Raw genomic sequence first — 57,671 nt, 5'->3', positions numbered from 1 at the left:
CGTGTTTCCGGGGCGATTCGGGGATCGTCATGGTCGGCGACGCTTAGTCGTGACCCTTCCCTCGAATTCGACGACGTGCGTGCTATGCGGTTCACGGCTGGTGAAGAACGGCCGCCACCGCTCGGGAACGCAACGCTGGCGGTGCAAGAGCTGCGGGGCATCTGCAGTACGCCGGCGCCCGGATGTGACCCGTCGTGAGCAGCTGCGTCGGTTCGTGGTCTGGCTGACGGGCAAGCAGACCCAGGCCGAGATCGACGGCACCCGGACCGGACGCTCGTTTCGTCGAGACACCGCCTGGTGCTGGGACATCCAGCCGTACCGAGAACCGACTGAGACCATCCACCATGCGGTGCTCGTCGATGCTGATCGCGATCAGCGACAAGGGCGACCTGCTGGCCTGGCAATGGTGCGGCCGCGAGACCACCGCCGCCTGGACCGCACTGCTGGAGCAGGTCCCCGCGCCCGGGGTGATCGTCTCCGACGGCGGCTCCGGGCTTCCCTCGGCACTGCGGGCGTGCTGGCCGGAGACGAAGCATCAGCGGTGCTTCTTCCACCTGCAGATGAACACCACCCGGCACCTGACCCGCAACCCCCGCACCGCCGCACCGCCGCAGGCAAAGCGTTGCGCGAACTCGTGATGGACCTCAGCAGCATCGACGACGAAGACGCCGCGATCGCCTGGCAGCTGCAGCTTGAGCAGTGGTGGCAGACGTTCGGACACCTCACCCGCGAGCGGACCACGTTCCGCAACGGCCAGTGGGGCTTCACCCACGACCGGCTCCGCAAAGCCTGGCTCCTGATCCGAAAAGTCACCCGAGACGGGGTCTTGTTCACCTGGATCACCTACGGCAACCCCCGCATCACCAGCCCACTGGAAGGCGGATACAACAGCCCCATCCGCGAGCTCCTGCGCCGCCACCGCGGAATGAGCGAGGTCCACCGCCGCCGCGCCATCGAATGGCTCCTCACCCTGCGGCAGATACCGCTCGAGCAAGCACTCACCCTCACCCTCACACCAGCACCAGCCCCTGAGCCCAACCAGCACGACCAGGAAGACCAAGCCGAAGACATCGGCGGCCCATCCCTCTACGACACCGGCCTAGACGCCACCGAAGGCCTCTGGGCACGAACCGGATGGGCAGGACGCGGATGACACACCCGACGCCATCCACTCCTTTTGGCCTTTAATCCCCGTTTTCGGCCTGTTTTCGAGCAAAGCAAAACCCCCGCGATCCCAGTGTTTACAAGGAATCGCGGGGGTTTTGACTCTGGCGGTGACGGTGGGATTTGAACCCACGGTAGGGGTTACCTACACAACATTTCGAGTGTTGCACCTTCGGCCGCTCGGACACGTCACCGTCGACCAGCTTACGACATCACATCCCCAACGCGAAATCGGCGCCTCAGAGCGGCGCGACCGGCAGTTCGACGGGGTCCCGCAGACTTCTTCCCATCACGAGATCGGCCACGAAGGGGATCCCCATCAGGCCGAGCACCGTGTTGCGCGTGTACAGCTGCATCCGATTGCGCGGCGCGAAAGCCGCCCCCAGCCCGAGCGCGGCATCCTGCTTCTTGCGCACCAGCCCGGCAAGACTCGCCTGCATCGCCGCGAACGCATCGCCGCGCTCCCCCGGAGACGTGTGAAGGCCGGCCCGGCGCAGCTCGACGGCCAGCACGTACGCCTCGACCATCGCCAGAGCCGCGCCCTGCCCGGCGAGCAACGATGGACACGCGGCGGCGTCGCCGATCAGCCCGATCCGACCACGCGACCACGACGGCATCCTGATCTGGCTCGCGCGATCCATGTAGAACGTTCGCGCCTGTGGCATCCGATCCAATACCGCCCGGGCTTCTCCGCGCATGCCGCCGATCCGCGACCGCAGCAGTTCCTGCTGAGCATCGACCTCGCCGGGCAGATCGCCGTCGTGCCGGAACATGAAGCAGAACATCGTCGAACCATCACGCAACGCAATCCGCAGCATCTGCGCACCCACCTCGGTGTGCGTGACCGCGACGAGCTCATCCCGCGGCAGATAGCCATCGACGTCGAACGCGGCAACCACGATCCCGAGGTACCGTTCGTAGTCACTCTCCGGCCCGAAGGTGAGCGCGCGCACCCTCGAGTGCAATCCGTCCGCACCGATCACGAGATCGAAGCTCCGCGTCGCACCGCCGTTGAACCGCACGTGCACGCGATCACCGTCATCGTCGAGCGTCTCCACCGTGTCATCGAAGATCGTCTCGACGTCGCCGTTCAGGGCGTCGAAAACCGCCCGCGACAGATCGGAGCGTCCGATCGTGACGTACCGTCCGCGCGCCGCGTCGATCAACCGGATCGGGTCGAGATGCGAGATGCGCCGGCCCCGGGCATCCACCTCCCGCAACTCCCGAAAACGGTACCCCTCCGCCAGCAGCCGCGGCACGATGCCCATCCGCTCGGCGACATCGTAGCCCGCACCCCAGAAGTCGACCACGTAGCCACCTTCTCGCAGCCGCGGAGCGCGCTCGACGAGCGTCGGAACGAACCCGAAGCTCTTCAACCAGTAAGCGAGCGTCGGCCCCGCGATGCCCGCGCCAACGATGAGAACGTCCATGACCCCTCTCGATTCGGCTCTCGCCGCCCACGCTACTGCGGAGCCGACCCGTGCGGCACCCCGTTATCCACGCGGATCCGCGGCGATAGAACGTGACATACCACTGCATCTCGCCTAGATTTGAGGGCATGCCCGATGTCATCGCCGATCTCTCCCTGGTGAGCGCCCGCCTGCTCGAAGACCGCGTCAGCATGGCCGACGCGGTCGCCGCGATCCAGCAGACGCTGCGCGACGGTTTCGACCCGGAGGATGACCTCGCCCGGCAGATCCTCGACGTGCCGAACGGCCAACTGCTGCTCATGCCCGCCGCCGCGGGCGGCGCCGTCGGCCAGAAGTTCGCCACGGTCGCCCCCGGCAACCCCGCCCGAGGACTGGAGCGCATCCAGGCCCTCTACATCCTCGTCGACGGCACCACCCTCGCGCCCACCGCCATCATCGACGGCACCGCCCTGACCAGCCTGCGCACCCCCGCCGTCTCGGCCGCCTGCGCCGACGTCGTCGCGACGGCCGAGGCCGCCGACGCCGTCATCATCGGCACCGGCCCCCAGGCGATCCGACACGTCGAGGCGCTCGCGACCATACGGCCGCTGAGATCGGTACGTATCGTCGGCCGCGACGACGCACGCACAGCATCCGCCGTCGATGCCTCCCGCGCGTACGCACCGAGCGCCGACATGCGCGCCGGCACACTCGACGACATCGCCACCGCCGACCTCATCGTGTGCGCCACGTCGGCACCGACGCCCCTGTTCGACGCCGACCTCGTCCGCGACGACGCCACGGTCGTCGCGATCGGGTCGCACGAACCCGACCGCGCCGAACTCGCCCCCGCGCTGATGGCCCGCGCGCAGGTGATCGTCGAGAGCCGCCGCGTCGCGCGAAGCGAGGCGGGCGACGTGATCGTCGCCGTCGACGCCGGGATGCTGCATCACGACGACCTGGTCACGATGCACGAGCTGTTCACCGGCGCCGTCGCACCGGCCACCGACCGCCCGCGCGTCATCAAGACATGCGGCATGGGCTGGCAGGACCTCGCAGTCGCCCGCCTGGCCGTCTGAACGCCCTCCACTTGCACAGGAGCTCCACCATGCACTGGACCACCGACGACTGGCACACCGCCGGCGAGCCGTTCCGCATCGTCGAAGACGTACCGACGCACGGCACCACCGTCGCCGAGCGCCGCATCGCGGCGATCGACGGCGACGCCGATCAGGTGCGCCGTTTCCTGTGCCTGGAGCCCCGTGGCCACGACGACATGTACGGAGGCTTCATCACCCCGCCCGATGACGACGGCGCCGACTTCGGTGTGCTGTTCTGGCACAAGGACGGCTTCTCAACGGCGTGCGGCCACGGAACCATCGCACTGGGAGCCTGGGCCGTGCGCACCGGGCGGGTGGCCTCCGACCCCGACGGCGTCACCGCCGTGACGATCGACGTGCCCAGCGGGCGCGTGCAGGCGCTCGTCCGGCAGACCGGCGGACGCATCGACGACATCGTCTTCCGCAACGTCGAGTCGCGAGTCCTGACCCGCGGGATCGCACTGACGACCTCCCGTGGAGACGTCGAGGTAGACCTCGTCTTCGGCGGCGCGGTCTACGCGACCCTCCCCGCCGCAGCGGTCGGGCTCGACGTCACCCCGGCGCACACGACCGACCTCATCGCCATCGGCCGTGAGATCAAATGGGCGCTCAACGAGCATCCCGCCGCGCAGCTCTCCGATTCCCGCCTCTCGGGCGTGTACGGTACCATCCTGTTCGACGATCTCGGGCGCACCGAGCACGGCCCCCACCAGCGCAACGTCACCGTCTTCGCCGACGGCGAGGTCGACCGCAGCCCGTGCGGTTCCGGCACCGCCTCGCGCGTGGCGCTGCTGGCTGCCACCGGCGAGCTGCGCGAGGGCGAGACCCTGACCCACGACTCGATCATCGGCACACGGTTCCACGCCCGCATCGCCGAACGCACTCCGAACGGTGTCATCCCCGAAGTGCGCGGAAACGCCTCCCGCGTCGGCTCGTGCCGCTTCGAACTCGACGCCGACGACCCCCTTCCCTCCGGCTTCAGCCTGCGCTGACCGCCAAGGCCGACCCCCACGGTCGACACTCACGACAGGAGCACCCATGCCCGCAGCATCCCTATCGATCTTCGGCGCCCACGTCTGGCACGGCGACGGCTTCACACTCCGCGATGTGCACATCGTCGACGGCCGCATCTCCGAGACCGGCACCCCGGATGCGACACGCATCGATGCCACCGGGCAGTGGCTCATCCCCGGCCTCATCGACGCCCACTTCCACGCCTACGCCACGAGCATGGACGGCCTCGAGAACGAGCGCGGCCCCCTCAGCTACACCGCGATCAACGGTGCCCGGCGCCTCACCCGCGCACTGCAGCGCGGCTTCACCACGGTCCGCGATGTCGCAGGCGGCGACATCGGACTGGCGCAGGCGATCGACGCCGAGCTGTTCCCGTCACCGCGCTATCACTTCACCGGCCCCGCCCTCAGTCAGACCGGCGGCCACGGCGACCCACGATCGGCGCACATCGACGTCTGCTTCTCGCACGGCCACATGTGCGAGGTCGTCGACGGGGTCGACAACCTGCGCGTCGCCGTGCGCGAGCGTCTGCGCACCGGCGCGCACGCGATCAAGGTGATGGCCTCGGGCGGCGTGTTCTCGCTCACCGATCCCATCCGCATCCCGCAGTACTCCGAGGACGAACTGCGTGCGGTGGTCGACGAGGCCACCCGGCGCGGCAGCTACGTCTGCGCGCACGCCTACTCGTCCGAGGCCGTCCAGCACGCGATCACCGCCGGTGTCCGATCGATCGAGCACGGCAACCTCATCGACGAGCAGACCGCCAAGCTGATGGCGCAGGCGGGAGCCTTCCTCGTGCCGACCCTCGCCGCCTACGACGCCATGGACCGCCGTGGCGCCGACATCGGGCTCAACGCCATCTCGTTGCAGAAGAACTCCGAGGTGCTCGCCAAGGGGCAGCACGCCGTGCGACTGGCCCATGCCGCCGGTGTGCGCGTCGGCTTCGGAACCGACCTCATGGGCGACCTCGAAGACGACCAGCTCGCGGGCATCCGCCTGCAGGTCGAGGCCGGCTCCGCCGCAGACACCCTGCGTTCGATGACGACCGTCAACGCTGAGCTCATCGGCGATCCGGCGCTCGGTCACCTCGGTGCCGGGGCGTACGGAGACGCGGTGCTGCTGGCATCCGATCCCCTCACCGACCCGTCTGCGCTGTGGCGTCAGGACTCGCGCGTCGCGGTGATCCGGGCCGGCGCCCCGGCAGACCTCTCCGCCTGATCGGCTCCCCCTGCTCGGATCACCCTGATCGGAGCGCCGACACCCCGACCTATCGCCGAGACCCCGTGCTGCAGACGCCTGCAGCACGGGGTCTCGACGCGATGTGGGGGTCTCGGCGAAAGACGACGTGGGGATCTCGCGAAGGAGCAAGCGCGGGGCACGCGCGGAGCCCGCACGCGCGGCCGCCGGGACTCAGCCGGCGAACGATCCCCAGGTCGTCGACAGTCCGGCGGCGCTGCGCTGCTGCGGCACACCCCACGGATTATCGTCGCGCAGCGGCGCTGGCAGCAGCGCCTGCGGGGCGTTCTGATAGGCGACGCCACGCAGGAATCGCCCGATAGCGGCCGTACCGACGCTGGTGGCGTCGGTGGTGGTCGCCGGGTAGGGGCCGCCGTGCTGCATCGCCGGCGTCACCGACACACCGGTGGGCCAGCCGCCGAACAGCACGCGACCGCTGGTCTCGACGAGCGCGTCGACGAGGGCCGACAGCGAGCCGTCCTCGAGCTCGCCCGCACGGGCGTGCACGGTCGAGGTGAGGTTGCCGGGGAACAGTCCGGCATGCAGTGCGGGCAGCGTCGACAGGTCGGCGTACCGCACGATCACCGACAGCGGGCCGAATGACTCCTCCAGCAGCGCATCGCCGGCCGCGACGAGAGCATCGACGTCGACGGTCACGACGGTCGGGGTCGCGTAGGTCTGTCCGTCGTCGCCGGTGCGGGTCTCGCCCGCCGAGAGCACGGTCACGCCGTCGGCTTCGAGCACATCCGCCCGCCGCTGCGCGAACGTGCGGCCGATGCCCGGGTTGAGCAGGCGGTGCTCGTCGACGGATGCCGCTGACTCGGTCACCGCACTCAGATCGGCCCCCTCGGGCACGAACAGGAAGCCCGGCTTGGTGCACAGCTGCCCGGCCGACCCCGACACCGAGGCGACGAAGGCCTGCAGCAGCTCATCATCGGCGTAGGTGGCGTACACGGGGTTGACGCTGCCGAGCTCGCCGTAGAACGGTATCGGCACAGTACGCGAGGCGGCGATGTCGGCGAGCATCCTTCCGACACCCGTCGACCCCGTGAACGCGCCGGCACGGATGCGCTCATCCCGAAGCAGCGCGACGCCGTTCTCTTGCCCCGCGATCAGCTGGAACACCCCGTCGGGCATCCCAGCCCCGCGCAGTGCGTCGGCGACGACCTCTGCGGTGCGGCGGGAGAGCTCCGGATGCCCGGAGTGCGCCTTGACCACGACGGGGCATCCCGCGGCGAGCGCGGCCGCCGTGTCTCCCCCGGCGACGGAGAACGCGAACGGGAAGTTCGAGGCGGCGAAGTTCAGCACCGGGCCGAGCGGTTCCCGCATGCGCCGCACGTCGGGCCGCGGGCCGATCACGTAGTCCGGGTCGGCCTCATCGATGCGCACGTCGAGGTACCCGCCGTCGACGACCGTGTCGGCGAACAGCCGCAGCTGCCAGGAGGTGCGGCGCAGCTCGCCGGTGAGGCGGGCCTGCGCCAGGCCGGTCTCGCGCATCGCGATGGCGATGAGTTCCGGGCCGGCCGCGTCGAGGGCATCCGCCACCGCGACGAGCGCGCCGCCGCGCTCACGAGGAGTGGTGCGGGCAAACGGGCGGGCGGCGGCGGCCGCAGCCGCGGCGACCTGTTCGATACTGGTCTCAGTCATGGATTCCTCCGTCATGTCTCAGAACACGAACCCCTCGGGGAACGGATCGTTCTCGTCGAGCAGATACTGGCCGAGCCCGGTGACCCAGGCGCGTCCGGTGATGGTGGGCACGATCGCGGCACGGTCGCCGACCGTGGTCTCGCCGACGATCCGGCCGGTGAACGCGGTGCCGATGAACGATTCGTTCACGAACGGCGCGCCCGGTGCCAGCTCGCCACGGGCATACAGTTCGGCCATGCGCGCGCTCGTGCCGGTGCCGCAGGGCGAACGGTCGAACCACCCGGGGTGGATCGCCATGGCATGACGCGAGCGGACGGCGTCCGACCCCGGGGCGATGAACTCGACGTGATGCACGTGATCCGCGCCCTCCAGCACCGGGTGCACTGGGGGTGCCTGGGTGTTGATGGCGTCCATGATCTTCAGTCCGGCCTGCAGGATCTCGTCCTGCTGGGCACGGTCGAACCGCAACCCCACCTCGTCGAGGTCGACCAGGGCGTAGTAGTTGCCGCCGAAGGCGACCGAGTAGGTGATCTCTCCGATGCCGGGCACCGTGAGGCGCTCATCGAGTCGGTCGACGAAGCTCGGCACGTTCTCGATGGTCACATCGACCGCGCGTCCGTTCTCGACGCGCACACGCGCGATGACCAGTCCGGCCGGGACGTCCAGTCGGATCTCGGTGACCGGCTCGGTCACCTCGACCATGCCGGTCTCGACGAGCACCGTGGCCGCACCGATCGTGCCGTGACCGCACATCGGCAGAAAACCCGACGCTTCGATGAAGACGATCCCCCAGTCGGCGTCGTCGCGGGCGGGCGGCTGCAGCAGCACGCCCGACATCGCGGCATGTCCACGGGGCTCGTTCATGAGAAACCCGCGCAACCCGTCGAGATGCTCCATGGCGTACAGACGCCGGTCGTTCATCGTCGCGCCGGGAATACGCCCGACCCCGCCGGTGACGACCCGTGTCGGCATGCCCTCGGTGTGGGAGTCGACGGCCTGGATGGTGCGGCGTGCGCGCATCAGTTTCCTCCTGACGGTTCTGTGTCGAGGGTGCCGGCGCCGTTCGACAGGCCGGCGAGTTCACCGATCCGCACGGACGACAGCACGGGGCGATGTTCGAATCCCGCGCCGACGGTGCTTCCCGCCGGTCCGGTGATGTCGTCGACGCTGCGGCCGCAGGTGCGGCCCTGGCAGGCGCCGAGCCCGGCACGGGTGGCCAGGCGCATGCCCCGCGACGAAACGCCGGAGAACTCATCGATCGACGCTTTGCGCACCGACTCGCAGCGGCAGATGATCGTGTCGTCGTCGAGCCAAGCCGTCCACCCGGCGCGGATGCCGTGCACCTCGAGCCGCGCGGCGAACGCGTGCATGCGCCGACGGACCGCGGCCGCACCTTTCAGACGCGGATCGTCCGATGCGGCGCCCGCGGCCGCGAGCCCCGCGATCTCCCCCTCGGCGAGCGCCGCATCCGCTCCGCCGATACCGGTGATCTCACCGGCCGCGAAGACACCGGGCACGGTCGTGCGCTGCTCGGCATCGACGGTGACGAAACGATCCGGGCTGATCGCGCAGCCGAACTGGATCGCCGTCTCCAGACGGGGCGTGAAGCCGTGGCCGAGACCCACCGAGTCGCACTCGACCGTGCGCTCGGTGCCCGCGATCGGCCGCCACTGCGTGTCGATGCGCTGCACGGTGACGGCTTCGACAGCATCCGTCCCATGAATGCGCGTGACCGCGCTTCCGAACCGGTACGGCGTGCGATGACGGGCGAGGGATGCCACATAGCCGCTGAGTTCGCCGGCTTTGCCGGCTGCGGCGGTGAGCTGCCAGGCCTTCGTTCCCCAGCCCCGCAGGATCGCTCCGAACCCCACCGCCTCGACGACCTCGGCGACCCGCCCGCCCTGCAGCGCGACGCTCTGCGCGACCGGCAACAGGAACGGACCGGCGCCGGCGACGACGGTGCTCTCCCCCGGCGCCAGTGCGTCACGTTTCGCCAGCGCCTGGATGGCACCGGCGGACGTCACACCGGGCAGCGTCCAACCTGGCACGGGCAGCACGCGGTCGTGCGCGCCGGTGGCGACGACGACGGAATCCGCCGTCAGGGTCTCCGCTGCGCGGCCCGTGGCATCCGCCGGCCCGACGAGCACATGCACGCGCAGCGGATCGGCCTCGACGCGCCAGACACTCGCAGACGACACCGTCCGCACCGTCGCGAGAGCCTCGCTCAGACGACCGAACCGACCCAGCTGGTGCTGCAGACGGGGGGCGGTGAGATCAGGATGATGCCGCCAGAACTGACCGCCGACGCGCTCGCCCTCATCGACCAGCACGACGTCCGCGCCGGCCGTGGCGGCGGATGCGGCCGCCGCGAGGCCCGCGGGCCCGGCACCGATCACGACGACACGATTCATGCCCTGCCCTCTCGTTCGATCACGTCGCCGTCCACCGCCGTGCGCTGGCAGGCACGCACGCCCTCGACACCGTTGACGGTGAGCACACAGTCCTGGCACACACCGATCCCGCAGAAGATGCCGCGCCGGCCGTCGTGCGCGTCGCGCCACGTGCGCTGTCCGTTGCCGAGCAGCACACCGGCGATCGTCTGTCCGTCGCGTCCCGACAGCTCAACTCCGTCGACTCGGATGCTGATGCTCATCGCGCGTCCCTCCCCGGGCATTCAGATCGGATGCCGGTGCTCATGCGGCCGCTCCCCGCAGTGCACTCCGCGAGGGCAGGAACGGAGCGGGATCCAACGGCGCCGCCACACCGAGCACGGCGTGAGCGATCAGGGCGCCGGTGGTCGGGGCGAGACCGATGCCCGCCCCCTCGTGTCCCGCAGCGTGGAACAGGCCCGACACCTGCGCATCGGCTCCGATCGCCGGCAGATGATCGGGCGTGTACGGTCGGAACCCGTAGTACGTGCGCAGCAGCATCGTGTCGCGCAGGAACGGGAACAGCCGTGATGCCTTCGCGGCGATCTCGGCCAGCGGGGCCAGCAGTCCCGCGCCGGAGAAACCGACCCGTTCGCGACTCGAACCGATCAGCACCGTACCCGCCGGAGTGGACTCGACGACGGTGGAGGTCTGCAGAGCGGCGTCGGCCGACCCGACGGCTCCGACGTAGTCGGCGTCGTACACCTTGTGGAAGACGCGCTGCGGCATCGGCGTCGTCACGAGGATCGTCCCGCGTCGCGGCCTGATGTCGAGGTCGGCGCCGAAGTGCGCGGCGACCTCGCCCGCCCACGGTCCGGCGCAGTTCACCACCGCGTCCGCGTCGATGCGACCCTCGGTGGTGAGCACGCCGTGCGCGCGCCCGGCGTGCATGACGGCGCCGGTGACCTCGGTGATCCGCAGGTGCGCGCCGAGATGCCGCGCACGCGCCAGCATCGCCTGGGTTGCGAGACTGGGTTGCACTTGCGCGTCGTCGGCGTAGTGCACGCCGACGGCGAGATCCGGGGCAAGGTGCGGTTCGGCGGCCCGCAGCGCACTCCGGTCGAGCACCTCGGCCCGGATGCCGATACCGCGCTGCGCCTCGGCGAAGCTCCCGAGTGCCTCTACCCCACCGGCGAATGCGACGACCACGCCACCCTTCGCCTCGAACTCGGTCGCCGGCTGGCCGGGCAGCCGGTCGGCGTCGAGGCGCTCGGCGAGGGCCCGCCAGGCACGGTTCGCTTCGATGGCCATCAGTGCCTCGGGGCCGGGACCCTTGTCGGAGACCAGGATGTTGCCCTCGCACCTGCTGGAGGTCTCGCCGGCCACGCCGGTGCGGTCGATCACGATGACGTCGGCGCCGGCCTCCGCGAGCGCCAGGGCGCATGCCGCGCCGATGGCGCCGGCACCGATCACGATGACGCGCATGTTCACCTCTCTCCACCTCGAGTCAGTAGTGACATGTGAAATGCTACTGCATCGCGAACCTTGGCCGCGCCGTCGGCCTACGATGGAGGGCGGATCGGATGCCGGAACGGAGAACGCGATGGGATTCCTCACCTCGCCCGCCTTGGACGCGACAGGACTGGTGGTGCTCGACCGCCTCGAGCTGTCGATCGACCCCACCGAGTGGCAGGGCCTGGAATATACGGGGTGGCGGTCGTCGGGCATCACCCGCTTCGCCCCACTGGCCAGCTATTCCGGCGATCTCGAGTGCAACGGGTTCTGGAACCACACCCCGCCGCGCACCGACAAGGACGGCGTGTGGATCGCCCCCCAGGTCGCGAAGGCCCCGACGCTGCAGCGCATGGCCCTCGAGCCCGGTGCGAACGTCGGCCGCTGCCGGGTGATCGAGCTGCAGCCGAACACCTACGCCGACGCGATCTACAACCTGCATCAGGATGACAACAACCGGCTGAACGCCGAGGGCACCGGCTGGGTCGTGCGCAGCTGGCTCAACCTCACCGACGACGCCGACTCGCTGTTGATCCTGCGCTCGGACCGCTTCGACCCGGCCACCGAGATCCGCCTGCCGCTATCGGCCGGATCGCGCATCATCGTCGACACCCAGCGTTTCTGGCACGCGGTCTGGCATCAGGGCCCCGAGCCGCGCTACGCGCTGATCACCTCGTGGACGTCCGGTCCTGAGCTCGACGCCTACATCGCGAGGGGCAACGGCGTAGCATCGCCGACCTCGGTCGAGCTGCCCACGGCACTCGTCGCCGATGCCCAGTCCGAGATGCACCGCCGCATCGAAGAGCGCCGCCGCGCCTTCGAGGCGCAGGGCATCGTCATGGAGCCCGTCGCCTCGCTCTACGAGTAGGCCTCAGGCCGCCGCGGCCTGAGCGCTGAGCCTCAGCTGCACGGTGCACTCCTCAGGACGCTGCGGCGCCTGCACGCACTCCGCCTTGAGCGGTCCGCCCGCCTGGGCGAGCACGCCCTGCATGAGCCCCAGATGCACCTGGCACAGCATGGGACGGTGTTCGGGCGCACCGGCGGCGTGCGGGCAGGGCGTGAGTTCCACCGTCAGGCGCTCCTCGTCGATGATCGGCTCGAAGCCGCTCTCTTCGAGGTGCTCAGTGAGAGCGTCGAGCTGGTACGTCGCCTCGCGGCCCAGCTCGGATCCTTCCTCTGCGAGCATCCGACGCAGCAGGTCTCCACGCCTGGCCGCCTCGGCGACCTTCTCGCGGGCGACGGGGCTCGATGCCTCGGGCAGTCCGGTCACCGCGGTGTACAGCGTTCGCGGGCGTCCGCGGGTGGTGCGGCGCTCGATCGATTGAATGACGTAGCCGCCCTCCATCAGGCGCTGCAGGTGCTCGCGCACCGTGTTCGCGTGCAGCCCCGTGGCCTCGCACAGCTCGCCGATCGTGCGTTCCGGACGCCCCTGTTCGGAGGCGGCGACGAAGAGCAGGTGCAGAATGCGCACCCGCGAATAGCTCGAAATCGGCCCGTATGCGAGCCCCCCGTTGGCCATATGCCCATCATCCCAGACGGCCCTGACCATGCCCTCGCCACTGGCCGTGAATAATCACGGCCGCGCCGAGTGCGCGGCTCGCTAGGCTGGCCGCATGTCGACTGCGGCCGTCCTCACCGTCTCGGACCGCGCGGCCGCGGGCATCCGCGACGACACGGCGGGGCCGGTCGCCGTCGCCGCGCTCCGTGAGGCCGGATTCGACTGCGCCGACGCCTCCGTCGTCTCCGATGGGGCGGATGCCGTCGCGCAGGCCCTGCGCGGGTTCCTGGCCACGGGCATCCGATTGGTGGTGACCACGGGTGGCACCGGCGTTGCCCCGCGTGATGAGACCCCCGAGGGCACGTCACGGGTGATCGAGCGGATGCTGCCCGGTGTCGCCGAACAGCTGCGCCGCGCGGGCGCCACTATGACACCGACCGCGATGCTGTCCCGCGGGGTCGCGGGAGTCTCGGGTCGAACGTTCATCGTCAACCTGCCGGGATCGCCGAAGGCGGTCGCCGAGGGCATGCCGATCGTGCTTTCGATCGCACAGCACGTGCTCGATCAACTCGACGGCGAGGACCACCGATGACTGTCCGCCTCGCCCGCATGTCAGAGACGCCCCTGTCGCTCGACGAGCACATCGCCGCCGTCGAGAGCACGACAGCCGGTGCCGTCACCACCTTCGTCGGCCGGGTGCGGGACCATGACCCGGATGCCACCGATCTCGTCGTCGCGCTGGAGTACAGCGCGCACCCCGATGCTGAACAGACGCTGGCGCGCATCGCGACGGATGCAGCGAAGGGCACGGATGCCCTCGTCGCCGTCAGCCACCGCACGGGTCGCCTGGTCGTCGGCGACGCCGCCGTGGTGATCGCCGTGGCCTCGGCCCATCGAGATGAGGCGTTCGTCGTGTGCCGCGAGGTGATCGAGGCGATCAAGCGCGACCTGCCGGTGTGGAAGAGGCAGATCGAGGCCGACGGCACGTCGGCGTGGAAGGGGCTCGGCGGGTAGCGCGCTCAGCCGCCGGCGAACGGCGGCAAGACGTCGACCATTCGCGCCCTGTCGAGCCGGTGCGCCTCCCCCACCCGCGCGCCGTCGACGAGCACGGCGCAGCGCGGCAGCAGGTCTCGCAGCGCCGGGTGGTCGGCCACCAGACGCTCCTTCAGCTCGCCGAGTGTGCGCGCATCCGTCGGCAGCGAGTCGTGTCCGACCGCGTCCTGCGCGGCGGCGAACAGGCGCACGATGGTCATGCTGTCACGCCCCCTCGTCCACGGACCGGGCGTCGTCATCGGGTCGGCTCCAGGCGCCGCTGCGCCCGCCCTCCTTGGCGGTGATGCGCACGTGCTCGATCGATGCCGAGCGGTCGAGCCCCTTGATCATGTCGACGACGGCGAGCGCGGCGACCGTGACGGCGGTGAGCGCCTCCATCTCGACGCCGGTGCGGTCGGCGGTTCGCACGGTGGCCTCGATCGACACGCCGTCGTCATCGACCGCCAGGTCGACCACCGCACCGTGCACGCCGATCACGTGCGCGAGCGGCAGCAGCTCGGGGGTGCGCTTGGCGGCCTGGATGCCGGCGATGCGGGCCACGGCGAGCACGTCGCCCTTGGGCACCGCGCCATCGCGCAGCAGATCGACGGTGTGCGCGGCGCAACGCACGAAGCCCCGCGCCGTCGCCGAACGCGCGGTGGGGGTCTTGTCGGTGACGTCGACCATGCGGGCGTGCCCGTGTGCGTCGAGATGGGTGAAGGTCATCGCAGCTCCATGACGTCTATGAGGTCGCCGGCGCGGACGCGCTCGGTGTCGGCGGGCACGATCGCGTACGCCTCGGCGACACCGAGGCCCACGCTGAGATGCGACCCGGATCCGCCCGCACTCGCCGGCCGCACGAGGGGCCGTGCGGGGTCGGTGCGGTCGATGACCGCGGGCAGGTACTGCCGCCGCCCGGGCGGGGTGCGCCAGGCGGCACCGGCGGGCAGACGCAGGCGCGGGCGGTGCAGGGCGGTGCGGCGCTGCATGCGCAACAGCGCGGGTCGCACGAACACCTCGAACGACACCGCTGCGCTGACCGGATTACCGGGCAGGCCGAACAGCAGCATCCCCTGCTCGGTCGTGCCGAACCCCTGTGGCTTGCCGGGCTGCATGCCCACGCTGGTGAACTCCATCCGGTGCGCGAGGCTCTGCTTGACGATCTCGTATGCACCGGCGCTGACTCCGCCCGAGAAGACCACGGCGTCGACGCCGTGCCGCTGCGCGTCGGCGATCACATCAGCCACACCGTCGTGGTCGTCGTCAGAGATCACTCTGCGCAGTGCGACCTCTGCCCCGGCCTCGGCGGCGAGCGCGGCGAGCAGAATGCCGTTCGACTCGGGGATCTGGCCGCGGTGGAGCGGTCGCCCCGGCGCGACGAGTTCGGAGCCCGTCGAGACGATGGCCAGGCGCGGGCGCGGCGACACCTCGACCGTGGCCACACCGGCGCCCGCCAACGCCCCGAGCTGTCGGGCACCCAGGTGGGCGCCCGCGGCGAGCACGACGTCGCCCGCGGCGATGTCATCGGCGATCGATCTGATGTACGCTCCGGCCACCGGCGCTCGCAGCACCGCGGCGTGCCGCTGCGAGTCGGCGAGCCCGCCGACGGTGTCCTCGAACGGCACAATGGCATCGGCGCCGCTGGGCACCGCGGCGCCGGTCATGATCCGTGCGCATTCCCCGGCGCGCAGCTCCGGATCGTGCGCGCTTCCGGCGGGAACGTCGGCGACGACGCGGAGCGTGACGGGGTGGTCGGGTGCGGCCGCGGCGACGTCGGCCCGGCGCACGGCGAAGCCGTCCATGGCCGAGTTGTCGAAGGCGGGCACGGCGCTGGCGGCGCGCGCATCGACCGCCAGCGTGAATCCGTGCGCCTGGTCGACGGCGACGCGCTGCGGCGGATGCTGCCGCACGGCCGCCAGCACGAGCGCAAGCTGTTCCTCCACAGCGCGGTAGGTCATGATGCGGCTCCCGATGGCGGTTGCGCAGCGCGCAGCGGTACTTCGCGCAGGGTCGCCCGCAACGCGTCGATCACCGCTACGCGTCCGATCAGCGGATCGCCGATGCCGGCGATGAGCTTGATGGCCTCCATCGCCTGCACGGCGCCGACCTGAAGACACAGCGCACCGAACACCCCGACGTCGGCACAGGCGAGCACCTCGCTGAGGTCGCCGCGCGGATGCAGGTCACCGAGGACGACCGGAGGCGTTCCCGGCGGCGGAGAGGCCCAGAAGACCGTCACCTGCGCGGTGAACTGCTGAATGGCTCCCCACACCAGCGGCACACCCAGCGTCTCGGTGGCGTCGGCGACGTCCCAGCGCGAGGCGAAGGTGTCGGTGCCGTCGACCACCACATCCGCTCCGGCCAGCAGTGCCGCACCGTTGTCGTGGGTGAGCCGTGTGCGCACGGGACGCACGACCGTCTCGGGGCAGAGGTCCGCCGCCGTCCGCACCGCGCTGTCGACCTTGGCGGCTCCGAGGTCGGCGTGTCGATGCATGACCTGGCGCTGCAGGTTCGACAGCTCAACCATGTCATCGTCGATGACCGTGAGGGTGCCGATGCCGGCTGCGGCGAGCGCGAGCACGACGGCTCCGCCCAGCCCACCCGCGCCGACGACGGCGACGTGCGCGGCCCGCAGTCGGCGCTGGCCGAGTTCGCCGAGCCCGGTGAGCACCTGATGGCGGGCGGTGCGCACGGCCTCGGCACTGCTCAGGGCGTCGACGGGTTCGACGAGAGGGGGCAGCGCCATGTTCCGAGGCTACGGTCCGGCGCCGCACCGCGCCAGTGCGCAAGACCTGGATCTGCGCGCACACGCTCCCTATGCTCGGGGCATGCCCTGCCGCCGCCTTCCCGAGCCGCTGCGGGCGGCGCGCGTGACGGGCCGCGCGCCGGTGGGCATCACCGTGCTGGCCGCTCTGCTGCTGGCGGGCTGTGCTCCGGCATCCGACACCGCGCCTCTCGACGCCGCGCCGCCGACGGCCGGCGATGCGCTCACCGGCACGGTGACCGTGTTCGCGGCGGCGTCGTTGCGCACCACCTTCGACGAGATCGCGACCGCGTTCGAGACCCGTCACCCGCGCGTCGACGTCGTGGCCGTCTACGACGGTTCGAGCACGCTGGCGGTGCAGGTGCAGGAGGGCGCGCATGCCGATGTCTTCGCCGCGGCCGATGAGAACAGCATGCAGGTGGTCGTCGACGCCGGGCTGGCGAGTGACCCCGTGGTGTTCGCGACGAACACGCTTGTCGTGGCCGTGCCGGTCGGCAACCCGGCCGACGTGACCGCCCTGGCCGATCTCTCGCGTGCGGTCACGGTGCTGTGCGCCCCGGAGGTGCCGTGCGGAGTCGCGGCGACACGACTCCTCGACGATGCCGGAGTGTCGGTGACCCCCGCCAGCTTGGAGCAGAACGTCACCGCGGTGCTGCAGAAGGTCGCGGCCGGCGAGGCGGACGCCGGGCTGGTGTACGCCACGGATGTGCTCGGCGATGCCGCGGTCGAGAGCTTCGTTCCGGTCGGCGCGGGCGATGTCGTGAACCGCTACCCCGTCGTCGCGCTCGATGGGGCGAACACGGCCGGCGTCGCGTTCGCCGCCTTCGTGCTGGGCGACGAAGCCCAGCAGCTGCTGCAGGCCCGAGGATTCGGTGCGCCGTGAGCGCGAACACAGCACGGACCCCACAGATCGCCGGGCCCCGCGCGGATACCGGCACTGGCACGCCGTTCCTGCTCATGGCACCTGCGGCGCTCGGAATCGGTCTGCTGGTGCTCCCGCTGGTCGCGTTGACCACGCGGGCGTCCTGGTCGACGCTGTGGCACGATGTCACGTCGCCGGCCGCGCTCGACGCCCTGCGGCTGTCACTGCTGAGCGGGCTGGCTGCCACAGCACTGTGCCTGATCCTGGGGCTGCCACTCGCCCTGCTGATCGCCCGGTCGGGGCCGCGCGTCTCTGCGCTGCTGCGTGCGGTGGTCGCGGTACCGCTCGTTCTGCCGCCGATGGTGGGCGGCGTGGCGCTGCTGTTCCTGTTCGGACGCACCAGTCCACTCGGACAGGTGCTGTCGGCCTGGTTCGATCTGACGCTGCCGTTCTCGTTCGCCGCGGTCGTACTCGCGCAGGCGTTCGTCGCGCTGCCGTTCCTCGTGCTCGCCGTCGAGGGCACGCTGCGCGGTGTCGGTGGCCGCTATGAACGCGCCGCTGCGACGCTCGGGGCCGGCCCGTGGCGCGTGCTGTGGCGTGTGACCTTGCCGTTGGCCGCACCGGGAATCCTCGTCGGGGTGATCCTGTGTTTCGCTCGCGCGATCGGTGAGTTCGGCGCTACCGCGCTCTTCGCCGGCAACGCCCCGGGGGTGACACAGACGATGCCCCTGGCGATCTACACCGCGTTCAACGGGGCGGGCACCGGCCGTGAGACGGCGGTGGCACTGTCGCTGCTGCTGCTGGCGACCGCGGTGGTCGTGCTGCTGCTCGTGCGCGCCTGGCGTCCGGGGACGCTGCGGTGACCGGGGACGCTGCGGTGACCGGGTCGCGCGGGGCTCTCGACGCGCATATCGTCGTGGCGCACGCCGACGTCGACGCGAGACTGACGGTCGCCCCCGGCGGCGTGCTGGCGGTGATGGGGCCGAGCGGCGCGGGCAAGACGACCCTGCTCGAAGCCATCGCCGGCCTCACGCGCCTCGATGCCGGTCAGGTGTCGATCGACGGGGTGCGCCTGGCCGACCGTCGCCGGCACACGGCGCCGTCTCGGCGGGCCATCGGCCTGCTCGGGCAGGACGCCCTGCTCTTCCCGCACATGACCGCCGTCGAGAACATCGCGTTCGCGGCCCGGTCGACGGGGGCGTCGCGCGCCGGTTCGGTCACCGTCGCCGAGGAGTGGATGCCGCGGATCGGCCTGCCCGAGCACGGAGGGCACCGCCCGGAGCACCTGTCGGGAGGTCAGCGGCAACGCGTCGCACTGGCCAGAGCGCTGGCGGCGCGCCCCCGCCTGCTGCTGCTCGACGAACCGTTCTCCTCGCTCGATGTGCAGGCCGCCGCCGAGCTGCGCGGTGTCGTGCGCGACCAGTTGCGCGGTACGACGACGATCGTCGTCTCTCATACGCTGGCTGACGCCCAGGCTCTCGCCGATGAACTGCTGATCCTCGAGAACGGCCGCATCACCCAACGGGGCCCGCTCGACGAGGTGCTCGGGTCACCGGCATCCGCCTTCGCCGAGGCCGTCGCAGAGACGGCGGCGCACTGACGCTCTGAGCCGCGCGGCACCTGCTCTGGCCCTTGCGCGGCGCACGGGCTACTGTCGCCATATCGAAGAGAGGACCGATGGCGGCGCTACCCCTGCTCGACACGCACGGTCGCGTGCACCGAGATCTGCGCATCTCACTGACCGACCGCTGTTCGCTGCGCTGCACGTACTGCATGCCCGAGCAGGGCATGGAGTGGCTGGCCAAGGCCTCGATCCTCTCTGCCGACGAGATCGTGCGCGTCGCGCGCGTGGCGGCGGATGCCGGCATCACGACATTCCGGTTGACCGGGGGTGAGCCGCTGCTGCGCCGGGACGTGGTCGATGTGGTGCGTCGGCTGGCAGGACTGGAGTCGCCGTATGGCCCGGTGCAGGTGGCGATGACGACGAACGGCATCGCACTGGCGCCGATGCTCGACGACCTGATCGGCGCGGGCCTGTCGCGACTGAACATCTCGCTCGACACACTGCGGCGAGACCGGTTCACGGCGTTGACCCGTCGCGACCGCCTCGATGATGTCCTGACCGGGATCACGGCGGCGGCGGGATCCGGGCTGCGCCCGCTCAAGCTGAACACCGTCGCGATGCGCGGCGTCAACGATGACGAGATGGTTGACCTGGTGCGCTTCGCGCTTGATCACGGGGCCGAGCTGCGCTTCATCGAGCAGATGCCGCTCGATGTCGGTCATACGTGGAGCCGTGAAGCGATGGTCACGCGCGATGAGATCCTGGCCGCGCTCGGCGCGCAGTGGCGTCTCGAAGCCGTGCCGGGTCGCGGCGGTGCACCGGCCGAGCGCTGGCGCCTGCACGGGCCGGGCACCGCCGATGGCGCGACGGTCGGCGTGATCGCCTCGGTGACCGCACCGTTCTGCGGTGCCTGCGACCGGCTGCGGCTTACCGCCGATGGCCAATTGCGCAACTGTCTGTTCTCGATGCACGAGTTCGATCTGCTTCCGTCCCTGCGGGGCGACGCACCGGACGACGTCATCGACGACGTGCTGCGCCGCTGCATCTGGGCGAAACTGCCCGGGCACGCGATCAACGACCCGTCGTTCCTGCAGCCCGTCCGCGGGATGAACGCGATCGGCGGCTGAGCAGGGCCGCTCGACGTCGGTGGGCGCCGGTAGCCTGGCGTGATGGCCACCCGTCGACCCGCTCCGCCCGCCTTCGTCTGCACCGAATGCGGGTGGACGACCGCGAAATGGGTCGGCCGGTGCGGCGAGTGCCAGCAATGGGGCACGGTGCAAGAGCAGGGCACCAAGGTCGGATTCGTGCGTCAGACGGATGCCGTCGCCCCGGCCGCGCACCGGGCAGCGCGACCGATCACCCAGATCACCACGACCGATGCTCCACGGCGCACCAGCGGAGTCGGCGAGTTCGACCGGGTGCTGGGCGGTGGCATCGTGCCGGGTGCAGCGATCCTGCTCAGCGGCGAACCCGGTGTCGGCAAGTCCACTCTGCTGCTCGAGGTCGCGGCCTCGACGGCGAAGGCGGGCCGGCGGGTGCTGTACGCCAGCGCCGAGGAGTCCCCCGCGCAGGTGCGACTGCGCGCCGAGCGCACCGGAGCCCTGCACGACGACCTCTATCTGGCCAGCGAAACCGACCTGGCAACGATCCTCGGCCACATCGACGAGGTGCAGCCCGAGCTCGTGATCGTCGACTCGGTGCAGACCGTGGCATCCGGGCTGATCGACGGCGCGGCCGGGCAGCCGAGCCAGGTGCGCGAGGTCGCCGCGACGCTGATCCGCGTCGCGAAAGACCGCGGGCTGCCGGTGATCCTCGTCGGGCACGTGACGAAAGACGGCCAGGTCGCCGGGCCGCGCGTGCTGGAGCATCTTGTCGACGTCGTGTGCCATTTCGAGGGTGATCGGCAGACGGCGCTGCGGTTCGTGCGCGCGCTGAAGAACCGGTTCGGGCCGACCGATGAGGTCGGATGTTTTGAGATGACCGGTGTCGGCATCGCCGAGGTGCCCGACCCGAGTGGCCTGTTCCTCTCGCAGGGCGACGCCGAGCCGGGCACCTGCGTCGCGATCGCCATGGAGGGTCGGCGTGCACTGCCCGTCGAGGTGCAGGCGCTGACGATCACCTCGAACGCGCCGAACCCGCGCCGAGTGGTGCACGGTCTCGACTCGTCGCGCGTGGCGATGGTGCTGGCGATCCTCGAACGCCGCGCCGGCATCGAGACCTCGAAGCTCGACGTGTACGTCTCGACCGTCGGCGGCGTGCGATTCACCGAACCGGCAGCAGACCTTGCGATCGCCGTCGCCGTGGCGGGGTCGATCCGGCATCTCTCGGTGCCCCGCACGCTGGCCGTGGTGGGCGAGCTGTCGCTGGCCGGTGAGATCCGTCCGGTGACGCAGGCCGCGCAGCGGCGCAGCGAAGCGGCACGATTGGGGTATCAGCAGGTGATCGATGACCGATCGTCGAGTCTGCGCACGGCGCTGGGCGATATCCGGTCACGGGCGAAGAGCAGCGCGCCGAGCGCCAATCGGCGGACCCACGACGCCGGCGTGCCGCCGTTCTGATCGCGCCGCGCCGTGCGGCGGTTCAGACGTCGAGCGCCTTGAGCAGTTCGGCGGGCGGCGCCTGCATCGGGTGAGGGCCCGCGATGTCGAGGAACACGGTCGTAATGGTGTCGCTGTGCGTGGTCAGGAACGACTTCAGCCATGCGGGCGAGTAGATGCCGACGCCCGGGGGCAGGTTGGCGGGCTTGTGCGTGGCATCGCTGAACAGCAGCAGCGCCACGTCACCGGACTTCGGGTCGCGGTAGGTCCACACCTCGCCACCGTCGAGCGGGTTGTCGCGAGCACCGGGCTTGATCAGGGGTACGACCGTGTTGCCGTTGCGCAGTGCGAGGGCGACGGCCGCCATGTCCTGCTTCTCGAGCGCCTGCGCCAGTGCCTCGGAACGGAACTCCTCCGGTGCGGGACGCTTCTTGGCCCGTGCCCTCTTCTTCGCCATGCATCCAGCCTATGAGAGCACGAAGGATCGCACCGAACCACAGAGGGAAGAAGCGGGGCCCTCTCGAATCCTCCATTGGGGACTGGGGTACTCGAGAGGGCCCTCCAGGTTCTTGCGGCGGTGATGTCGAAGCGCTGGGGACGCTGAAGTCGACAACCACTGGGGATGGTTTTCACCGCACTAGTTCGAAGAACCAGTTCCCATGGTATCCCAAAATATCGGTGATGTCAGCCGAACATCGGAGCGCTTTCGCGTCTTTCCCTGTGCGTTTCGTACAACGACGCCGCGGGGATCAGCGCAGGATGATCTGCTTGGTGCTCGCGCCCTCGAATCCGCCGATCTCCACGCTCACGTGGTACGACGAACCGCCTCCGGGCGCCTGCGGTCGGTGCTCTGCATCGCAGGTGTCGACCGATGAACGGGTGCGGTCCCACACCACCGGGGTCGCACTCGTGACGGTCGTCCCCGCTTCGAGCGTGACGATCATGTCACTGGGTTCGGTCTGGCAGTCTGTCGAGCGCCACCACGTGTCCGAACCGCTCGTGACGACGAACTTCTGCGTACTCGACCCGACGTTCATCGTGCAGTCCCGTGCACCGTTGTTGGTCAGGCTGATCGACAGTTGGGGCAACTCACCGGCGCCATAGGTGTCAGCATCCGTCTGGGCGACGACCACGATGTCGCCGGCTTCGCAGGCGACGACCCCGGGGGGCTCGGTGTCGTCCGGGCTCGGCGACGGACTCGCGGACGCCGTATCGGTCGGCGCCGAGGCGGTCGCCTCAGGCGTCGCAGAGGCGGCCGGAGCGTCGGATGCCGAAGACCAGGGCTGTGCGAGCGCCAGCCAGACTCCTCCGGAGATGGCCGCGACCGCCACGAACGCCACGACGATCACCAGGAGTCGCCGGCGACGATAGACGGCGGCAGACGGACGGGACATGTTCCCAGGCTAGTTGAGGTGCTTGATCATCCTGGTGTTGCCGAGCGTGTTCGGCTTGACGTGCGCCAGGTCGAGGAATTCCTCGACGCCCGCGTCGCCACTGCGCAGCAGTTGCGAGTACACGTCGGCGTCCACGACCTGCTCACCGATCGGGGCGAAGCCGCGGCGGGTGAAGAACGCGGTCTCGAACGTGAGACAGAACAGACGCTGCAGGCCCAGGTCACGAGCACGTCGCTCCAGGTCCTCGACGATGGTGCGGCCGACGCCGTGGCGCAGGTAGTCGTCGTGCACAAGCAGGGTGCGCACCTCGCCGATGTCCTCCCACATGACGTGTAGGGCTCCGCAGCCGATCAGTCGGCCGTCGTGTTCGGCGACGACGAACTCCTGCACCGCCCCGTAGAGCACCGCGAGGTCCTTGCCGAGCAGGATTCGCTTCTCGACCATCGGCTCCAACAGCGAGTGGATGCCGACGATGTCGGTGCTGCGCGCTGCGCGGACGGTGTAGTCGCTCACGGTTCCAGCCTAGAGCGGCCCGCCGTGTGGAACTCACAGACGAAACGGGCCGCCGTCGGCGTGTCGGGCTATGACACGCCGACCTGCACCTGTTCGGTCTGGGATTTCCGACGCACGACGAAGACGGCGACCGCGAGAGCGAGGCACAGCGGCGAGTAGACCCACAGGTCCAGCGTCCGGTACGGCTCAACCACCAGGTGCGGTAGCAACCCCGACACGATGAACCCGACGGCGGCGCGCAGCGCGAGGGCGATACCCACGCCGAGCGTGCCGAGGTGGCCTATCCCCCGCACGGCGTCAACACGCGAGACGCGCATCAGCACCAGCGCTGCTGCGGCCAGGAGGGCGAACGCGACGAGCATGGTGATCAGCGGACCCGGCATCGGCACCCCACCCGGCGATCCGAGGAAGGTCGCCACGAATGCCTCGGCATCGGACGCGGGCCAGGGGTTGCCGAGCGCCCAGAGCACGTGCAACAGGCCCAGGGATGCCAGCACGGTCGCTGCGAGCGCCGCGAGAGGGCGCCGGGGGCGGGGGTCGTGCGGCGGGCGGATCAGATCGCGAAGGGACTTCTTCATGCGCTTCCTTCCATACGCTTCCGTATGGAAATGACTATACGGCACCGTACAGTACGATGCCGCCATGGCTCGTCCCACTTCTTCGACACCTCGGCCACGCCGCAGCCGCGACGACTGGATCGACATCGCGATCGACTTCGGCAGCCGGGTGGGGTTCGATCAGCTCGCCATCGAACCCCTCGCCGCTTTCGCCGGAGCCACCAAGGGCAGCCTCTACTGGCATTTCGCGGATCGCGCGGCCCTCATCGACGCCGTGCTCGATCGCTGGGAGCAGCGGGCGACCCGCGAGGTGATCGACGCGCTCGATCCCACCGCGCCCGATGCCGCGGCAGCACTCCTCGCGCGCACCGTGGGCCATGCACACGATGCCACCGAACTGCGGATGCTGCTGGCCAGCGCCGATGCTCGTGTCGGTCCGGTGGTCGCGCGCGTGCACGCCACCAGGTTGGCCTTCCTGGAGCGAATCCTGACCGGGCGCGGGATGCCGCCCACTGATGCGTCCTCTCGCGCGCGCCTCGTCTACGCGGCATACCTGGGCGGGCTGCTGCTGAACGACGACCCTGATGCTCTGCGCGAGACGATGCTCCGCGCCCTCGAAACCTGAGCCGGGGCGCCGACGCCGGTTCCTGGGCGGCAACGCAGAAAGGGGGCGGATGCCGTAGCATCCGCCCCCTTTCTGGGAACGCGTGTCAGTCGCTGCCGCTGGCGGCGAGGTCCGGCGTGGCCGAGATACCGGCGCCACCGGTGTTGATCCCCACGGCCACCTTCTCGCCACGCGGTGCGTGCTCGAAGGTGAACTTGCCATCGACGACGTCGACCTTCACGTGGTCGCCGGTGTCGAGCTGACCGTGCAGGATGCGCTCCGAGAGCTGGTCCTCGATCTCGCGCTGCATGGCGCGGCGCAGCGGCCGGGCACCGAGCGAGGGGTCGAATCCGATCTCGATGAGCTTGTCCTTAGCGGCGTCCGAGAGCTCGACCGTCATGTCGCGGTCGAGCAGGCGGTCGCCCAGGCGCTTGACGAACAGCCCGACGATCTGACGCAGTTCGTCCTTGTTGAGCTGCGGGAAGACGATGATGTCGTCGAGGCGGTTGAGGAACTCGGGCTTGAAGTGACGCTTGAGTTCTTCGTCGACCTTGCCCTTCATGCGCTCGTAGGTCGTCTGCGAGTTGCCCTCGATCTGGAAGCCGACCGGGCCACCGGCGATCGCCGACGAACCGAGGTTCGTCGTCATGATGATCACGGTGTTCTTGAAGTCGACGATGCGTCCCTGACCGTCGGTCAGGCGACCCTCTTCGAGGATCTGCAGCAGCGAGTTGAAGATGTCGGGGTGGGCCTTCTCGATCTCGTCGAACAGCACGACCGAGAACGGCTTGCGGCGCACCTTCTCGGTGAGCTGGCCACCCTCTTCGAAACCGACGAATCCGGGAGGGGCACCGAACAGACGCGAGACGGTGTGCTTCTCACCGAACTCGCTCATGTCGAGCGAGATCAGCGCGGCCTCGTCGTCGAAGAGGAACTCGGCGAGAGCCTTGGCGAGCTCGGTCTTTCCGACGCCGGTGGGGCCGGCGAAGATGAACGAGCCCGAGGGGCGCTTCGGGTCCTTGAGGCCGGCGCGCTGGCGACGGATCGTGCGCGAGAGCGCGGCAATCGCCTCTTCCTGACCGATGACACGCTGGTGCAGCGCCTTCTCCATGAAGACGAGTCGGCTGGATTCCTCTTCGGTGAGCTTGAAGACGGGGATGCCGGTCGCCTGGGCGAGCACCTCGGCGATCAGGCCCTCGTCGACGATCGCCTGGGTGGCGACGTCGCCGGCACGCCACTGCTTCTCCAGGCGCAGCCGCTCACCGAGCAGCTCCTTTTCCTGGTCGCGCAGCGCGGCGGCCTTCTCGAAGTCCTGTTCCTCGGAAGCTGCTTCCTTGTCCTGACGCACCTTGGCGATGCGCTCGTCGAACTCGCGCAGCTCGGGCGGGGACGAGAGGATGCTCAGGCGCAGACGCGCACCGGCCTCGTCGATCAGGTCGATGGCCTTGTCGGGCAGGAAGCGGTCCTGCACGTAGCGGTCGGCGAGGTTCGCGGCGGCGACGATCGCGCCGTCGGTGATCTGCACCTTGTGGTGCGCCTCGTAGCGGTCGCGCAGTCCCTTGAGGATGTTGATCGCGTGCGGCAGGGTCGGCTCGTTCACCTGCACCGGCTGGAAGCGGCGCTCCAGCGCAGCATCCTTCTCGAAGTGCTTGCGGTACTCGTCGAGCGTGGTCGCGCCGATCGTCTGCAGCTCGCCGCGCGCGAGGAGCGGCTTGAGGATGCTGGCGGCGTCGATCGCGCCCTCGGCAGCGCCCGCGCCGACCAGGGTGTGGATCTCGTCGATGAAAACGATGATGTCGCCGCGCGTGCGGATCTCTTTGGTGACCTTCTTCAGACGCTCTTCGAAGTCACCGCGGTAGCGGGAGCCGGCGATGAGCGAGCCGAGGTCGAGCGAGTAGAGCTGCTTGTCCTTGAGGGTCTCGGGCACGTTGCCCTTGACGATCGCCTGAGCGAGCCCCTCGACGACGGCGGTCTTGCCGACACCGGGCTCACCGATCAGAACGGGGTTGTTCTTCGAGCGGCGCGAGAGGATCTGCATGACCCGCTCGGCCTCCTTCTCGCGGCCGATGACCGGGTCGAGCTTGCCGTCGCGGGCTGCCTGCGTGAGGTTGCGCCCGAACTGGTCGAGCACCTGCGAACCGCCCTGCGCCGAGGCCGGACCGTCGTTGGCCTGCGCGCCGACCGAAGCGGTCTCGCGCCCCGGGGCGCCCGAGAGCAGCTGGATGACCTGCTGACGCACCTTGTTGAGGTCGGCGCCCAGCTTGACGAGCACCTGGGCGGCAACGCCCTCACCCTCGCGGATGAGACCGAGCAGGATGTGCTCGGTGCCGATGTAGTTGTGGCCAAGCTGCAGCGCTTCGCGCAGGCTCAGCTCGAGCACCTTCTTGGCGCGCGGCGTGAAGGGGATGTGACCGGACGGCTGCTGCTGGCCCTGGCCGATGATGTCTTGCACCTGCTCGCGCACGGCGTCGAGCGAGATGCCGAGGCTCTCGAGTGCCTTTGCCGCGACGCCCTCACCCTCGTGGATGAGGCCGAGCAGAATGTGCTCGGTGCCGATGTAGTTGTGGTTGAGCATCTTCGCCTCTTCTTGGGCGAGGACGACGACCCGACGGGCTCGGTCGGTGAATCTCTCGAACATGCTGTGACTCCTTTTCGCGCGTCGGCGAAGCGGCTTAAGGCCTTGTATATCGAGAGTAACGAGCGCGCGCGTGCTGTATGCCCGTGTTCGCCGTCGGCATATCACCCCGCGCGCTTCCCACCCCGCCCCCACCGCCGAGACCCCCAGTTGCCGGCGACACCCCGCCCTATCAACGCCGCCAGGTGGGGGTGTGGTCAACAACAGGGGGTCTCGGCGAAGATTCGCGGGACACGCGCTTGACGCACATATCGACTGTCGTTATGTTAACGACAGTCGATATGAACGAATAACGTTATGCACGGAGGGTGCGCATGACTCGAACAGTGGATTCACCGGTGTCACCGGCTGACAGAATCGGCGCGCGCGTGGTCGCCACGGGCGCCGCGCTCATCGCCGCGGTGTCGGTCTTCGCGGTGATCCGCGGCGCGCTCGACGTGTTCGGCGCCGTGGTCACGGTGCGGATGCCCGTGCACGCCGCTGCCGCGCCGACACTGTCGGGCATCGACGGCATCCGCTCGGCGGAGTACATTCAGGCGGATGTCGCCTTCGCGACGTTGCCTGCGGCGGCGCGGTGGATGCTACTGCTCGAGGGGGCTCTTCCCGCGCTGGCGATCATCGGGGTGTGCGCCGTGGCCTGGTGGCTCGGCGTCTCGCTGGTTCGCGCACGCCCGTTCCGCCGGACGATGTCGACCACGATCGGACTCGCCGCGTGCCTGGTTGCCGCCGGAGGCATGTTCGGGCAGTTGTGTGGTGGGATCGGTCGCGGGATGATCGTCGACCACCTGGCCAGCACAGACCCCGACGTCTACGAGGTCTTCCCTGCGTTCGCGATCGACCTGAACCTCGCCCCGCTCGGGTGGGCCTTCGCTCTCGCCCTAGTTGCGACCGCCTTCGAGGTGGGCCACCGCCTGCAGCGCGACACGGAAGGGCTCGTGTGATGGGCCTGACCTCGGACGACCTCGCGTCGGGGCTGTCGATGCTCGTGCTGTGGCTGTTGATCGCGGGCCTGATCGTCGCGTTCTCGATCGCCCGCGCACGGCGTCATGGCAGCACGACGCTCGCGCTGGATGTCACGCGCAACGCCTCTTACGCCTTCGTGTTGCTCGCCGGCGCGGGAGCGGTGATGTTCGGCGTCAGCACCCTCAGCTCGCCCTCGGTGTCGCTCGATGAAACGACATCGAGCTGGATGATCGACCAGCAGGACTCTGTCACGACCCTGACCCACGGAGGTGTCGTTGACGATGTGCCTTTCGGTCCTCGGCTGGTGATCTACCTGGGCACGCTGCTCGGCATCGCGGCCTCCGCGGCGATCGCCTGGGCGATCTACAACGCCACTCGTCGCGCCGGGCAGCGTGAACCGTTCCACCGCAGCGTCTCGAAGACGTTCGGTGTCGTCGCGTTCGTCGTGATGGTGGGCGCGGTCGTCGGTGAGCTGTTGAAGCAGATCGGCATGACGCTCGCCGCGCGCTCGCTGGAGTGGCCCGCCGGGCTGGAGCCTCCTTTCGAGCTCAGCATCCCGCTCTGGCCGTTTGCCGTCGCCGTCGGACTCTTCGCTCTGTCTGCGATCTTCCGCTACGGGGCGCGGCTGCAGAACGAGGCCGAGCAGTTGCGGCATGAGACGGACGGGCTGATATGAGCCCCGCCGAGGCAGAGGCGGATGCCACGGGCATCCACTGCCGTCTTGATGAGCTCCTCGCCGACCGAGGCATGACGCTGACCGAGCTGAGCGCTCGCGTCGGCGTCAGCGTGGTGAACCTGTCGGTGCTCAAGAACGATCGCGCCCGCGCGATCCGCTATTCGACGTTGCGGGCCATCTGCGATGCGCTCGACTGCGAGGTGGGTGAGCTGCTCGTGCTGGCGGAGCGGTGACGCTCACGCCACCCTGTCGGGCGGTTGTGCACAGACTCCTGCGGGTGATCTCGTCCGGATCCGTGCGGTGAACTCGTCACTTCGCCTTTCGACGGTGCCGACTTCCTCGCCCAGCTGGCCGCGATGGGCGAGGCGCACAAGCCCGGCATAGCTAGAGAGATGCTGAGTGAGATGGCCAGCTGCTCTCCGACGAGCGCCTCGATATCGACCACCTCGACGGCACCGACCTCGACGCCGTCAATGCCGCACTCGCGCCATACTTCATAGTCGCAGGAGCCACCGACATTCGCAGATCACAACGGCGAAGAGTCGGCCGCGACCCGCAGCGCCTCGAGCGCCGTCGGCCACGGCAGGCGCTCCTGCTCTAGTCGCACCCCGCCCTCCGAAGAGATGCGGTCGAGCGTCGCCTGCTCAGACCCGGTGAGCGTCGGCAGCACTCGCACTGCGACACCGTTCGGGTCGGGCACCCACAGCTCTCGGTGAGCCACGAGCGTCGCCTCGTCCATCAGCACGCTGATCGCGTCGACGCCGTTCGAGCGCAGTCGGTGCAGGATGGCGAAGCCATCAGCATCCAGATCACCCCAGTAGAGCACCCGCGACGAGAGCGCCCAGGGCAGGCGATGAATCGGCACGGCGTATCCCCCGCCGTGCACGGCGATAGCGCCGGACCAGTCGGGCAGCGCGAGCACCGATTCGAGGTTCTCGCAGACGATGACGATGCGGGGATTGATCGGCAGGGCCGCGAGTTCGTGGATCGGTGCGGTGACGTCGCTCAGCCCGCCGGGTCGATCGTCGGTGTCGAGAAAGCGGATCCGCAGCGTCTCCGGCGATGGCACGAGCCCGAGATCAGGTTCGCCGGTGAGAGCCGCGTACATCGTCTCGACCAGTGCGCGGTGCGCGCCCAGCCACTTGGTGTGCATGCCGGGGACGGGCACCTGGCGCAGCCGATACCCTGAAGACGGATGCCGGCGCAGCCACGTGAGCACCCCGAGAAGCAGCACGAAGTCGAGATCCGTCTGCCGGTCTATCGCGCCACCCCGGCGCTGGATCGCCGCCACGATCTCGTCGCCCTCACCGAAGCGCTCACGAAGTTCCCGGGCGCGGTCGCGGATCCGCGCCCAGTCGCGATACACGACGGCGCCGGCGAATCGCGCCAGGGTGTCTGCCGTGCGCAGGGTCAATCGCTCGGGCAGTTCCTGCCTGCCGGCGCTGGGCCAGTTCTTGGTCGCCCAGCCGATCTGCAGGTCCGTACCCTGAACGCTCCGCCAGGACGCCGCCCACTCGCTCGCCGCGCGCGGATCGGCCAGCACCTCGCGCTCGGTCGGCGGCTTCAGCGGGATGCTGAACTCGACGATCCCGCCACCGCGCGCGGCCCACTCCCGACGCCCCTTCTCGACCGCTCGCGCTGCGCGTGCCCGGGCCTCTGCCACGGTGACCGGCATCACTCGACCTGCTCGAAGGGCACGTTCGCCAACAGCGACTGCTTGCGGGTCGGGTTCGACACCGACGTGACGGCTCCAACGTAGCTCTCGATCGTCTGCAGCAGCTTCTGCGGTGTGGCGAGGATCATGTGGAACCCGAATTCGCGGAACACGTCCATCGCCATGCGGGTGTACTGGCTGTCGGCCTTGTCGAACGCCTCATCGAGCACGATCGTGCCGTAGGTCGGAACATCCTGTTCGTCATCGGTCAGCTGGTAGCGCAGGGCCGCCGCCAGGCAGAAGATCACGAGCTTCTGCCGCTGCCCTCCCGAGAGTCCGGCGCTCGAGTCGTGCACGCTCAGCACCCGACCGGCGCGGTCGACCTCCTGCGCCTGGAACGTCACGTGTTCGCGGGTATCGAGGCAACGCTGACGCCAGGCGTGATCGCCACGGTCACCGTTCTCGGCCGATTCAAGGCGATCCATGAGGCGCTTCAGCGCGGCGAACCGCTGCTCGGCCCGCAGGTCGTTCTGATCCCACGACCCGTCGACGATGCCCTTCAGATCGGTCATGAACTCGGTCGCGTCCGGTGATCGCTTCGTCTTCACTCGGATCCGCAGGAAGCGGTCGGCGTCGAACAGCGACCGCCCCAGAGACGCGTTCACCGGATCGATGCGCTCCTCGATCTGCTTGGGCGCATCGCGGATCTCGCTGAGCAGATGCCCGATCAGGTCTCGCGACTTCTCGCGCAGCAGCCGCCGGAAGTTCTCTTCGTGCTCCGGAAGACCACGTGTGCGGATGCCGTCGAGCAGAGCCCGATATCCGCTGCGATCATCGACGTCCGACGTCAGGTCGGGCGCGGCCGCCGGCCACGCGCCACGGAACTCGGATGCCAGTCGCGCGAACGCCATCATCGAGCGGGCCCGCGCCGAGTCGGCGTCCTTCGCTGCGACATGCAGCGCGTTTGCGACCTTCAACCCGATGTCGCCGATGTTGGCGGTGTCGACTCGCCGCTGCACGGTGCGGTATCGCGCCTCGAGCAGCGCTGCATCAGCATGCGCCAGCGTCACCCCCTGGATCTGGCCGGTCAGACGCGCGATCAGCGCGTCGGATTGCCGCAGCGCTTCGGCCGCGAGCGCCTGGGCAGCGTTCGCCATGTCGGCTTCCGCGCTTGCGTGCTTCTGCTGCTGCTCCGCATCCGCCACCGCTCTTGAGGCGTCGTCGAGCTCGCTGCTTCGAGCGGTGAGGCGGGCGAGCTCCGCCTCTCTGTCGGCGAGCGTGGCGTCGGCGGACGCCGCGTCGAACTCATTCCAGGTGCGCTCGAGCACTCGTTTCAGCACCAGCCTTCTGGCCAGAGCGGCCTCGGTCGCCGCGAGCTGCTCGTCGAGCTCGGCTCTCGCGCGTGCGGTCTCGCGCTGCGCGACCGCACGACGCTCGAGAAGGTGATCGATCTTGGCCTGATTGTCGGATCCGAGAATCCAGTGGCTGCGGTCATCGATCGACACGCGATCGTTCTTCTCGTACCGTCGCGCCGAGGTCTTGATCTGCCCGCCCTTGGTGACACCGCGCTCGACGTCATCGAGGTCATCCGGCCCCGCGACGCACGAGATGTCGTATGACTCCGACAACCGGGAGTGCATCCAGCTCGCGAACGGGTCATCGGCGACCCGAATGCGGTGCAGCAACGAGTCGCGCGCCCGCACGGGGCGCGCAGCGCCGGCATCTGCGGGCACCGCCTCGATCACGAGACGCGTTCCCAGCGAGCGCTTCTCGATGAGGCGCCGCACGCGCACCAGATCAGCGTCACGCACCAGCAGCGCCGAGGCGAGCGGACGAAGCACGCGCTCGATCGCGCCCGTCCATTCGGCGTACTCGGGAGCCACGTCGATCAGTTCTCCGCCGAACGGCAGGCTCTTCTCGCTGACCCCGAGCTCGCCGGCCAGCCACTCCCGCACGGCGCGCAGCCGCGGTTCGAGGTTGCTGCGGCTGTGCTTCAGCGACTCGAGCTCGGCATCGAGCTCGTTCAGGCGACGGCGAGCATCGGCGTACCGCTCGTGGGCGGGGTGACTGCCGTCGTCGTCCGGCGTGCGACCGAGGTGCGCGCGCGCCGATTCCTGCAGAGCGGCGAATTCCGCGGCATCCGTCGGTGCGTGCTCGATTCCCGCGGAACGCAACTCGGATGCGAAACGCTCGGCGTGCGCGCGGATGCGCTCGCCTTCGCGCCGGGCGTCGTCGATGCCGCGTCGCAGGAGCCCGGCATCGGCTCCCCCGAGTTTCGCCTCGTGCATGCGCGCCTCACTGAGCGCTCGGTCGGCCTGCTGCCGCACCGCGTCGGCGGCCGTCGCTCTGTCTCGCGCGCGGGCGAGTTCTGCCACCTGATCTTCACGCTCGCCCTGCGCGAGTCTGAAATGGAGGCGATCCTGAAACGGCTCCTGCATCTCGATGAGATGCAGGAGCTCAGCGACTTCCTGTGACTGGCGCTCGTACTCGGCGGTCGCCTCTTCGATGCGTTCGAGGTGCTCTGCCTGACGACGCAACTCGACCACATGCTCGTGGGCCGCGTTGAGTTCGCGGAACTGCTCGGTGGCATTGCGTGCTTGATCGAAGGTGCCGGGCCGATCGAGCATGAACGCACGAAACAGCGTGTCGAGGTTGCCGAGGTTCTTAGCCGACTGGGTCTTGTGCAGCAGGTGCAGCGCGTTGTCGCCGCTGATGCCGAACACCCGCCGCATCCGGGTGAAGAAGCCGCCGTGGCTGCCGGTCGAGACCACCGCATCGGGGAACGCGGCCTTAAGGCGACGCGCTTCGATCCCCTTCGCGACGAACGGCGCGAGCTCGGTGAGCGCGACTTCGGTGCGCAGCAGCAGGAAGGCGTCTTTGAGGTCGGCGCGCGCCGTCTGCGTGCCGGGCAGGTGGAAGAGCCGAACGAGGCTCACCGGCGCGTCGTTCTGGTTCTCGAAGCGCAGCAGGATCGCGCTCCAGGTGGCCCGCGGGCGAAGGTAGGTGCTGACGGCTCGGTCTTCGAGTTCGTCGGCTTCTTTGCTCCACGCCCCGCGCACGTAGCTGACGAGGCCGCGGTCGTCGGCACGTGACGAGGCGTCCTGGGCGGCTGCGTTGAAGCGCAGCCAGCGTTCCGGTGTCAGCACGGCGGCGATCGCATCCAGCAGCGACGATTTGCCGGATCCGGATGCCCCGGTGATCAGGTGCCCCTTGCGGGAGACGTCGATGCGGTGGGCCCCGTCGAAGGTGCCCCAGTTGACGACTTCGAGTCGCGCGAGGCGCCATTGTCCCGCGCGCACATCGTCTGCTGCGGCGACTTCTCGGTGCATCTCAAGCAACGTCATCTTCGGACTCCTCGTCGTCATCGGGCGTCGCGATTCCCAGATCGGCGACGGTGCCGCTGCTGTCGCGTTCGCCCGAGCGAATCCGCTCGTACTCGGCGGCGATGATGCGCACCCGATCGGCGTCGACCAGCATCCGCAGCACGGGCGAGATCTCGACCCGCTCGTCGGTGAGCACGTGGACGACCCGCAGCTTGTTGCGCATCTTCAGCCACGAGGCGTTCAGTCTCTTGGCGAAGTCCGTCTCGTCGCGGTCTTCGGTGCGGAAGGGCGCGAGCTGTTCGAAGACGTCTTCTCTGCCGACGATGACGCGCCCGTCGTGTTCGCCGCTGAGCAGCATCTGCCGCAGCACGAGCAGCATCGCGGTGTCGATGAAGGTGAGCTGCTCTGATCTCACCGCGACGGGGGCGTCCTGTTCACCGGTGTCGGCGTTGCGCACGAAGGCGAAACCGGCGTCGCGGTCGAGCACCAGATCGAGGAAGAGGTCGTGCAGTCGAGATCGGATGCTCGCTTCGTCGGCGAGGAGCGCCGACCAAGGACCCGGCGCCCGGGCGGCTGAGAGGTACGGCCCCTGGATCAGCTTCAGCAGCGCCCGTCGGGCGTCGATGCTGAGGGTGCCGGTGTCGCCGGGCCACCTGGCGCTGGGGGCCGCCTCGTGGGCCGCTGTCGTTGCATCTGTCTCGGTCACAGAACCCTCCCTGTGAAGCGATAGCTGGGTATCCGCGCGGCCCTGGTCACAGCATCCACGCCGACCCAGGTGACGCGTTCGGGATCGCTCGCCACCCCTTGCGCGGCACCGATGGCCAACAGACCGACGATACTCGCGACCCCCTGCGTTGCAGGGAATCGCTCGAGCACCCCGCCGACCGTGACCGCATCGACGTCTTTCAGCATCGCGTTCACGTTGCCGGTGAGTTCGTCAAAATCGATCTCGGTCTCGCGCGCGAGGGCGCGCAGCTCTTCGATGCTGACCGGGGCCGCCTCGTGGGTGATCACTGCCTCGGGTGCGTCGTATGCGGCCGGGTCGTGCAGTCGCAGCGCACCGGCGCTGCGCATCGGCACGGCAGAGAGCGACAGGCTGATGTCGGTCGCTTTGTACGGTTTGATCCGGATGCTGGCAGCGTGGCCTGCGGCGAGCGCGCCGCGCAGTTCTCGGCGCAGCACGCGATCGCGTTCGTACTCCTGCGACTGGACGTAGCGGCGCAGTCCTCTCGCGAAGGTCGTGATGACGTCGTGGATCTCGCCGCTGCGCTCTTTCAGCGTGCGCAGCAGCTGGCGCAGAAAGCGTCGCTCGGCGGAACTCAGCGCGCCGGTGAAGTCGCGCTCGAGCACGCGCCGGATGTCATCCTCGAACTCCTGTCCGCGCTCGGGGTCGAGCACGAGCCCGGCGAATCCGGTGAAGCTGCGCCCGGCGTCGGATTCGTCGATCATGTTCACGCCGCGGAAGATGTCGTCGAGCACGGCGCGCTGCACGGCATCCGACTCGAGCACCCGCGCGCGCAGGTCGCGGTTGAGCTGCTCGAACTCGGCGCGGACCCGTGCGAAATCGCTGGGGATGTCTTCTGCCATGGCGAGGATGTCACGCACGCGCTCGACGGCGCGCTCGTGGTCGACGGGTGGCGACTCGCCGCGGTTGATCGCCTCGATCTCTGCGTCGATCTGCGCGCGCTGCTCTTCGAGCCGCGCGATGCGGGTGCGCGCGTCGGGGTCGGAATCCACCGCCAGGCGGTGCAGCTGGGATGCGATGCTTGCCAGCCGCGATTCGGTCGCCGCCTGACGCGGTTGAATGAGTTGCGCGAGAAACCGAGACGCCGTCAACGCGGCCGGTGACAGCTCGAAGGTCTCGCCTCTGCTCGTCTCGGCCGGCCGCCGCACGAGGTAGCCGGCGGTGCGCCAGTCGGCGCAGTACGCCTTCGCGGTGCCGGGCAGGTCGAAGCCGTGTGCGCGCAGCTCGTCGAGGTCGGCGTCGATGCGCTCGTAGAGGTCTTCACTCTCGATGCGGCGCTCGTCTCCGCCGAGGTGGGCAGCGAGCACCGAGACCATCACCGGCGCATTGTCGGCGCGCAGCATGCGCCACGCGACGTGCTCGTCGAGCAGTCGAGACAGCGCGTGCGCCTGTGCCAGTGCGGTCATGGGGTCTCCTCAGGGAGGGGGTTCATCCATCTTGACTGATGCCGCCGACATCGGGCGGGCGGATAGGTGAGTTCGGCGTCTGAACGGCCGTGCCCTGCGCTTCATCCGGCATTCCATCGCCATCGAGATCGACTGATCGAACCGAGCTGAAGACTCAGAGCCAATCACGAAGCAACGCCGCTGTCATGCGCCGAAGCCGCCGATGGTGCTTCTGATACTCGACGAGAAGATCCAAAGTAGCGCCGGCGCGCCGGTAGAGGCGTCCGTCGATTGAGACCAAGGCGATCGCCTCTCCGTCGCGCAGCAGCCCCCAGTAGTGACTGTGCGGCTCACCGTAGATCCCGATCCTCGGGACGGAAGCGAGATCTGCGTGCGCCTGAGGAAAACTGTCGACGAAACCACGCGGCTCCAGCCCGTCCACGGTGTCGAACAGCTCGCAACGGGCGTCCCACTGATGACGATCGTTGACGAACATTCCCAGCGCCGAAGCGATGAATCGGTAAGTAAGGCTTCTACGTGTCGCACTCGGTGTAGCTCGGGGAGGCAACCATCCCGCAACGGACTCGAGCTCCCGCACAATCTCGAACGGCTTGGCAGCTATGAGCACCGAGGCCCAATCGGCGATACCGGTAATCGCCGCGCCTGCATGGACCTGCAACGTACCGACACGATTCAACAAGACCGCTGCTTCGCCTGTTGACGCCTCCGAGGAGAAGTGTCTGGATGGCGCCACCGCAAGCACGTCGTACATACCGCCGCCCGGGTGCGCTTCGTACACGAGAGACTCGGGGTGACGACGCACGAGCTCGGCTGCAATCCACCACGATTGCGCGACGACGCGCGGTGGGGCACCCCAGTCTGGAGATGATGGGGCCGCCCGAGACGGGGCCTGCCGGGCCTTCAGCCGAAACAAGTCCTGCTTCTTCAAGGACGCTGCCGCGAAGTCTGCCTGCGCTTCCGCGAGAATCTGATCAAGGTCTGGCTCAAGAAGCAGCCGCGTGCTGCCTTTGTAGAGTTCCCAGTTCGGGGACGTCTCGGCCTTGTAGAGCGCCCACTCGACGGCGGCAACGTGGGGACGGTGGAAGAGGGCTTTTCTTCCGCGCGCCTCATACCCCTCGTCGCCGACCCCATAGAAGTGGCTCTCTCGGTCGTTCTCGATGCTCCACACGCCCACGGGCTTCAGCCCCGCGGAGTCCGGTGTGGCGACTCGATGGATGAGCACGACTTTGTTCACTTCGACACCTCGCACCTGATAGCCATTCCGGCCACGTTCTCGGCCCCATCCCGATCCACGAACCGCTCAGCCAGCGTTGCCTTGGCAAGCCCGTCAGGCAGTGCAGCCGAGAACTTCAGACCATCAACCGCTTCGTGCGACACGTCCGGCCTCGCACGCACCAAGTCCAAGCCATCGAATAGGCCAGCTCCCAGGCCCGCACCGAACACGATCATCTCGTTGTCCGCTGTTGCCCCTTCGGACACCTCCACCGGAAGCCCTGCCAGCAGAGTCGCGTGAGCCTTCAGCCCACCGAACGCCCACAGAACGGAGGACTTCTCCCTCTTGACCAGCACTTGGCACTCTCCGTCGACCTGCGAAGCACGCAACGCTCGGACCTCGGCAAGTCGAATCTCAGCTCGCCGCGACATGGCTGCCGGCGGCTGCGCCCCGAGCAGCACATCCCGCCGTGCACGCACCATTTCGAATGACTCCGGCATGGGGTCAGAACTCCAACGCACCTTGCCCTTCGCCGTATCTTCACGCACGATCGCGACGTGCCGGTCCCAGTCCACCGAATCGACAAGCCACGCTCGACCAGCAAGCAGCAGCGGTTTGCGTCCGTCGAGCACAGGGCCGGTCAGCGACAATGGCGCCACCGAGCCGACTTCCCGTCGACCCGAGATCACTTTGATCTCCAAGTCAGCGATGAATGTCGAAAGCAGCTCGATGAAGTGCCGTCTGCCAAACTCGCGCTCCGCACGTGGGCCGACGAAGAGCCAGTCACCATCGACCGCAAGGAATTCGCTGTCGACCAAGTAGTCCAGGATCTCCGGCGCAGACGTCATGACCGGTGAGTCGGCCCACCATGAGGCCCAGTCGTTCCGCGCGAAGCGCCCCTCCTGCAGCGCGAGCGCCAGCAGCTGTTGAGCAGCTATGTGTCGCGGCGATGGTGGGGGTACGATCGGCTCCACGAATCCTGTTCCCCATAGGTGCAACAGTCCCGCTGCACGCAAGAGGCTCTCGCTGTCCGTAGCGAGAAACAGCGCGTTTCGCACCGTTCCCGGCCGTCTGCCGGTCCGCCCGAGACGCTGCAAGAACGAGCCGACCGACCGCGGTGAGTCTAGTTGGATCATCCGGTCCAGGTCTCCGATGTCGATGCCCAGCTCGAGCGTCGAGGTGGCAACGATCACGCAGTCGCGCGCTTCCGCAAACGCCCGCTCGCTCTGTCGCCGCTCGTCCAGCGACAGCGAAGAGTGCGAGATGAATGTCGTCACACCAGCACTACGCAGTGCGAATGCCAGCTCCTCCGCCTGTGCTCGCGACTCGCAGAAAACGAGTCTCTTCTGCCCCCGATGAAGTGCAGCGATCACGACCGCCGCATTCTCCACTGACCCGACGTAGTCAAGGCCTATCTCAGGCTCCGCAGGCGCGTCGCCGGCGGAGACGACCTTGCAAGGCACGCCATTCGCGAGGTTCGATCCCTGGTACCAGCGCAAGAGGTCATCTGGGTTGCCCAGCGTCGCCGAAAGCCCGACCCGCTGGATCCGATTGTCCGCCAGCCGCTGCAGCCGCTCGAGCACAGCAACCAGGTGCCAACCGCGATCACCCGCGGCGAACGAATGGATCTCGTCTGCCACCACCGCACGCACATCCGCGAACAGCAGCCGATGATCAACACGCCGTGAGACGAGCATCGCCTCGAGCGATTCTGGCGTCGTCAATAGCACGTCGGGTGGTTCGCTCAGGATGCTGCGGCGAGCGCTCTCACCGATATCGCCATGCCAGAGTGCGACGCGACGGCCCACCCAGGCGCAATATTGTTCCAGGCGTGGCAACAGATTGTTCAGCAGCGCTTTCAGCGGCGCGACGTAGATCACGCTCAGACCGCGCCATTTCTCGTCGACCATCCGCGACAGCAGCGGAAAAGTCGCTGCCTCAGTCTTGCCGCCGGCCGTCGGGGCGATCAGCAGGGCATCCACGCCCGAACGAACCGGGGTGATCGCGGCGTGCTGCAATGGCCGCAGATCGTTCCAGCCGAGCGTGTTCACCACGTGGTACTCGAGCCCCGGCGTCAGAGCAGTTGAGTCAGACATCGAGATCGATCGCGTCAAGTCCGCGGACCGCCGCCCGCTCGTCGTCGTTGAGCTCCCCAGCATTCACCCGTACGGTCCCTGCTTCTTCGGGCACGTAGTCGGGGAACTGCTCGATCTTGTCGAGAATGTCGACAAGCTTGCGCAGGTAGACGCGCGGAGCGATTCCAACTCGCCCGCCGAGCCTTCCTGCAACGACGTCGGCCAGTGCAGAGAGATACTCATCGCTGGCCTGCTCGTTGAGGCGCCCAGCGGCATCGCTTCCCGTCGCGTAGATGTCTCGAACTCGCTTGCCCAGTTCGATCAGACCGTCTCGCTGAAATCCCATCAACCTCAACTGCGGCGCTCGGGGGTTATCCCATCGCGGGTCGCCCGAGAAATCCACGCTGATTCGCGCTGCCAGCGGAGGCAGTCGCTGCACTCCCTGCATCCCCTCGAAGAATGCGGGTGTGCCGGTGATGAGCACATACAGGCCGGGGAACCTGCCCGCGTCGATCTCGTCCAGCAGCTGACGCAGCGCGTTGAGTGATTTCTCGCGGACGTCGCTGCGCACTCGCTGGAGGGTCTCCACCTCGTCGAGCACCAGCACCAGTCCGCGATAGTCGGCGTCTCGCAGCACAGCCAGCAGGCCCTGCATGAAGCCGAGGGCGCCGAAGTGATCGAGATCACCTCGAATGCCGGCGCTGCGCCGTATCGCGGATGCGACGTGCGGCTGGCCGCCAAGCCACGCGATGAGTCCATCGGCACTCTCGGTGTCGCCCCGCACCGTGGCTGCATGATAGGCGCGCAGCGCAGCAGCAAAGGCCGGAGCGGTTCGCGACACTGCAGCGAGTCGCCGCTCAAGCAGAGCTTCGGTGCGCTGCGCGATCTCGCTGCCGTCCACACCGGATGACGACACGTCTTCTTCGAGCACCCGCAGCCACTCGTCGATCACCTCGCGAAAGGCGCTGGGTGCCGTCGCCTCGGTGCTGAGGTTCTCTGTGACGCGGCGGTAGATCGTCTCAAGCCGATGCAGCGGCGTCTCGGTCTCCGAGATCTGCACCTCTGCAGTGGCGAAGCCTCGCTGCTTCGCTGTCTCGGTCAGCCATCGCGCGAAAAAGGTCTTGCCCGCTCCGTACTCGCCTCGCACAGCTTTGAATACGGCTCCCCCGCCGCCGACTGTGTCGAGTTCGTCCGTGAGCGCGACCTGGAACCGCTCGAGTCCGACCGCCATCACGTCCAGTCCGCGCTGAGGAACTGTACCCCGTCGCAGCGCGTCGATGATCTCTCGTCGTCGCCGCGGGCTGACGGTCGTCATCGTTGCGCTCCGAGCTGGAACTGCTCCCGCAGCAGCGTGCTGTCGAGCACCACCGTCTGTCGATCGGCATCGAGGTCGACCACGGCGTAGCCGTCAACGTTCAGCAGGCGGCGCAGCGACGCGAGCACTCCTGACACTGATGTCGCGGGTATCCCTGCTGCCATGGCGAGGGTGTCTCGGTGTGCGCGCCCGCCCCCTGCTACCAGAGTCTCGATAATCCTGCGCACCGTCTCGTCTTCGATCGGGTGGCGTCCGCCACTGCTTCTCCGGGCCCGATAGACGTCACTGGCAACGACTTCTTCATCGAGCGGCATGGATGCCTCTGACTCAAGCCGATCTGTCGGCAGCGCGTCGAACAGCGTTGGCCCCGCTACCTCTGCCACGCGACTTCGCGACTTCGAAGTCTTCGGTTGGGCTGAGGCTGGTTCCGCCCGGCGAACGGGCTCGTTCCACCACACCGGCTCCTGCGGCGGTGCCTCCACCCATCCGGATGGACTTGCCGCCCCCTTGGGCGTCATCACGACCAGTGGAATGACCGTCTCTGCGAGCGAGGCCCCTCCGTGATATCCCGCCTTCTTCGCCGCGAATCGCACCCCATCCGACACGGCGAGGACGCTGGCGCCACCAGTAGTGAGTACGCGCGGACCCGTGACGTGCACTTCATCTGCTCGCGCCTCGCCCGTCGACACATCGCGGTAGCGAGCAGATGCACCCGGTGTACTGCGCAACGCGCTGCCCCGCTCCGCAATGTGCCCATGGTCAGATGTGAGGATCACTATGCGGTTCGCGTTGCGAGCTGCTGCGAGCAGCGCCTCGAGGTTCGCGATCTGCGAGACACGCCAGCGCAGAGAGTCCACCTCAGCGGTCGCCAGGGCGTCGTCGATCGTGTTGAGTACCACCCCGATGACCTTCTGTGCCGGGTTCGATACTGCGGCAGTGACCGGCGCGGGAAGCGCATGACCCGCGTCGGAGCGCAGATCGTCTTTGTGGAAGACGGCGCCACCGACTGCCTTCGCGAAGCGCGCCTTCTCAACTTGTTGATCGCCGGCACGCAGCTCGCCGCAAAGCAACGAGGTTCGCGAGAACTCCGTCATCGTCGGCAGCGCGGCAACGACCGCCCCTCGCCTCTTGGACTGCGCGTGAACGATCTCGGACCACCCATACTCCGGGGCCTCGGCGGCGAGTTCGGTGGCCACCGCATAGCTCATGCCGTCGAGCACGATGAGCAGCACCCGCTGATCGGCGCTCAGCGGAACCACGACCTCGCGCAACACGTCTTCGACACCCAACACCTGACCACCGACAATCGGCGCACCGCTCAACAGCACGGCCGAAGCCGAATCCAGCGCACGCAGCTTCCGCTGCACCTCATGGGCAAGCACACCGAAGGCCTGCGCCAGAACCGGGTGGCTTCCGCCGTCCCAGATGTCACCCAGTGCACGCTCCGCCCATGCCCCATCCGCTCCGTACTGCTGCGCTGCGTCGGTGAAGCTCGCCGGTGTGTGCTCGGAGCCTATGATCCAGCGGACGAGGCGCACGGCCATCGCGGCAGTCGAAAGGGAGCTTGCGATCGTCTGTGCCGCGAGGTGCTTTCGCACGCGTCGATATGCATCCTCTACGCCAGCAGCGGCGTCGAGGCTGGGGGTGTTTGCCGCGTTCTCGATCGCCGCCGCGAGGTCGTTGATCCGGGCGTCGAGGCCGGACAACAGGAAGCTCGATGCCGAGGCCCCCTGCTGCCAGTCGATTTCGACACACAGCGCTTCCGCCTGCTCAAGCACCTCGTGACCCTGACGGTCGGCGAACAGCCGCTTGACGGTTTTCCTCGCAGCCTCGCCGTACCGGCTCGCTGCCTGCGCACTGATCCGTGATCCCACGTATGGTTCGAGTCGTACCCGTGCCGCTGCCGCAGCTGCGTCAGGGGCGACGGCGCCGTGCTCCCACAGTTCGGCGACGACCAGGCCGATGGCCAGCACCGAGACGCTTCCGCCGTTCATGGCCGCGCGCAGCGCGATCCCCATGTGCTCACCGACATAGGCGGATGCCGCGTGAAGGAGACCTGCATGTTCGTCGGCGCCAAGGCTGCGCAGTCGCCCTCGAATAGCCGCGTCGTCGAGTGGCGTCAAGAACGCCATCAGGTCAAGGTCTTCGAGTCTGCTGAGCCCCAGCGCGGCCGCGACCAGAGAGCGAGCAACGTGGTCGGCCGTCAGTACCGCCCCCGGCGCAGGCTGGTACCCGCGGCTGGGCCGCATCGACACGAGAAGCGATGGCAACCATCGTCCGAGATCGAGCACCTGCCGCGGCACGTTCTGGTCCCGTACTCCGAACAGACCAGGAACAACGCTCCATTCGTTGAGGTTGTTCACCCTTTGGCGGTGCGCGTCGAGGACGACCGCATCACCGAGCTCTCGCTCATTTAGCGCGGTCAGCACGACCACCGCTTCGTCTGCTGCAGCAGAACGCATCGCGTCAAGCGCAGCCAGTCCGGAGACCCCCTCTACGACACGCACCCGCGTTCCGCGCACCGTGATGACCGGGTCGCCGCCCCAGCGCGGCTGGGCACGCAGCAGCAACGTGCGCGAATGCGCGTTCTTGTTGGAGAGCCAGGCATCGAGATGCTGGCGCAAGATGGTCTCAGTGACGGTGGCGGCAGTCATGATCTAGTCAACCTGCCACGTGATGGTGACCGTCCCCGTTGACGCATGGGTCGCGCTGATATCGGACTTCAGCTTCGCGAGCACCTCGTCGAGATCGGTCAGCGGCACGCTGAGAGTGCCGGAAACACGGCCCTCGTGCCCTGGTAGCGGCTCTTCAACCGGCGCCGACCCCGGGTGCGGCTCGTGAGTCACCGCGGGCTTCGACTGCGACGAGCCGACGATAAGAGCTCGCGCCCGCGCGGCGAGATCCTTCAAACGCGGTTCCAGCGGGGCGACGGATTCGTTGAGGGCCGCCGTCGTACGCAGTTCCGCGAGAGACGACTCGAAAGACGCATCCCGGCGTGCCTGCGCAGCGGTGATGATGCCCCAGTCGAGACCTTGCAGCTCACCAGCGAGCCGCTCTGCCGTGGCGAACGTCCGGCCGAGGGCCGTGAGTTCGTCGGGCAGATCAAAGGTCGCCAGCACCTCGACCAGGTCTTTCTCGGTGCGTGCGCTGCCGGTCTTGGCCACCAGGTCGTTGACCCGCCGTGCGGTGGCCAGACGTCCCACTGCATCGTCCTCTAGCCCCAGTACCGTGGCATGCTTCTCGAGCTGCTGCACGAGATCCGCGATCGCACTGATGCGAACAGCCTCTCTCGTGGCGGTCGCGAATCGTGCGACTGCGCGCGGGGTGAGGTGGCTCTCGCCCTGCACGCCGAAGATGCCAGCCGCACGCACCTGAGCGAGGGTGAAGTCTGCGTCATCCGGCAGGTTCGCTCTGCGCACGGCAGCGCCGTCCGGCAGTGTCTGCGCGCTGGGGTTGTCTATCCCGATGAATTCCCAGTTGCCGAGAGCCGCCCATGTGAGCAGCACGGTGTTCTCCATAGCTGCGGTCATACCCCAGCCCCGCAGCTTGGTCCGCAGCGCTCCGACGGTCAGGTCGCCTGCCAGTTCACCTGTCCATCGTGCGAACTCAGAGTTCCACCCGAAGTGCGCGGCATCGACGACGAGCACGTTCTCGTTGAGCACACCGAGGCGCAGCGGCATCACGACGTCATGGGCAAGTCGCTGCTCCACCCTGCTCAGTCCCTGCCGTCGCCCGCCCGCTTCGATAACGCCGGTCACAAGGTCGAGCGCCTCGCCGAGCCTACGAGCGGTCACCTCTTCGGCACCGAGGTCGGGATGGTTCGGGAACTCGTGCGCCCACGCTGCGTCGAGCGCGTGGAACAGCCCCGTGCGCAGTGTGCCGGTCGGTGGTGGAGCGATCGTCAATCCGTCGGTGAGTGGCGCGAAGATCTGATTGCCATCGAGGTCCGTACCGACGTTGCTATCGTCCGGCGCGTTCACGCCGTATGCCTGACGAAGAGCACTGGTGGTTACCTCCCGCAGCGTGCGGCGGCGTGACTCCAGGGTCTGCTTGGCGGGCCCCCTGTCGGCGACCGGCAGGTGGTCGGCGTTGGCATCGAACCTGCTCCCAGTGAGCAGGTACTCAAGGAGCACCAGCTTGCCGAGATCTTCCTGCCGTGCGTCGGACAGGAAGTTGGGAATCCAGGCGATGGTGTTGGCAGAGCGACCTTGGTCTCGCAGCTTTTGCATGCGTACGGTGTCGTCCGCGGGCGAGAAACTTGCGCTGTCATACGGAAAATCGATGATCACGCGCCATTGGTCGTCGCTGTGGAACAGGTCGCTGTCGAGCACCTCGGAATCGTCACGCACATTGCCGAACTTCACGGTGACCGTGCGCTTGTTGCCCCGCCAGACATGGGTGAGCGGCAGACCGATGAGACTGACGGATGCCGCGGCCAGTCCGAGTTCTTCAGCAATGAGACGTCGAACGAGTTCGCGTCGAGTCTGGGCGTTGTCTTCAGTGCTGATGCGCTCCAGGATCGAGTCGTAGTCCACACCACTGAGCGTGGCGGTCACGATCGGGTCGTGGCCGTCGCCGATGCTGATCTCACCGAATTCGGAGGCCCATTCCCGCACGATTCCGAGCACCTGAACGGCCTCGTTGCCGGCGATGAAAGCCGAGATCGTGCCCCAGTTGAGAGCGGCGAGCTTGGCGGCAGTGAGATTGCTGAGTGAGCGGGCCTCGGGGGCGAGCGCGGCGATGAGCACGGTCTTCGCCAGGCGGTCTTCCGTCACGAAGGGATGGCTGCGCTCCAGACCTTCCGCCTGGCTGTCGGTCACCCCGTGCTTGCGCAACAGGTAGGGACGCATCTTGTTGCGATAGAACTGCGCCGAGATCGCGAAGTGCTTCTTCATCTCTTCAGTGAGCGGCTGCGAACCGCCGAGCACGATGGGCGCGTAGAGGTCGCCGACCGGAATGACATCGCGCACGCGAAGAGTGTCGCGCCCGTCGCTGAGCAGTTCTGCCATCAGCTTTAGCGCGGTGCGCTCGCGCTGCATGAGGCTCGATAGGGCGACCATGGTGTCGACGAGCGCGGGGCTGAACGGGTAGACGTCGGCGAAGGCCTTCTCGTCGGAGTTCGCGTCGTCTGAGAGCAGGTAGCCCCAGGCCGCGTGGTCCTGCTTGACCTCGGTTACGGCAGTGCTGAGCGTGTACGCGGCCGCGCTGTCGACAGGCTGCAGCAGACGCTGCTTGACGATCTTCGGCAGGTCGGCGGCCTGCAGGCGGATCTTGTCGAAGCGGTCTTCCCAGTACGCGAACAGCTGTCCTTGCGCGGTGCGCTCCGCACCGGCGACGTGCGAGCCGAGAAAGTCGCGCAGATCGCGCTGCCTGGCGAGGAATGACGTGATCGGGATGGGCAGGTTCGCCGCGGCGTTCTCGGCGAGCTGCACGACCTTCTCGATCTCGTTCTGCACCCACGCCTGATCGGCCAGGTGTTGACCGAGCCAGAGCACGATCTCGTCGATGAGGAACACGAGGCCCTGGTAGCCAAGGCTCTTCGCGTGAGCAGTGATCGCGCGCAACCCATCGGCCATGGGCAACCACTCGCCCGACCGCACCGAAGCACTGAAGTAGGCGTTGACGAGGTCGCCGATCAGGCGCACGCGGTCTGCATCCGCGGGGCCGGCGGATGCCGCGGCTTCGAAACTCTGCGCGTCCCAGGCACTGCCGAGGTCTCCCCATGCGCTGTCGCCACCGCCGAGACCGTCGAAGAACGCTTCGTCGCCCATCCTGTCGCGCAGGGCGCTTGCGTCGGCGAGCAGCCCGTCACTGACGTGCAGCACGGGAGGGGCTGCGTCGGGGTGTCGCGCGGCGACGGTGCTGAGGTACCCGCCGAAGAGCGCGTCTTCGAACGACTTCGCCCCCGAGCAGGTTGTAGTCGAGTACGAGCAGCTTGCGTTCGAGCAGGTCTTGCCGGTCTGCGACGACGGCTTCGAGCCCAGGGATCTGTCGTACGTTGAGGTCGCCCGACAGCAATAGGTGCAGCACAGCCATGTAGTGCGATTTACCGGAACCGAACGAGCCATCCAGGAACGCGCCGCGTGAAGACTGCCTGTTGAGCGACCCGGCGACGAGGTCGAGCCCTTCGCCCAGCGCTTCGGCGATCGCATCGGTGACGACGTAGTCGCGCACCGTCTGCTCGTGTCGCGCGACGCCTTCGTCGAGTTTGATGACGAAGTCGGCGGCTTCGACGCGACGGGGAAGGTCGATGAGGTCGCGCAGTGGCGACTCGAGGGTGTAGGTCATGCCTTCTTCCTTCCGCGGGTGGCGGGTGCCGGCCGCCAGGCGTTGACGGTGTCGGCGCCGATTCCCAGGCGTTGCAGCAGGGCGCTCGTCGCGCCTGAGATGGCGGATGCTGGACTCACGCCCGCACGCGCATCGACCTCTTCGTGCCATTGGTCAAGCCACGGCTGCAGTTCGAGGAGTGCGCCGATCAGCGGGATGAGCTGCTGGTCGTCGGCGCCGGCACGCATGAGGTCGTTGGCGAGTCGGGCGATGGCCTGCCCTCGTTCGGCATGATCCCACCCTGCCCAGCCGTACACATCGGTGGAGTCGTCGGGAAGCTGGGCACCGGGGAACGATACGAACCGCTCCTTGGGAACGTCGAGCTTGCCTCGTGCCGACCAGTAAGTGTTCTTGAGAAAGTCCGTGGGCTTGTACTTGGGTGGAACATCTACGTCAACGCGCTCGCCACGGTCTTCGGCTCTCTGCTGCTCCCAGGTGCGCTGCCAAGCGCGGAACTTCTCGATCCCGGCGGGCTTGTAGCGCAGCGGCGCGAACCCGGGAACAGCCTCGGGCGCGAGCAGCTTGCCGATCTCGACAGTCATGTCGTAGTCGTGTGAGCCGGTGCGGATGCCGAGCAGCTCGCGGACGCGTTCATCGCGGCGCAGCGCGTCGGCGACCTGTGCAGCGGTACGCGCGAGCGGGCGGCCAGAGGCATCCCGCCACAGCTCCGGTGCCTCGAGCCGGTCGAGCAGGGCAGTGTGCACGGCGTCGGCGAGCTGGTCGTCCCAGCTCGGAGTGTTCCAACGTCGCTTGTACTCAGGCTGCTCCAACATGCGCAGGGACCGGTTCGCGTCGATCGCGGCGAGCCGTCGATCCACGAGTTCGGTATACCAAGCGGGCCACGATGCGGAAAGGTCCGTGAGTGGCGCGCGCTTGTGTCGTGCAAACCATGACGTGACCACGCGACCGGCTTCGACGTCCCTCGCGAGGCGGATCTCGAAGGCACGCTCAGCCGGATCGATCAGCGGAAGTTCTGCGTCTGCGGGGGCCAGCAGATCGGAGTCAGCCAGACCGTATGCACAATACATGCGCCAGTCGAGCTCTTCCTGCAACGCGACGAGCTTGCGGCCGAGGTCCACCCCCGTGGCGCGGGCCTGAGCCAGATTCATCGAAGTCTGCAGCGCGGCCGATGGCGAAACTGCGGCTCGAGACTGTGCGGTTTCATCGATCAACCGCGCAAGATTGCGGGCGCGCTCGTTCGGTAGAGGGAAATCTTGCAATTTCGTGGAAGTGAACTCGTATCGCGGCTCCCACGCCTCATCGCCGATCCCGCCACCGATTCCTCCATTCCCCTTGTTCTGGCTGACCTGCTTGAGCCAGAAGCAGGCGGTGGAGGAGTTGAGCACGCCGAGCAGGTCGTAATGGTCGTCTTCGGTCGCGCCCTCCGGCAGCTTGATCACCGGCGCCGACTGCTTGAACACCTTCCCACCCCGGTCGAGCACGAAGTGGTTGTGCGTCGCCACGAACGCAAACGTGATCGACAGCGGTGACGCGCCTTGGTCCTGTGGCAGCTGGTGCCACTCATACCAGGGTCGCCCGTCGGAGAAGTAGGTTCCGCGGGTGAAAGTCGCGCGGTTCCCGAGTTCCGTCCTCAAAGGCCACATCGACCTGGCCTGCTTGGGAAATGCTTCGATTGGTTGCAGGTCATGTAAGCCGTCATAGGGGAAGAAAGTCGGATCCGCCGAGGTAATCGTCCAGTCTCTGATCACGTCACCTACCACGAGGGGCCGAAACGCGGCTGGCTCTGCCCTCCGGCGCGCTTCGTCGGGCGTCACCATGAATGCGTCGTCAGCACCTTGAATACCAAACACTCCTATCCTGAAGGGGACAGAAGAGAGCTTTACGGCACCGAGCGCTTCGAGCCTCTCCTTCAGCTCACCGGCTCCACCACCGGAGAGCGACCACGGGAACTTGGCATAGGTTTCGCGCGGCATATCCGCCACGGTGACGTAGGTGCCGTCATACCCCGGCTGATCGACGTGGTCTATGATGTCGCGCCACACCAGACCATTCGCCGGGTCCTTCGGCTGACCAGGCTCGCCTCGCACGCCTAGCACAGCGCGTACCACGTCGGTCAGTGGTTTGCGCGGGCGGCCCATCAAGATGACGGTCGGGGTGCCGTGCCCGGGGATGTAGGCGCCGGAAGTGTCGATGATGTGTGTGAGCTCAACGAAATCCGGTGAGAGTCCGGTGTACTCACCGGACAAGTACTTCTCGATGAGTTTCTTGCCGAACTCGCGCTTCATGAACGAGTTAGACGTGATCTGTCCCACGTAGCCCGCTCCGCTGGCAACGTCCTTCGGTTTAGCGAGACGAAACAGCAGCTCCATGAACGGCACCGACAGCGCGTACTTGCCGTGACACGTCTCGTAGCGCGCACGGTACGCATCGCGCAGTTTGGCGTCCGGTGGTTGGATGTACGGCGGATTCGCCACCACGACGTGATACTGCCGCGGAGTGAGGATTCCGGCGTACTCCCGCAGATCTTCGCTCTGATACTCGAAGTATTCGCCGTCGCCAAGATCGAGCTGAGTGGCGACGCTCTGCCCGCCCAGCAGCGAGTCACCGATGGCCAGGTGGTATGTGAACGCGGGTGCCGAGGTGATGGTCGAGATGCCGGCCGCTTTGATCGCCGCGACTGTCAGCCGGAATCGAGAGATCGCGATCGCGAACGGGTTGAGGTCAACGCCGTACACAGAGTTGAGCGCACGGTTCGCCAATTCCCCACCGTCGAGCCCCGGAGCTTTGGCGCGCCACTCCGTAATCAGCCGTTCGAATGCGCCGAGCAGAAAGTGCCCCGATCCGCATGCGGGGTCGATCACCTTCAAATCGGTGAGTCCGAACTCCTTGATGGCGGGAGTCAGCGTCTGATCGAGGATGAACTGCTCGACGAAGATCGGGGTCTGCAGCAGCGCATAGGTCTTTTTCGCATAGTCCGAAAGGTCTTGATACAGGTCACCGAGGAACCTCGTGCCGAGATCAGGGTCTCTGAAATCGTGAACCAGCCTGCCGTCCGGCGTGGTCCGGCGGAAGAACGTGAGCAGCCCGTCTGCGGCTTCGGCCGAGATCTCGGCATGCCATACTGCCGAGTGCTCCCGGTCGACCAGCGGGCCACCGGCCGGCAGGTCGGCCAAAGCTCCGAACGCCTGCTGCAACCACCCCCGCGACGTCTCGGTCGGCGCCGCCGCGTAGAACGCCGCCTCGTTCTCGACCGCCCGTTCCAGTCCGTCGCCGGGCGCAGCGATCCACGGCTGTGCAACCACACGCCCGTTCTTGCGCGCACCAAGAAGCAATCCGTTGTCCTCGCAGAACCGGATGAACACGCACGCGATGATCCAGGCCACGCCTGCCTGGGCGACCTCACCGTCGCGCCACCCGATCCAGTCGCGTCCGGTGCGCTCGTGCTCGTGTGCCTGCTGGTATTCCTCGCGCAGGCTCGCTCCCCACGACGATGAGGCGTCTTCGGCGCGCACGCGCAAGTCAGCCTCGAGCGCCTTGAGTTCACGCTTGAGGTCAATGAGTAGTTGAGCGGAGTCCGTCACGAGACAGCGGCCTTTCGGGTGGTCAGGGCATTCAGATCCCGCGTCGCCGCAGCGGTCGCGGCATCGGGCGAATCAACGGCGAGTTCGAGCCACCCGTCAGCACCGAACGGCATCGGCGTGCCGTCGAGATCGGGCGTACTGCCCGACTGCGGCCTGGGCAGCAGGAACCAGCGTGCGGCCTGTCGTGGCGTCGACATGTCCATCACCTTCGCGATCAGGTCAGTCAGACCCACTCGCGCCAGAACAGCTGCGTTGATAAAGACGATCGGCTCGGGCGAAGCCAACAAGTCGTTCCATGCGGGTGTCACTGCCAACCGCGCGAGCTGCTGCAGGTTGCGTTGATCCTGCGAACCGGCATCCTTGCCGTCGGCACCCAGCACTACCTGCCACTGAATATTCTTCGCGACCGCGGTTTCACGCAGCGCCGTGAGCACCACGTCGGCAAGGTCGACGACTTTCGCGCCGTAGCCATGCGCGAGCATGCTCGCTGCGATGGCGAGTGGTCGACGGCGGGAGACGACCATCGCCAGTGCCCCGTGATCGCGAACCGACGCCTGCAGTCTCGCAGCGATCGCCGGATCCCCCGCTGCGCGGCCCCACGAGGTTGACGATCCTGTCGCGGTCGCCGAGGTCGTCTCAGCTTCCCGCATCACGTACTTGTTACGATCTGCACGCCACTCCAGATACGGCATGGCAGTCCGCACCGCAGCATCCAACGCTGGACGGGAGGGAATGCTCGTCACCGCGGGGAAGCGCGCCCGCACGCGCTGCTCGATCGTGAGGATCGCCAACTCGCGCGTCGCCGCCGATCGCAGCGCCACCTCGACGGCACGCTCGGGTGGTAGCGAAGCCCGGTAGGCCTCCCCCAAAGACGACATCCGTCCCTCGCTCGACAAGCCGATCGCCAACTGCGCCGCGCGCGCATCAGAGAGCCGCAGTACCTCCTGCTTTTCTCCGCGAAGCTCTTCGCGGAGGCGCGTCGCGGCCACGACGTCATCGGTCTGAAGTAACGCGTCGACGACAGCAGCACGACGCAGCACCGATTCGAGGTGTGCTTCGGCCTCGTCGAAACTGAACCCGGTGCCGTCGTCTGGCGCGTACGCGACGACGATGCGGGTGCGGTCAGCAGCGCGCTGAAACACGAACTTCGGATCCCGGTAACGGGCATCAAGCTCGAGCGAAGCCAACATGATCGCGTGGGCCGCCGCGCGGCGTTGCTGCTCATCCGCAAGCGTAGAGCCGTACTCGCGCAAGAGCTTCGCCGCCAGCTCATCAACAGTCGCGACGCCCTCAAGCTCACGGAGCCACCGGATCACATCCGTGATCACCGGCTTGAGCACACCGCTCTTCTGCAGCCGCCGGAATCGCTCTTCGGGCGCTTCGCCCGGCTTGCTCGAGATCACCCCGATGTACGATTCAGCGGCACGACGACCGGCGCCTACCGGCGTCTCGGCCGTCGCGGTGGAGGTAGTGAGACGCGCCCGCCAATCACGAATACGCGTCCGGATCTCGCGGCGCACCTGTTCGCCGCGACCACGCAGCTGGTTGATCGTCATCGGCGGCACGCCGAGCAGCTCGCCCACAGTCGTCACCCCGACACGCGAAAGGGCCGAAAGCGCCCTGGCACTGAGCCCCGCGTCACTTAGCGAGGTGTCAAGCGTCGCAGCGTCGGCTCTTGCGTCATTGGCTTCCGCTGCATCATCGTCGACGCTCGCGTCAGCCAGCGCCACCAACCATGCCGCGCGCATCGAATCAAGAGAGGGGTGCCGGTCCGAAGCATCGGGTGCGAGCGCCACGCGGAAGAACTCGACGAGTCCTTCACTGACGCCCGTGTCGAACATGCTGTTCTGGACAACCGGAGCATCCGTGTGGCTAGCGGGTGCGTCACCGTCGCCCCACCAGACAGGGTCGCCCGAGGCAAGCTCGAACAGAGTCGCGGCGATCGCGAAGCGCTCCGCAGCCGAGTCGTACTGCTTACGCACGCCCGACCCGAGATAGGGGTCGAGATAGGGGCGCGAACCCGAGCGGATGTTGTTCAGTGGCTCCTCCGACAGCGAGAAGTCGAAGAGCGTCAGCCGTGGCTTACGACTGCCCGGGTCCGGCTTGACTGCGAGATTGGATGGCTTGATGTCGCGGTGGAACACACCCCGCGACTCCAGGTGAGCGATCATCTCGAACAGGTCTGCGCCGTACCGCTCCAATTGCTCGATCGTGGCCCGGCCCTCCAGCCGGATCCGATCCGCGAGGGTCTCGCTCCCAGCATCCGTCATCAGCAGGCCCTGCCTGCTTCCCACAGCGAGCGGGCCATCCAGCCGCTTGACGATCCTCGGGTGATCGAGCCTGTCAAGAACAGACGCCTCGATCTGCAGCCGTGCGGCGGCCGCGTCATCCTTCGCGAGCTTGAGGATGTCGCCCTCGCGTGTCGTGGCATAGTCGTCGACCTGCAGCGCCACGCCCGTCGATCCAGAACCGCGACGGCTCTTTATCTCGAAGCGCTCTGCGATGATGTCGCCGACCGTGGCCTCCAGCGGATCCGCCGTCGTCTCAACCGCCTCGGGGCCCCGCTGATCACGGCGCGCCTGCTCGAACGCCGCTTGGAAATCCGCGATATCGATGAGCCGGTGCATCTCGTCGAACGTGGTCGCCTGCATGATGGCCGACGCAACAGCATCCGATACCTCGGGCAGCACCGCACGCACGTCAAGACCGGGGGCACCCGACGCCACCAGCGCCTCCAGCGCACCGAGGTTCAGCGCCGGTGCGTGGCCTGACAAGATCGTGAACGCGACCGCTCCGACACCGTACACGTCAAGCGACTGCGGGGAGTCGGTTGTCAGTGCGCGCAGCGTTTCCGGCGCTAGGTACAAGAGCGCCGCCTGGTCGACCATGCTGACCAGGTCGGTGGCTCCGCGCGACACGACGGTCGCCGTCGAAGTACCGGAGTCAGGACGACGCGCGAGGTCCCAGTCTCGGATACGCAGCGTGGCTGCGCCGTCAGCGCTCTCTCTGACTCGAACGCTCAACGGCGACAATGCCCGATGCGTCAGCCGTTGTCCGTGGGCGAACCGGACCAGCTCGGAGAGCTCCTGGACGAGACGCTCGCGCGTCTCAAACGTCAGATCATCAGTGTGACGCGCGAGGAACTCTTGAAGGCTCGACTCGTCTTCGTCATAAGAGAAGACGAGAGCAGGTCCTTCTTCTGGTGAGAGCAGTTCACGCGGGCCGATCACGCCAGGGTGATCGATCCCATCGGTCAGGCGGAACTCGCGCTGCGCTCGCAGATCGATCGCGGCCCTCGTCTCGCGGTCCGCGCCTCTGGGGTAAGCGAACAGACGGATACGCCGCTTCGTCCCCGCGACCGGATGCGTGACCAGAAAATCCTGCCACCCCGGGCCTTCGCCGAGAGGCTCGCCCGAGTCCAGGCGGTACTGACCGATCATGCGCTGACGGGTGCGTGGCATGAGCCCCGCGGCGGACATCAGCGCGTCGATCTTCTTGGCCTGCACCAGGTCGATCGAGTGATGGGCGGACTGCGCGACCAGCGTCGAGAAGTTCGCGTCGGGCCCCAGACCAGAGACGCGGAAGCCGTCTAGCGCCCAGACGTGCTCAGCACCGAACCTGTCTAGGGAGATCTTGGAATCACGACCGTGCATGACGACGGCTTCATCAACGAAGGGGACGGCGTTGCGCGGCAGCTTGGCGTGAGAAGCGACGTCTTTCAATACGGTCGCCAACCGTTTGGCCTTGGTGTTCGCCAGCGTGCGCGGGTTAGGGTGACGACGTGCACCCTGCATCCACTGATGCTGATCACCTGTGATGGTGCCGTGCCACCCCTTGAGCTCGACGACGTAAAGCCCCGCTCGGGTGAGCATCAGCACATCAACCTCGTTGAGGCGGCCAGCGCTGTCCGTGAAAGTCACGTTCGCCCATGCACGAGCGATGCCGTCATCCGGCAGCAACTGGCGGACTTTATCGAGCGCCTCTGCCTCCTGCGCCTGGGCAGCATCGCCCATCACACGCCAAAGCGGCGAATCCGACCGCATCTACGCCGCTCCTCCCAGGCACTCCCCCCAGGTTAGGCGAAAGTACCCGGGTGTCTTAACCCTGGCACAAACCCCTGACATTCACGACGCTTGACAGGTGCCCCGTGTCCCGTCTGCTGCTGCCGTCCGGATCGGCACTCTTATCGCGGACGAGCGCGAGCGGCGCGGACTCACCCAGGACGAGCTCGCCGTTCTCGCGCAGATCGATTCGTCGAACATCCGCGGGTACGAGAAGGGGCGCGCATTGATGGGCATCCCCACTCTCGTACGCATCGCCGACGCTCTGCGGATCGAGCCGGGAGCGCTGCTCGATGGCGTCACGTCCGACATGTTCCCGGTGACGGCATCGGATCGGCGGCGCGTGGGCTGAGAGGGCGCAAGGCTCCGCTCGCTCAGTGCGTTTCGTCTCGCTCCGCTCGCTCAACGGCCGGGGGTGGACAGCACCCGGGCACGCGTCATGCTGCGTCACACCATTCGTCGGAATACACATCGGCTTCTAACGTTGAACCCACGTGGCGCGCACCGTGCGCGCGTAGACATGGAGATCCCCGTGAGCAGCACTACTCGCGCCCAGAAGGCGCCAGACACCCGAGGACCGGTCCGCAAGCTTCTGACCTCGTTCGGGTTCCAGATCATCGCCGCACTCGTGCTCGGCATCGCCGTCGGGCTCATCGCCGTCGCCACTGGTGCCAGCGCCGAGAACAAGACGCCCCTGTTCACGACGCTCGACACCATCGGCAGCTCGTACGTGACGATCCTGCGCGCCGCGGTCGTGCCGCTGATCTTCACCGCGATCGTCGCGAGCATCTCGAACCTGCGCCGCGTGCAGAACGCGGCGCGACTGGCGGGTCAGACCCTGCTGTGGTTCGCGATCACCGCCTTCATCTCGGTGACGATCGGCATCGTGCTCGGGCTCGTGATCCAGCCCGGCGCACGCGCGGGCGAAGGCCTCGAGACCGGCGACCCCTACACCGTCGGCACCTGGTGGAACTTCCTGCTCGGGCTGATCCCGCAGAACTTCCTCGGCCTGTCGGTGGGCAGCTCGTTCGACGCCGATGCCCAGATCGTCACCTCGAACGTGAGCTTCAACATCCTGCAGGTGATCGTCGTCGCCGTCGTGATCGGCATCGCCGCGCTCAAGGCCGGCAAGAAGGCCGAGCCCTTCCTGGCGTTCACCGAGTCGCTGCTGAAGGTGATCCAGCGCGTGCTGTGGTGGATCATCCGCATCGCTCCGATCGGCACCTTCGGCCTCATCGGCGCCGCGGTGGTCAAGTACGGCTGGGACAAGCTCACCTCGCTCGCCTGGTTCGCCGGCGCCATCTACCTGGGCCTGGCGATCGTCCTCTTCGTCGTCTACCCGATCCTGGTGAAGGCGCACGGCCTCTCGATCAAGCAGTACTTCTCAGGAGCCTGGCCGGCGATCCAGCTCGCTTTCGTGAGCCGCTCGTCGATCGGAACGCTGCCGCTCACCGAGCGCGTCACCGAGCGCAACCTCGGCGTGCCCCGCGGCTACGCGTCGTTCGCCGTGCCGCTGGGCGCGACGACCAAGATGGACGGCTGCGCCGCCATCTACCCGGCGATCGCCGCGATCTTCGTCGCGCAGTTCTTCGACATCGAGCTCAGCATCATGCAGTACCTGCTGATCGTGATCGTGTCGGTCTTCGGCTCTGCCGCGACCGCGGGCACCACCGGCGCCGTCGTGATGCTGACCCTGACCCTGTCGACGCTGGGTCTGCCGCTCGAGGGCGTTGGACTCCTGCTCGCGATCGACCCGATCCTCGACATGGGACGCACCGCGACGAACGTCGCCGGTCAGGCCCTGGTGCCGACGATCGTCGCCAAGCGCGAGGGCATCCTCGACGAAGAGCTCTACAACGCACCGCGCAACGGCCTCCCCTTCGCCGAGGACCTCGACGACGAAGACGACGAGACCGATGCTCCGGCTTCGGATGCCACGGGCTCCGACGCCGCGAAGCAGACGGCCGCCGCCGGCTAGAAGAGATACCGGCCGTGCCAGGCCGTTAACGCGAAGAGCGCGGGTCCCCGTAGGGGCCCGCGCTCTTTGCGTTGATGGCAGCGAATGTCCGGCGATCACGACAGCAACGCGATCACCTCGCTATCCGCAGTCTGTCGGAAGTCGACGTAGTGCATACCCACCGCCATGAAGTCACGCGGTGAGTGCAGACAGACGACCGCATCGGCATCCACGCGGTCGAGGACGTCAGGAGCAGCGACGGGAACAGCGACGACGATTCGCGCTGCCGCTCTCGCCCGCGCAACAGCACAGGCCGCGCGCATCGTCGCTCCCGTGGCGATGCCGTCGTCGACAATGATCACGGTGCGCCCAGAGAGCGCGACAGGCTGACGGCCGGGTCGGAACATCTCGGCGCGGCGGCGCACCTCGTCACGTTGCGTCTGCTCGCGCCGGGCGAGATCCGACTCCGAGATACCGGATGCCCGAATGAGATCGTCATTGCGCGCGACCGCGTTCTCTTCGCCGACGGCGCCGAGCGCGAGTTCTTCGTGCCCTGGTGCCCCGACCTTGCGCACGATGAGCACGTCGAGCGGCGCATCGAGTTGCCGTGCGACCTCGGCGGCGACCGGCACGCCTCCGCGAGGAAGGCCTACGACGACTGTGCTGTCGGCAGCCACGCGCCCGCCGAGCACCGCATCGTCTTCGCTGAGCGCAGCTGCGAGCTGCCGCCCAGCGTCCTGCCGGTCCGCGAAGATGCGCATACTCTCGGAATACGCGTTGTGGCGGCGATCGTCAACCCCGCGTCGTGCGCGCGGCGTCGCACGAAACTGTCGTGTTAACGCGAAAGAGCCACCCAGCGTTGGGTGGCTCTTTCGTTTAAAAGGAGTCCGGCGGTGTCCTACTCTCCCACAGGGTCCCCCCTGCAGTACCATCGGCGCTGTGAGGCTTAGCTTCCGGGTTCGGAATGTGACCGGGCGTTTCCCTCACGCTATGGCCGCCGTAA

Annotated in this window: 48 protein-coding genes, 1 tRNA gene, 1 rRNA gene and 1 pseudogene; 20 read left to right on the top strand and 31 right to left on the bottom strand. The window is 67.8% G+C overall.

Annotated features, from left to right (window positions below; genetic code table 11):
* Position 1: 1 nt before the first annotated feature.
* The 3 genes and pseudogenes from JF543_RS14675 to JF543_RS14130 all read left to right on the top strand — a co-directional run.
* Positions 2-154, top strand: a pseudogene (locus JF543_RS14675) (transposase-like zinc-binding domain-containing protein); the annotation flags it as partial.
* 205 nt (positions 155-359) lie between these two features.
* Positions 360-638, top strand: coding sequence for a transposase (locus JF543_RS14135; RefSeq protein WP_206824909.1), 279 nt, complete (start codon positions 360-362; stop codon positions 636-638).
* The gene (locus JF543_RS14130; protein ID WP_206824908.1) at positions 623-1,153 is read left to right on the top strand and encodes a hypothetical protein; all 531 of its coding nucleotides are present in this window, start codon (positions 623-625) and stop codon (positions 1,151-1,153) included. Before JF543_RS14135 ends, JF543_RS14130 begins: the two co-directional genes overlap by 16 nt.
* A gap of 116 nt (positions 1,154-1,269) precedes the next feature.
* On the opposite strand, the gene JF543_RS14125 is transcribed toward JF543_RS14130, so the two are convergent.
* Positions 1,270-1,358 (bottom strand) — tRNA-Ser (locus JF543_RS14125).
* Positions 1,359-1,403: 45 nt separating this feature from the next.
* On the bottom strand, positions 1,404-2,594 hold the full coding sequence (locus tag JF543_RS14120; RefSeq protein WP_206824907.1) for an FAD-binding domain: 1,191 nt from the start codon (positions 2,592-2,594) through the stop codon (positions 1,404-1,406).
* A gap of 128 nt (positions 2,595-2,722) precedes the next feature.
* Here JF543_RS14120 and JF543_RS14115 point away from each other — a divergent pair, with 128 nt between their 5' ends.
* The 3 genes from JF543_RS14115 to JF543_RS14105 are packed head-to-tail and all read left to right on the top strand — an operon-like array spanning position 2,723 to position 5,905.
* Positions 2,723-3,652, top strand: a complete 930-nt coding sequence (locus JF543_RS14115) for an ornithine cyclodeaminase family protein (RefSeq protein WP_206824904.1) — start codon at positions 2,723-2,725, stop codon at positions 3,650-3,652.
* 29 nt (positions 3,653-3,681) lie between these two features.
* On the top strand, positions 3,682-4,665 hold the full coding sequence (locus tag JF543_RS14110; RefSeq protein ID WP_206821796.1) for a proline racemase family protein: 984 nt from the start codon (positions 3,682-3,684) through the stop codon (positions 4,663-4,665).
* Positions 4,666-4,711: 46 nt separating this feature from the next.
* A complete protein-coding gene (locus JF543_RS14105) occupies positions 4,712-5,905 on the top strand; it encodes a metal-dependent hydrolase family protein (protein ID WP_206821795.1) in 1,194 nt (397 codons plus the stop codon).
* A 192-nt stretch (positions 5,906-6,097) separates the two neighbouring features.
* Here JF543_RS14105 and JF543_RS14100 read toward each other — a convergent pair whose 3' ends face one another.
* From JF543_RS14100 to JF543_RS14080, 5 genes are read right to left on the bottom strand one after another with little or no spacing between them, the layout of a single operon-like run.
* A complete protein-coding gene (locus tag JF543_RS14100; RefSeq protein ID WP_242519776.1) occupies positions 6,098-7,570 on the bottom strand; it encodes an aldehyde dehydrogenase (NADP(+)) in 1,473 nt (490 codons plus the stop codon).
* 18 nt (positions 7,571-7,588) lie between these two features.
* The gene (locus tag JF543_RS14095) at positions 7,589-8,590 is read right to left on the bottom strand and encodes a proline racemase family protein (RefSeq protein WP_206824901.1); all 1,002 of its coding nucleotides are present in this window, start codon (positions 8,588-8,590) and stop codon (positions 7,589-7,591) included.
* Positions 8,590-9,981 carry an FAD-dependent oxidoreductase gene (locus tag JF543_RS14090; protein ID WP_206824899.1) on the bottom strand — a complete coding sequence of 464 codons (1,392 nt, stop codon included), beginning with the start codon at positions 9,979-9,981 and terminating at the stop codon, positions 8,590-8,592. The genes JF543_RS14095 and JF543_RS14090 overlap by 1 nt, the downstream gene beginning before the upstream one ends.
* Complete coding sequence (locus tag JF543_RS14085; protein WP_206821792.1) at positions 9,978-10,223, bottom strand: (2Fe-2S)-binding protein; 246 nt, start codon at positions 10,221-10,223, stop codon at positions 9,978-9,980. Before JF543_RS14085 ends, JF543_RS14090 begins: the two co-directional genes overlap by 4 nt.
* Positions 10,224-10,263: 40 nt before the next feature.
* Positions 10,264-11,424 carry an NAD(P)/FAD-dependent oxidoreductase gene (locus JF543_RS14080; protein ID WP_206824918.1) on the bottom strand — a complete coding sequence of 387 codons (1,161 nt, stop codon included), beginning with the start codon at positions 11,422-11,424 and terminating at the stop codon, positions 10,264-10,266.
* A 118-nt stretch (positions 11,425-11,542) separates the two neighbouring features.
* Between JF543_RS14080 and JF543_RS14075 the strand changes: the two genes are divergently transcribed.
* Complete coding sequence (locus JF543_RS14075; protein ID WP_206821791.1) at positions 11,543-12,319, top strand: hypothetical protein; 777 nt, start codon at positions 11,543-11,545, stop codon at positions 12,317-12,319.
* Positions 12,320-12,322: 3 nt separating this feature from the next.
* On the opposite strand, the gene JF543_RS14070 is transcribed toward JF543_RS14075, so the two are convergent.
* Entirely contained in the window at positions 12,323-12,970 is a 648-nt protein-coding gene (locus tag JF543_RS14070; RefSeq protein WP_206824898.1) for an ArsR family transcriptional regulator, read from the bottom strand.
* A gap of 94 nt (positions 12,971-13,064) precedes the next feature.
* Between JF543_RS14070 and JF543_RS14065 the strand changes: the two genes are divergently transcribed.
* Together JF543_RS14065 and JF543_RS14060 are read left to right on the top strand one after the other, a co-directional pair.
* Positions 13,065-13,541 (top strand): MogA/MoaB family molybdenum cofactor biosynthesis protein, encoded by a 477-nt coding sequence (locus tag JF543_RS14065; protein WP_206824897.1) that lies wholly within the window; start codon positions 13,065-13,067, stop codon positions 13,539-13,541.
* Positions 13,538-13,963 carry a molybdenum cofactor biosynthesis protein MoaE gene (locus JF543_RS14060; protein ID WP_179409934.1) on the top strand — a complete coding sequence of 142 codons (426 nt, stop codon included), beginning with the start codon at positions 13,538-13,540 and terminating at the stop codon, positions 13,961-13,963. Before JF543_RS14065 ends, JF543_RS14060 begins: the two co-directional genes overlap by 4 nt.
* A gap of 5 nt (positions 13,964-13,968) precedes the next feature.
* Here JF543_RS14060 and JF543_RS14055 read toward each other — a convergent pair whose 3' ends face one another.
* From JF543_RS14055 to JF543_RS14040, 4 genes are read right to left on the bottom strand one after another with little or no spacing between them, the layout of a single operon-like run.
* Complete coding sequence (locus tag JF543_RS14055; RefSeq protein WP_206821788.1) at positions 13,969-14,202, bottom strand: MoaD/ThiS family protein; 234 nt, start codon at positions 14,200-14,202, stop codon at positions 13,969-13,971.
* A 4-nt stretch (positions 14,203-14,206) separates the two neighbouring features.
* Positions 14,207-14,707 (bottom strand): cyclic pyranopterin monophosphate synthase MoaC, encoded by a 501-nt coding sequence (gene moaC, locus JF543_RS14050; protein ID WP_179409932.1) that lies wholly within the window; start codon positions 14,705-14,707, stop codon positions 14,207-14,209.
* The gene (locus JF543_RS14045; RefSeq protein ID WP_206824896.1) at positions 14,704-15,939 is read right to left on the bottom strand and encodes a molybdopterin molybdotransferase MoeA; all 1,236 of its coding nucleotides are present in this window, start codon (positions 15,937-15,939) and stop codon (positions 14,704-14,706) included. Before JF543_RS14045 ends, moaC begins: the two co-directional genes overlap by 4 nt.
* Positions 15,936-16,727: a HesA/MoeB/ThiF family protein gene (locus JF543_RS14040; RefSeq protein WP_179409930.1), complete on the bottom strand. Its 792-nt coding sequence runs from the start codon at positions 16,725-16,727 to the stop codon at positions 15,936-15,938. Before JF543_RS14040 ends, JF543_RS14045 begins: the two co-directional genes overlap by 4 nt.
* An 82-nt stretch (positions 16,728-16,809) precedes the next feature.
* On the opposite strand from JF543_RS14040, the gene modA reads away from it, so the two are divergent.
* The 5 genes from modA (at position 16,810) to radA (ending at position 21,729) form a co-directional block, all read left to right on the top strand.
* Positions 16,810-17,628 carry a molybdate ABC transporter substrate-binding protein gene (gene modA / locus JF543_RS14035; protein WP_206824895.1) on the top strand — a complete coding sequence of 273 codons (819 nt, stop codon included), beginning with the start codon at positions 16,810-16,812 and terminating at the stop codon, positions 17,626-17,628.
* Between the two features lie 74 nt (positions 17,629-17,702).
* Positions 17,703-18,470 carry an ABC transporter permease gene (locus JF543_RS14030; protein WP_206551455.1) on the top strand — a complete coding sequence of 256 codons (768 nt, stop codon included), beginning with the start codon at positions 17,703-17,705 and terminating at the stop codon, positions 18,468-18,470.
* Entirely contained in the window at positions 18,467-19,207 is a 741-nt protein-coding gene (locus JF543_RS14025; RefSeq protein WP_206824894.1) for an ATP-binding cassette domain-containing protein, read from the top strand. Before JF543_RS14030 ends, JF543_RS14025 begins: the two co-directional genes overlap by 4 nt.
* Before the next feature lie 77 nt (positions 19,208-19,284).
* The gene (gene moaA, locus JF543_RS14020) at positions 19,285-20,298 is read left to right on the top strand and encodes a GTP 3',8-cyclase MoaA (protein WP_206824892.1); all 1,014 of its coding nucleotides are present in this window, start codon (positions 19,285-19,287) and stop codon (positions 20,296-20,298) included.
* A 42-nt stretch (positions 20,299-20,340) separates the two neighbouring features.
* A complete protein-coding gene (radA, locus tag JF543_RS14015) occupies positions 20,341-21,729 on the top strand; it encodes a DNA repair protein RadA (RefSeq protein WP_206824891.1) in 1,389 nt (462 codons plus the stop codon).
* A gap of 22 nt (positions 21,730-21,751) precedes the next feature.
* On the opposite strand, the gene JF543_RS14010 is transcribed toward radA, so the two are convergent.
* From JF543_RS14010 to JF543_RS13995, 4 genes are all read right to left on the bottom strand, one after another.
* The gene (locus JF543_RS14010) at positions 21,752-22,165 is read right to left on the bottom strand and encodes a dehydrogenase (RefSeq protein ID WP_206824885.1); all 414 of its coding nucleotides are present in this window, start codon (positions 22,163-22,165) and stop codon (positions 21,752-21,754) included.
* Between the two features lie 292 nt (positions 22,166-22,457).
* Complete coding sequence (locus tag JF543_RS14005) at positions 22,458-23,102, bottom strand: hypothetical protein (protein ID WP_206824882.1); 645 nt, start codon at positions 23,100-23,102, stop codon at positions 22,458-22,460.
* Positions 23,103-23,111: 9 nt separating this feature from the next.
* On the bottom strand, positions 23,112-23,615 hold the full coding sequence (locus JF543_RS14000; protein WP_206551362.1) for an amino-acid N-acetyltransferase: 504 nt from the start codon (positions 23,613-23,615) through the stop codon (positions 23,112-23,114).
* 68 nt (positions 23,616-23,683) lie between these two features.
* Entirely contained in the window at positions 23,684-24,193 is a 510-nt protein-coding gene (locus tag JF543_RS13995) for a DUF3995 domain-containing protein (protein ID WP_206824880.1), read from the bottom strand.
* 64 nt (positions 24,194-24,257) lie between these two features.
* Between JF543_RS13995 and JF543_RS13990 the strand changes: the two genes are divergently transcribed.
* Positions 24,258-24,797 (top strand): TetR/AcrR family transcriptional regulator, encoded by a 540-nt coding sequence (locus JF543_RS13990; RefSeq protein ID WP_206824879.1) that lies wholly within the window; start codon positions 24,258-24,260, stop codon positions 24,795-24,797.
* Between the two features lie 85 nt (positions 24,798-24,882).
* Here the strand turns inward: JF543_RS13990 and JF543_RS13985 are convergent, their stop codons facing one another.
* A complete protein-coding gene (locus tag JF543_RS13985; protein WP_206824878.1) occupies positions 24,883-27,414 on the bottom strand; it encodes an ATP-dependent Clp protease ATP-binding subunit in 2,532 nt (843 codons plus the stop codon).
* 365 nt (positions 27,415-27,779) lie between these two features.
* Here JF543_RS13985 and JF543_RS13980 point away from each other — a divergent pair, with 365 nt between their 5' ends.
* From JF543_RS13980 to JF543_RS13970, 3 genes are read left to right on the top strand one after another with little or no spacing between them, the layout of a single operon-like run.
* Positions 27,780-28,352 (top strand): hypothetical protein, encoded by a 573-nt coding sequence (locus JF543_RS13980; RefSeq protein ID WP_347401172.1) that lies wholly within the window; start codon positions 27,780-27,782, stop codon positions 28,350-28,352.
* Complete coding sequence (locus JF543_RS13975; RefSeq protein ID WP_206824876.1) at positions 28,352-29,050, top strand: hypothetical protein; 699 nt, start codon at positions 28,352-28,354, stop codon at positions 29,048-29,050. Before JF543_RS13980 ends, JF543_RS13975 begins: the two co-directional genes overlap by 1 nt.
* Complete coding sequence (locus tag JF543_RS13970; protein ID WP_206824875.1) at positions 29,047-29,283, top strand: helix-turn-helix domain-containing protein; 237 nt, start codon at positions 29,047-29,049, stop codon at positions 29,281-29,283. The genes JF543_RS13975 and JF543_RS13970 overlap by 4 nt, the downstream gene beginning before the upstream one ends.
* 293 nt (positions 29,284-29,576) lie before the next feature.
* On the opposite strand, the gene JF543_RS13965 is transcribed toward JF543_RS13970, so the two are convergent.
* From JF543_RS13965 to JF543_RS13910, 12 genes are all read right to left on the bottom strand, one after another.
* Positions 29,577-30,725 carry a Wadjet anti-phage system protein JetD domain-containing protein gene (locus JF543_RS13965; RefSeq protein ID WP_206824874.1) on the bottom strand — a complete coding sequence of 383 codons (1,149 nt, stop codon included), beginning with the start codon at positions 30,723-30,725 and terminating at the stop codon, positions 29,577-29,579.
* The gene (locus tag JF543_RS13960; RefSeq protein ID WP_206824872.1) at positions 30,725-34,048 is read right to left on the bottom strand and encodes an ATP-binding protein; all 3,324 of its coding nucleotides are present in this window, start codon (positions 34,046-34,048) and stop codon (positions 30,725-30,727) included. Before JF543_RS13960 ends, JF543_RS13965 begins: the two co-directional genes overlap by 1 nt.
* Positions 34,035-34,733, bottom strand: a complete 699-nt coding sequence (locus JF543_RS13955) for a DUF4194 domain-containing protein (RefSeq protein WP_206824871.1) — start codon at positions 34,731-34,733, stop codon at positions 34,035-34,037. Before JF543_RS13955 ends, JF543_RS13960 begins: the two co-directional genes overlap by 14 nt.
* The gene (locus tag JF543_RS13950; RefSeq protein ID WP_206824870.1) at positions 34,730-36,178 is read right to left on the bottom strand and encodes a DUF3375 domain-containing protein; all 1,449 of its coding nucleotides are present in this window, start codon (positions 36,176-36,178) and stop codon (positions 34,730-34,732) included. Before JF543_RS13950 ends, JF543_RS13955 begins: the two co-directional genes overlap by 4 nt.
* Positions 36,179-36,332: 154 nt before the next feature.
* The gene (locus JF543_RS13945; protein ID WP_206824869.1) at positions 36,333-37,412 is read right to left on the bottom strand and encodes a hypothetical protein; all 1,080 of its coding nucleotides are present in this window, start codon (positions 37,410-37,412) and stop codon (positions 36,333-36,335) included.
* Complete coding sequence (locus tag JF543_RS13940; RefSeq protein WP_206824868.1) at positions 37,409-39,445, bottom strand: DEAD/DEAH box helicase; 2,037 nt, start codon at positions 39,443-39,445, stop codon at positions 37,409-37,411. Before JF543_RS13940 ends, JF543_RS13945 begins: the two co-directional genes overlap by 4 nt.
* Before the next feature lie 34 nt (positions 39,446-39,479).
* Positions 39,480-40,781 (bottom strand): BREX system ATP-binding protein BrxD, encoded by a 1,302-nt coding sequence (gene brxD, locus JF543_RS13935; RefSeq protein WP_206824863.1) that lies wholly within the window; start codon positions 40,779-40,781, stop codon positions 39,480-39,482.
* On the bottom strand, positions 40,778-43,435 hold the full coding sequence (pglZ, locus tag JF543_RS13930) for a BREX-2 system phosphatase PglZ (RefSeq protein ID WP_206824860.1): 2,658 nt from the start codon (positions 43,433-43,435) through the stop codon (positions 40,778-40,780). The genes brxD and pglZ overlap by 4 nt, the downstream gene beginning before the upstream one ends.
* Before the next feature lie 3 nt (positions 43,436-43,438).
* Entirely contained in the window at positions 43,439-46,606 is a 3,168-nt protein-coding gene (locus JF543_RS13925; RefSeq protein ID WP_206824858.1) for a hypothetical protein, read from the bottom strand.
* On the bottom strand, positions 46,590-47,069 hold the full coding sequence (locus tag JF543_RS13920; protein ID WP_206824857.1) for a DUF6079 family protein: 480 nt from the start codon (positions 47,067-47,069) through the stop codon (positions 46,590-46,592). The genes JF543_RS13925 and JF543_RS13920 overlap by 17 nt, the downstream gene beginning before the upstream one ends.
* Positions 47,066-50,650: a BREX-2 system adenine-specific DNA-methyltransferase PglX gene (gene pglX, locus JF543_RS13915; protein ID WP_206824855.1), complete on the bottom strand. Its 3,585-nt coding sequence runs from the start codon at positions 50,648-50,650 to the stop codon at positions 47,066-47,068. Before pglX ends, JF543_RS13920 begins: the two co-directional genes overlap by 4 nt.
* The gene (locus JF543_RS13910; protein WP_206824853.1) at positions 50,647-54,663 is read right to left on the bottom strand and encodes a protein kinase domain-containing protein; all 4,017 of its coding nucleotides are present in this window, start codon (positions 54,661-54,663) and stop codon (positions 50,647-50,649) included. Before JF543_RS13910 ends, pglX begins: the two co-directional genes overlap by 4 nt.
* A gap of 127 nt (positions 54,664-54,790) precedes the next feature.
* On the opposite strand from JF543_RS13910, the gene JF543_RS13905 reads away from it, so the two are divergent.
* Both JF543_RS13905 and JF543_RS13900 read left to right on the top strand, forming a co-directional pair.
* Complete coding sequence (locus tag JF543_RS13905) at positions 54,791-55,063, top strand: helix-turn-helix domain-containing protein (protein ID WP_206824852.1); 273 nt, start codon at positions 54,791-54,793, stop codon at positions 55,061-55,063.
* A gap of 168 nt (positions 55,064-55,231) precedes the next feature.
* On the top strand, positions 55,232-56,689 hold the full coding sequence (locus JF543_RS13900) for a dicarboxylate/amino acid:cation symporter (protein ID WP_206824851.1): 1,458 nt from the start codon (positions 55,232-55,234) through the stop codon (positions 56,687-56,689).
* A 95-nt stretch (positions 56,690-56,784) separates the two neighbouring features.
* Here the strand turns inward: JF543_RS13900 and JF543_RS13895 are convergent, their stop codons facing one another.
* Together JF543_RS13895 and rrf are read right to left on the bottom strand one after the other, a co-directional pair.
* A complete protein-coding gene (locus JF543_RS13895) occupies positions 56,785-57,429 on the bottom strand; it encodes a phosphoribosyltransferase (protein ID WP_206824850.1) in 645 nt (214 codons plus the stop codon).
* 124 nt (positions 57,430-57,553) lie between these two features.
* Positions 57,554-57,670 (bottom strand): 5S ribosomal RNA (rrf, locus tag JF543_RS13890).
* Position 57,671: the final 1 nt, after the last annotated feature.

This window comes from Microbacterium esteraromaticum, assembly GCF_017303215.1.
Classification (GTDB): Bacteria; Actinomycetota; Actinomycetes; order Actinomycetales; family Microbacteriaceae; genus Microbacterium; species Microbacterium esteraromaticum_C.
The sequence above is the reverse complement of the archived record's forward strand: the minus strand, read 5'-3'. Positions and strand labels throughout refer to the sequence as shown.

Bases quoted from the DNA above. Each gene is read 5' to 3' on its own strand.
- JF543_RS14135 (WP_206824909.1), top strand. From the start codon at position 360: ATGCTGATCGCGATCAGCGACAAGGGCGACCTGCTGGCCTGGCAATGG.
- JF543_RS14120 (WP_206824907.1), bottom strand. From the start codon at position 2,594: ATGGACGTTCTCATCGTTGGCGCGGGCATCGCGGGGCCGACGCTCGCT.
- JF543_RS14115 (WP_206824904.1), top strand. From the start codon at position 2,723: ATGCCCGATGTCATCGCCGATCTCTCCCTGGTGAGCGCCCGCCTGCTC.
- JF543_RS14110 (WP_206821796.1), top strand. From the start codon at position 3,682: ATGCACTGGACCACCGACGACTGGCACACCGCCGGCGAGCCGTTCCGC.
- JF543_RS14105 (WP_206821795.1), top strand. From the start codon at position 4,712: ATGCCCGCAGCATCCCTATCGATCTTCGGCGCCCACGTCTGGCACGGC.
- JF543_RS14100 (WP_242519776.1), bottom strand. From the start codon at position 7,570: ATGACTGAGACCAGTATCGAACAGGTCGCCGCGGCTGCGGCCGCCGCC.
- JF543_RS14095 (WP_206824901.1), bottom strand. From the start codon at position 8,590: ATGCGCGCACGCCGCACCATCCAGGCCGTCGACTCCCACACCGAGGGC.
- JF543_RS14090 (WP_206824899.1), bottom strand. From the start codon at position 9,981: ATGAATCGTGTCGTCGTGATCGGTGCCGGGCCCGCGGGCCTCGCGGCG.
- JF543_RS14085 (WP_206821792.1), bottom strand. From the start codon at position 10,223: ATGAGCATCAGCATCCGAGTCGACGGAGTTGAGCTGTCGGGACGCGAC.
- JF543_RS14080 (WP_206824918.1), bottom strand. From the start codon at position 11,424: ATGCGCGTCATCGTGATCGGTGCCGGCGCCATCGGCGCGGCATGCGCC.
- JF543_RS14075 (WP_206821791.1), top strand. From the start codon at position 11,543: ATGGGATTCCTCACCTCGCCCGCCTTGGACGCGACAGGACTGGTGGTG.
- JF543_RS14070 (WP_206824898.1), bottom strand. From the start codon at position 12,970: ATGGCCAACGGGGGGCTCGCATACGGGCCGATTTCGAGCTATTCGCGG.
- JF543_RS14065 (WP_206824897.1), top strand. From the start codon at position 13,065: ATGTCGACTGCGGCCGTCCTCACCGTCTCGGACCGCGCGGCCGCGGGC.
- JF543_RS14060 (WP_179409934.1), top strand. From the start codon at position 13,538: ATGACTGTCCGCCTCGCCCGCATGTCAGAGACGCCCCTGTCGCTCGAC.
- JF543_RS14055 (WP_206821788.1), bottom strand. From the start codon at position 14,202: ATGACCATCGTGCGCCTGTTCGCCGCCGCGCAGGACGCGGTCGGACAC.
- moaC (WP_179409932.1), bottom strand. From the start codon at position 14,707: ATGACCTTCACCCATCTCGACGCACACGGGCACGCCCGCATGGTCGAC.
- JF543_RS14045 (WP_206824896.1), bottom strand. From the start codon at position 15,939: ATGACCTACCGCGCTGTGGAGGAACAGCTTGCGCTCGTGCTGGCGGCC.
- JF543_RS14040 (WP_179409930.1), bottom strand. From the start codon at position 16,727: ATGGCGCTGCCCCCTCTCGTCGAACCCGTCGACGCCCTGAGCAGTGCC.
- modA (WP_206824895.1), top strand. From the start codon at position 16,810: ATGCCCTGCCGCCGCCTTCCCGAGCCGCTGCGGGCGGCGCGCGTGACG.
- JF543_RS14030 (WP_206551455.1), top strand. From the start codon at position 17,703: ATGGCACCTGCGGCGCTCGGAATCGGTCTGCTGGTGCTCCCGCTGGTC.
- moaA (WP_206824892.1), top strand. From the start codon at position 19,285: ATGGCGGCGCTACCCCTGCTCGACACGCACGGTCGCGTGCACCGAGAT.
- radA (WP_206824891.1), top strand. From the start codon at position 20,341: ATGGCCACCCGTCGACCCGCTCCGCCCGCCTTCGTCTGCACCGAATGC.
- JF543_RS14010 (WP_206824885.1), bottom strand. From the start codon at position 22,165: ATGGCGAAGAAGAGGGCACGGGCCAAGAAGCGTCCCGCACCGGAGGAG.
- JF543_RS14005 (WP_206824882.1), bottom strand. From the start codon at position 23,102: ATGTCCCGTCCGTCTGCCGCCGTCTATCGTCGCCGGCGACTCCTGGTG.
- JF543_RS13995 (WP_206824880.1), bottom strand. From the start codon at position 24,193: ATGAAGAAGTCCCTTCGCGATCTGATCCGCCCGCCGCACGACCCCCGC.
- JF543_RS13990 (WP_206824879.1), top strand. From the start codon at position 24,258: ATGGCTCGTCCCACTTCTTCGACACCTCGGCCACGCCGCAGCCGCGAC.
- JF543_RS13985 (WP_206824878.1), bottom strand. From the start codon at position 27,414: ATGTTCGAGAGATTCACCGACCGAGCCCGTCGGGTCGTCGTCCTCGCC.
- JF543_RS13975 (WP_206824876.1), top strand. From the start codon at position 28,352: ATGGGCCTGACCTCGGACGACCTCGCGTCGGGGCTGTCGATGCTCGTG.
- JF543_RS13970 (WP_206824875.1), top strand. From the start codon at position 29,047: ATGAGCCCCGCCGAGGCAGAGGCGGATGCCACGGGCATCCACTGCCGT.
- JF543_RS13965 (WP_206824874.1), bottom strand. From the start codon at position 30,725: ATGCCGGTCACCGTGGCAGAGGCCCGGGCACGCGCAGCGCGAGCGGTC.
- JF543_RS13960 (WP_206824872.1), bottom strand. From the start codon at position 34,048: ATGACGTTGCTTGAGATGCACCGAGAAGTCGCCGCAGCAGACGATGTG.
- JF543_RS13950 (WP_206824870.1), bottom strand. From the start codon at position 36,178: ATGACCGCACTGGCACAGGCGCACGCGCTGTCTCGACTGCTCGACGAG.
- brxD (WP_206824863.1), bottom strand. From the start codon at position 40,781: ATGACGACCGTCAGCCCGCGGCGACGACGAGAGATCATCGACGCGCTG.
- pglZ (WP_206824860.1), bottom strand. From the start codon at position 43,435: ATGACTGCCGCCACCGTCACTGAGACCATCTTGCGCCAGCATCTCGAT.
- JF543_RS13920 (WP_206824857.1), bottom strand. From the start codon at position 47,069: ATGACCTACACCCTCGAGTCGCCACTGCGCGACCTCATCGACCTTCCC.
- JF543_RS13910 (WP_206824853.1), bottom strand. From the start codon at position 54,663: ATGGGCGATGCTGCCCAGGCGCAGGAGGCAGAGGCGCTCGATAAAGTC.
- JF543_RS13900 (WP_206824851.1), top strand. From the start codon at position 55,232: ATGGAGATCCCCGTGAGCAGCACTACTCGCGCCCAGAAGGCGCCAGAC.
- JF543_RS13895 (WP_206824850.1), bottom strand. From the start codon at position 57,429: ATGCGCATCTTCGCGGACCGGCAGGACGCTGGGCGGCAGCTCGCAGCT.